At 42.0% G+C, this 57,671-nt stretch carries 59 protein-coding genes and 1 pseudogene (2 of these 60 only partly in view); 29 read left to right on the top strand and 31 right to left on the bottom strand.

Annotation, left to right across the window (positions count from 1 at the left end; translation table 11 throughout):
- The 9 genes from MUS1_RS01020 to pdxR all read right to left on the bottom strand — a co-directional run.
- Positions 1-238, bottom strand: partial view of a copper chaperone PCu(A)C gene (locus MUS1_RS01020; RefSeq protein ID WP_051436030.1) — the 5' portion only. 194 nt of this gene lie to the left of the window's left edge; only the first 238 of its 432 coding nucleotides appear in the window; the start codon lies at positions 236-238; its stop codon lies off the left edge, out of view.
- Between the two features lie 11 nt (positions 239-249).
- On the bottom strand, positions 250-759 hold the full coding sequence (locus MUS1_RS01015; protein ID WP_036157866.1) for a hypothetical protein: 510 nt from the start codon (positions 757-759) through the stop codon (positions 250-252).
- A 38-nt stretch (positions 760-797) separates the two neighbouring features.
- The gene (locus MUS1_RS01010) at positions 798-1,421 is read right to left on the bottom strand and encodes an SCO family protein (protein WP_036157862.1); all 624 of its coding nucleotides are present in this window, start codon (positions 1,419-1,421) and stop codon (positions 798-800) included.
- Positions 1,418-2,326: a heme o synthase gene (gene cyoE, locus MUS1_RS01005; protein ID WP_036157859.1), complete on the bottom strand. Its 909-nt coding sequence runs from the start codon at positions 2,324-2,326 to the stop codon at positions 1,418-1,420. Before cyoE ends, MUS1_RS01010 begins: the two co-directional genes overlap by 4 nt.
- A gap of 16 nt (positions 2,327-2,342) precedes the next feature.
- Positions 2,343-2,678, bottom strand: a complete 336-nt coding sequence (cyoD, locus tag MUS1_RS01000; protein ID WP_036157856.1) for a cytochrome o ubiquinol oxidase subunit IV — start codon at positions 2,676-2,678, stop codon at positions 2,343-2,345.
- The gene (cyoC, locus tag MUS1_RS00995) at positions 2,678-3,298 is read right to left on the bottom strand and encodes a cytochrome o ubiquinol oxidase subunit III (RefSeq protein WP_036157853.1); all 621 of its coding nucleotides are present in this window, start codon (positions 3,296-3,298) and stop codon (positions 2,678-2,680) included. The genes cyoD and cyoC overlap by 1 nt, the downstream gene beginning before the upstream one ends.
- A 71-nt stretch (positions 3,299-3,369) precedes the next feature.
- Positions 3,370-5,472, bottom strand: a complete 2,103-nt coding sequence (locus MUS1_RS00990) for a cbb3-type cytochrome c oxidase subunit I (protein ID WP_051436029.1) — start codon at positions 5,470-5,472, stop codon at positions 3,370-3,372.
- A complete protein-coding gene (gene cyoA / locus MUS1_RS00985) occupies positions 5,459-6,310 on the bottom strand; it encodes a ubiquinol oxidase subunit II (RefSeq protein WP_211236402.1) in 852 nt (283 codons plus the stop codon). Before cyoA ends, MUS1_RS00990 begins: the two co-directional genes overlap by 14 nt.
- 499 nt (positions 6,311-6,809) lie before the next feature.
- Positions 6,810-8,354, bottom strand: coding sequence for a MocR-like pyridoxine biosynthesis transcription factor PdxR (pdxR, locus tag MUS1_RS00980; protein WP_051436028.1), 1,545 nt, complete (start codon positions 8,352-8,354; stop codon positions 6,810-6,812).
- Positions 8,355-8,492: 138 nt separating this feature from the next.
- On the opposite strand from pdxR, the gene MUS1_RS00975 reads away from it, so the two are divergent.
- The 3 genes from MUS1_RS00975 to MUS1_RS00965 are packed head-to-tail and all read left to right on the top strand — an operon-like array spanning position 8,493 to position 10,098.
- A complete protein-coding gene (locus tag MUS1_RS00975) occupies positions 8,493-8,945 on the top strand; it encodes a GNAT family N-acetyltransferase (protein ID WP_051436027.1) in 453 nt (150 codons plus the stop codon).
- 31 nt (positions 8,946-8,976) lie between these two features.
- Positions 8,977-9,420: a GNAT family N-acetyltransferase gene (locus MUS1_RS00970; RefSeq protein WP_036157847.1), complete on the top strand. Its 444-nt coding sequence runs from the start codon at positions 8,977-8,979 to the stop codon at positions 9,418-9,420.
- Positions 9,421-9,450: 30 nt separating this feature from the next.
- Positions 9,451-10,098 carry a pyridoxamine 5'-phosphate oxidase family protein gene (locus MUS1_RS00965; RefSeq protein ID WP_036157845.1) on the top strand — a complete coding sequence of 216 codons (648 nt, stop codon included), beginning with the start codon at positions 9,451-9,453 and terminating at the stop codon, positions 10,096-10,098.
- Positions 10,099-10,195: 97 nt separating this feature from the next.
- Here the strand turns inward: MUS1_RS00965 and MUS1_RS00960 are convergent, their stop codons facing one another.
- The gene (locus MUS1_RS00960; RefSeq protein WP_036157842.1) at positions 10,196-10,411 is read right to left on the bottom strand and encodes a DUF2798 domain-containing protein; all 216 of its coding nucleotides are present in this window, start codon (positions 10,409-10,411) and stop codon (positions 10,196-10,198) included.
- A 159-nt stretch (positions 10,412-10,570) separates the two neighbouring features.
- Between MUS1_RS00960 and MUS1_RS00955 the strand changes: the two genes are divergently transcribed.
- Both MUS1_RS00955 and MUS1_RS00950 read left to right on the top strand, forming a co-directional pair.
- Entirely contained in the window at positions 10,571-11,374 is an 804-nt protein-coding gene (locus MUS1_RS00955) for a sulfite exporter TauE/SafE family protein (protein ID WP_036157839.1), read from the top strand.
- A gap of 111 nt (positions 11,375-11,485) precedes the next feature.
- On the top strand, positions 11,486-13,006 hold the full coding sequence (locus tag MUS1_RS00950) for a KAP family P-loop NTPase fold protein (protein WP_036157836.1): 1,521 nt from the start codon (positions 11,486-11,488) through the stop codon (positions 13,004-13,006).
- A gap of 145 nt (positions 13,007-13,151) precedes the next feature.
- Here MUS1_RS00950 and MUS1_RS15795 read toward each other — a convergent pair whose 3' ends face one another.
- Complete coding sequence (locus MUS1_RS15795; protein WP_245595702.1) at positions 13,152-13,322, bottom strand: hypothetical protein; 171 nt, start codon at positions 13,320-13,322, stop codon at positions 13,152-13,154.
- Between the two features lie 37 nt (positions 13,323-13,359).
- On the opposite strand from MUS1_RS15795, the gene MUS1_RS16115 reads away from it, so the two are divergent.
- Both MUS1_RS16115 and MUS1_RS15600 read left to right on the top strand, forming a co-directional pair.
- Positions 13,360-13,509, top strand: coding sequence for a hypothetical protein (locus MUS1_RS16115; protein ID WP_169731098.1), 150 nt, complete (start codon positions 13,360-13,362; stop codon positions 13,507-13,509).
- Positions 13,510-13,518: 9 nt separating this feature from the next.
- Positions 13,519-13,947, top strand: coding sequence for an FCD domain-containing protein (locus tag MUS1_RS15600; RefSeq protein WP_084035509.1), 429 nt, complete (start codon positions 13,519-13,521; stop codon positions 13,945-13,947).
- A 6-nt stretch (positions 13,948-13,953) separates the two neighbouring features.
- Here MUS1_RS15600 and MUS1_RS00940 read toward each other — a convergent pair whose 3' ends face one another.
- On the bottom strand, positions 13,954-15,243 hold the full coding sequence (locus MUS1_RS00940) for an MATE family efflux transporter (RefSeq protein ID WP_036157833.1): 1,290 nt from the start codon (positions 15,241-15,243) through the stop codon (positions 13,954-13,956).
- Positions 15,244-15,647: 404 nt separating this feature from the next.
- Between MUS1_RS00940 and MUS1_RS00935 the strand changes: the two genes are divergently transcribed.
- From MUS1_RS00935 to MUS1_RS00925, 3 genes are all read left to right on the top strand, one after another.
- On the top strand, positions 15,648-15,863 hold the full coding sequence (locus MUS1_RS00935) for a hypothetical protein (protein ID WP_036157830.1): 216 nt from the start codon (positions 15,648-15,650) through the stop codon (positions 15,861-15,863).
- Between the two features lies 1 nt (position 15,864).
- Positions 15,865-16,308, top strand: coding sequence for a group II truncated hemoglobin (locus MUS1_RS00930; protein ID WP_036157826.1), 444 nt, complete (start codon positions 15,865-15,867; stop codon positions 16,306-16,308).
- A 94-nt stretch (positions 16,309-16,402) separates the two neighbouring features.
- Positions 16,403-17,290 (top strand): DMT family transporter, encoded by an 888-nt coding sequence (locus MUS1_RS00925; RefSeq protein ID WP_036157823.1) that lies wholly within the window; start codon positions 16,403-16,405, stop codon positions 17,288-17,290.
- A 23-nt stretch (positions 17,291-17,313) separates the two neighbouring features.
- Here the strand turns inward: MUS1_RS00925 and norR are convergent, their stop codons facing one another.
- Entirely contained in the window at positions 17,314-18,903 is a 1,590-nt protein-coding gene (gene norR, locus MUS1_RS00920) for a nitric oxide reductase transcriptional regulator NorR (RefSeq protein ID WP_036157820.1), read from the bottom strand.
- A gap of 219 nt (positions 18,904-19,122) precedes the next feature.
- On the opposite strand from norR, the gene hmpA reads away from it, so the two are divergent.
- The gene (hmpA, locus tag MUS1_RS00915; protein WP_036157817.1) at positions 19,123-20,313 is read left to right on the top strand and encodes an NO-inducible flavohemoprotein; all 1,191 of its coding nucleotides are present in this window, start codon (positions 19,123-19,125) and stop codon (positions 20,311-20,313) included.
- 47 nt (positions 20,314-20,360) lie between these two features.
- Here the strand turns inward: hmpA and MUS1_RS00910 are convergent, their stop codons facing one another.
- From MUS1_RS00910 to cysQ, 7 genes are all read right to left on the bottom strand, one after another.
- Positions 20,361-21,530: a GNAT family N-acetyltransferase gene (locus MUS1_RS00910; protein ID WP_036157814.1), complete on the bottom strand. Its 1,170-nt coding sequence runs from the start codon at positions 21,528-21,530 to the stop codon at positions 20,361-20,363.
- Between the two features lie 2 nt (positions 21,531-21,532).
- The gene (aroE, locus tag MUS1_RS00905; protein WP_036157812.1) at positions 21,533-22,342 is read right to left on the bottom strand and encodes a shikimate dehydrogenase; all 810 of its coding nucleotides are present in this window, start codon (positions 22,340-22,342) and stop codon (positions 21,533-21,535) included.
- Between the two features lie 31 nt (positions 22,343-22,373).
- The gene (gene hemF, locus MUS1_RS00900; RefSeq protein WP_036157793.1) at positions 22,374-23,297 is read right to left on the bottom strand and encodes an oxygen-dependent coproporphyrinogen oxidase; all 924 of its coding nucleotides are present in this window, start codon (positions 23,295-23,297) and stop codon (positions 22,374-22,376) included.
- A gap of 37 nt (positions 23,298-23,334) precedes the next feature.
- A complete protein-coding gene (gene lpxM / locus MUS1_RS00895) occupies positions 23,335-24,291 on the bottom strand; it encodes a lauroyl-Kdo(2)-lipid IV(A) myristoyltransferase (RefSeq protein WP_036157784.1) in 957 nt (318 codons plus the stop codon).
- Positions 24,292-24,617: 326 nt separating this feature from the next.
- Positions 24,618-24,971, bottom strand: coding sequence for a hypothetical protein (locus MUS1_RS00890; protein WP_084035508.1), 354 nt, complete (start codon positions 24,969-24,971; stop codon positions 24,618-24,620).
- Between the two features lie 33 nt (positions 24,972-25,004).
- Entirely contained in the window at positions 25,005-25,112 is a 108-nt protein-coding gene (locus MUS1_RS15790) for a hypothetical protein (protein WP_245595725.1), read from the bottom strand.
- Positions 25,113-25,268: 156 nt separating this feature from the next.
- Positions 25,269-26,117, bottom strand: a complete 849-nt coding sequence (gene cysQ, locus MUS1_RS00885; RefSeq protein WP_036157782.1) for a 3'(2'),5'-bisphosphate nucleotidase CysQ — start codon at positions 26,115-26,117, stop codon at positions 25,269-25,271.
- Between the two features lie 61 nt (positions 26,118-26,178).
- Between cysQ and MUS1_RS00880 the strand changes: the two genes are divergently transcribed.
- On the top strand, positions 26,179-26,598 hold the full coding sequence (locus MUS1_RS00880) for an RNA-binding S4 domain-containing protein (protein ID WP_036157780.1): 420 nt from the start codon (positions 26,179-26,181) through the stop codon (positions 26,596-26,598).
- A gap of 37 nt (positions 26,599-26,635) precedes the next feature.
- Here MUS1_RS00880 and dprA read toward each other — a convergent pair whose 3' ends face one another.
- Positions 26,636-27,967: a DNA-processing protein DprA gene (gene dprA / locus MUS1_RS00875; RefSeq protein ID WP_036157778.1), complete on the bottom strand. Its 1,332-nt coding sequence runs from the start codon at positions 27,965-27,967 to the stop codon at positions 26,636-26,638.
- A gap of 268 nt (positions 27,968-28,235) precedes the next feature.
- On the opposite strand from dprA, the gene def reads away from it, so the two are divergent.
- From def to gmhB, 7 genes are all read left to right on the top strand, one after another.
- Positions 28,236-28,751, top strand: a complete 516-nt coding sequence (gene def, locus MUS1_RS00870; RefSeq protein WP_036159029.1) for a peptide deformylase — start codon at positions 28,236-28,238, stop codon at positions 28,749-28,751.
- A gap of 113 nt (positions 28,752-28,864) precedes the next feature.
- Entirely contained in the window at positions 28,865-29,875 is a 1,011-nt protein-coding gene (fmt, locus tag MUS1_RS00865; protein WP_036157776.1) for a methionyl-tRNA formyltransferase, read from the top strand.
- Positions 29,875-31,224 (top strand): 16S rRNA (cytosine(967)-C(5))-methyltransferase RsmB, encoded by a 1,350-nt coding sequence (gene rsmB / locus MUS1_RS00860; protein WP_036157774.1) that lies wholly within the window; start codon positions 29,875-29,877, stop codon positions 31,222-31,224. Before fmt ends, rsmB begins: the two co-directional genes overlap by 1 nt.
- Positions 31,225-31,574: 350 nt before the next feature.
- The gene (gene trkA / locus MUS1_RS00855; RefSeq protein ID WP_036157772.1) at positions 31,575-32,948 is read left to right on the top strand and encodes a Trk system potassium transporter TrkA; all 1,374 of its coding nucleotides are present in this window, start codon (positions 31,575-31,577) and stop codon (positions 32,946-32,948) included.
- 75 nt (positions 32,949-33,023) lie between these two features.
- Positions 33,024-34,472: a TrkH family potassium uptake protein gene (locus MUS1_RS00850; RefSeq protein WP_036157771.1), complete on the top strand. Its 1,449-nt coding sequence runs from the start codon at positions 33,024-33,026 to the stop codon at positions 34,470-34,472.
- A 15-nt stretch (positions 34,473-34,487) separates the two neighbouring features.
- Complete coding sequence (gene ybaK / locus MUS1_RS00845; RefSeq protein ID WP_036157769.1) at positions 34,488-34,958, top strand: Cys-tRNA(Pro) deacylase; 471 nt, start codon at positions 34,488-34,490, stop codon at positions 34,956-34,958.
- Positions 34,959-35,011: 53 nt separating this feature from the next.
- A complete protein-coding gene (gmhB, locus tag MUS1_RS00840) occupies positions 35,012-35,569 on the top strand; it encodes a D-glycero-beta-D-manno-heptose 1,7-bisphosphate 7-phosphatase (protein WP_036157764.1) in 558 nt (185 codons plus the stop codon).
- A gap of 119 nt (positions 35,570-35,688) precedes the next feature.
- On the opposite strand, the gene MUS1_RS15595 is transcribed toward gmhB, so the two are convergent.
- Complete coding sequence (locus MUS1_RS15595) at positions 35,689-36,267, bottom strand: CGNR zinc finger domain-containing protein (protein WP_051436025.1); 579 nt, start codon at positions 36,265-36,267, stop codon at positions 35,689-35,691.
- A gap of 109 nt (positions 36,268-36,376) precedes the next feature.
- On the opposite strand from MUS1_RS15595, the gene MUS1_RS00830 reads away from it, so the two are divergent.
- From MUS1_RS00830 to MUS1_RS00790, 9 genes and pseudogenes are all read left to right on the top strand, one after another.
- Positions 36,377-36,772 (top strand): VOC family protein, encoded by a 396-nt coding sequence (locus MUS1_RS00830; protein WP_036157762.1) that lies wholly within the window; start codon positions 36,377-36,379, stop codon positions 36,770-36,772.
- 11 nt (positions 36,773-36,783) lie between these two features.
- Complete coding sequence (locus MUS1_RS00825; protein ID WP_051436024.1) at positions 36,784-38,445, top strand: FAD-binding oxidoreductase; 1,662 nt, start codon at positions 36,784-36,786, stop codon at positions 38,443-38,445.
- Positions 38,446-38,591: 146 nt separating this feature from the next.
- Positions 38,592-39,533, top strand: coding sequence for a phosphate/phosphite/phosphonate ABC transporter substrate-binding protein (gene phnD / locus MUS1_RS00820; protein ID WP_036157760.1), 942 nt, complete (start codon positions 38,592-38,594; stop codon positions 39,531-39,533).
- Between the two features lie 9 nt (positions 39,534-39,542).
- Positions 39,543-40,358 carry a phosphonate ABC transporter ATP-binding protein gene (phnC, locus tag MUS1_RS00815; RefSeq protein WP_036157751.1) on the top strand — a complete coding sequence of 272 codons (816 nt, stop codon included), beginning with the start codon at positions 39,543-39,545 and terminating at the stop codon, positions 40,356-40,358.
- Positions 40,358-41,146, top strand: a complete 789-nt coding sequence (gene phnE / locus MUS1_RS00810; RefSeq protein WP_036157748.1) for a phosphonate ABC transporter, permease protein PhnE — start codon at positions 40,358-40,360, stop codon at positions 41,144-41,146. The genes phnC and phnE (MUS1_RS00810) overlap by 1 nt, the downstream gene beginning before the upstream one ends.
- Complete coding sequence (phnE, locus tag MUS1_RS00805; protein ID WP_036157745.1) at positions 41,134-41,943, top strand: phosphonate ABC transporter, permease protein PhnE; 810 nt, start codon at positions 41,134-41,136, stop codon at positions 41,941-41,943. The genes phnE (MUS1_RS00810) and phnE (MUS1_RS00805) overlap by 13 nt, the downstream gene beginning before the upstream one ends.
- Before the next feature lie 84 nt (positions 41,944-42,027).
- A pseudogene (locus MUS1_RS00800) lies at positions 42,028-42,600 on the top strand (histidine phosphatase family protein).
- A gap of 181 nt (positions 42,601-42,781) precedes the next feature.
- Positions 42,782-43,144: a MerR family transcriptional regulator gene (locus MUS1_RS00795; RefSeq protein WP_036157743.1), complete on the top strand. Its 363-nt coding sequence runs from the start codon at positions 42,782-42,784 to the stop codon at positions 43,142-43,144.
- An 83-nt stretch (positions 43,145-43,227) separates the two neighbouring features.
- Positions 43,228-44,208 carry an NAD-dependent epimerase/dehydratase family protein gene (locus MUS1_RS00790; RefSeq protein ID WP_036157742.1) on the top strand — a complete coding sequence of 327 codons (981 nt, stop codon included), beginning with the start codon at positions 43,228-43,230 and terminating at the stop codon, positions 44,206-44,208.
- A 112-nt stretch (positions 44,209-44,320) separates the two neighbouring features.
- Here MUS1_RS00790 and MUS1_RS00785 read toward each other — a convergent pair whose 3' ends face one another.
- From MUS1_RS00785 to MUS1_RS00760, 6 genes are read right to left on the bottom strand one after another with little or no spacing between them, the layout of a single operon-like run.
- Entirely contained in the window at positions 44,321-45,541 is a 1,221-nt protein-coding gene (locus tag MUS1_RS00785) for a M20 family metallopeptidase (protein ID WP_036157740.1), read from the bottom strand.
- 27 nt (positions 45,542-45,568) lie between these two features.
- The gene (locus MUS1_RS00780) at positions 45,569-47,614 is read right to left on the bottom strand and encodes a dipeptide ABC transporter ATP-binding protein (RefSeq protein WP_051436022.1); all 2,046 of its coding nucleotides are present in this window, start codon (positions 47,612-47,614) and stop codon (positions 45,569-45,571) included.
- Positions 47,615-47,618: 4 nt separating this feature from the next.
- The gene (locus MUS1_RS00775) at positions 47,619-48,458 is read right to left on the bottom strand and encodes an ABC transporter permease (RefSeq protein WP_036157738.1); all 840 of its coding nucleotides are present in this window, start codon (positions 48,456-48,458) and stop codon (positions 47,619-47,621) included.
- Positions 48,458-49,405 carry an ABC transporter permease gene (locus MUS1_RS00770; protein ID WP_036157735.1) on the bottom strand — a complete coding sequence of 316 codons (948 nt, stop codon included), beginning with the start codon at positions 49,403-49,405 and terminating at the stop codon, positions 48,458-48,460. Before MUS1_RS00770 ends, MUS1_RS00775 begins: the two co-directional genes overlap by 1 nt.
- Before the next feature lie 18 nt (positions 49,406-49,423).
- Positions 49,424-50,986: an ABC transporter substrate-binding protein gene (locus tag MUS1_RS00765; RefSeq protein ID WP_036157732.1), complete on the bottom strand. Its 1,563-nt coding sequence runs from the start codon at positions 50,984-50,986 to the stop codon at positions 49,424-49,426.
- A gap of 50 nt (positions 50,987-51,036) precedes the next feature.
- On the bottom strand, positions 51,037-52,305 hold the full coding sequence (locus MUS1_RS00760) for a M20 family metallopeptidase (RefSeq protein ID WP_084035506.1): 1,269 nt from the start codon (positions 52,303-52,305) through the stop codon (positions 51,037-51,039).
- Positions 52,306-52,481: 176 nt separating this feature from the next.
- Between MUS1_RS00760 and MUS1_RS00755 the strand changes: the two genes are divergently transcribed.
- On the top strand, positions 52,482-53,258 hold the full coding sequence (locus tag MUS1_RS00755) for a GntR family transcriptional regulator (RefSeq protein ID WP_084035505.1): 777 nt from the start codon (positions 52,482-52,484) through the stop codon (positions 53,256-53,258).
- 80 nt (positions 53,259-53,338) lie between these two features.
- Here the strand turns inward: MUS1_RS00755 and gyrB are convergent, their stop codons facing one another.
- The 3 genes from gyrB to dnaN form a co-directional block, all read right to left on the bottom strand.
- On the bottom strand, positions 53,339-55,762 hold the full coding sequence (gene gyrB / locus MUS1_RS00750) for a DNA topoisomerase (ATP-hydrolyzing) subunit B (RefSeq protein WP_036157725.1): 2,424 nt from the start codon (positions 55,760-55,762) through the stop codon (positions 53,339-53,341).
- Positions 55,763-55,771: 9 nt separating this feature from the next.
- Positions 55,772-56,869, bottom strand: coding sequence for a DNA replication/repair protein RecF (gene recF, locus MUS1_RS00745; RefSeq protein WP_036157722.1), 1,098 nt, complete (start codon positions 56,867-56,869; stop codon positions 55,772-55,774).
- Positions 56,870-56,957: 88 nt separating this feature from the next.
- Positions 56,958-57,671: the 3' portion of a DNA polymerase III subunit beta gene (dnaN, locus tag MUS1_RS00740; RefSeq protein WP_036157719.1), read on the bottom strand. 384 nt of this gene lie beyond the right edge of the window; the window shows 714 of its 1,098 coding nt (coding positions 385-1,098); its start codon lies off the right edge, out of view — the gene reads right to left on this strand; the stop codon is at positions 56,958-56,960.

Raw genomic sequence — 57,671 nt, 5'->3', positions numbered from 1 at the left:
GCATTATCATTCGATCGCCGTCCATCTTGTGACTATGAAGCTCAGCAAAATCAGACACATCAGACTCTGCACCAATAATTCGCACATCTTCCTTTGTTACATTATCAACAAGCATATACGCCGCTGTATTATCGCTGCCTGGTATATTTGCTCTTACATTCGTTCGACTTATTTCTAATTGAGCTGAAAAAGCCAAGGGCGTCACGGCCATCAAAATCGTTGCTATCATTTTTTTCATAAGGCTACCCTTTAAATCCCACTATGGCGACGGGTCACTAAACATTCAGTGCCAGATTTGATACTGGTTAATGTCGCGTTTTTAGTAAAGCGCTCTTTATGTCGTAGAAAGAAGCTATCTTGGCTTAATTTACCTACGTATTCCCACTTCTTAAAAATTTGCTCGCGAACTTCTAAACAATTTTCAGGTGACGCAAAGACTTCTTGATATGACACTTCACATTCACCATTAACCATAGGGAACGCATTAAATTGTACTTGCGCATCATCATCTTTATAAGAAATAACACCAACAACGGTAAATGGGTATTTATCAGCGTGTAGTTTAGGCTGATCCACATGCAATCGATGAACATTTTCTCCAATAAGCTCATCGGCAATCGCAATTAAAGGAAGCTTACACTGTTGAATATCATGCTCTTCTACTATCACAGACATAGACGTCTCAGCATGAGCATGTAGAGGAAGAAGCACCGTTGGAACAATGGTAAATACAAAAAACAAATGACGAACAAGATACATAACACGTCCTTTCATTTAGGTGTAACAATGGATAAAAATTAAGAAGAAGTACTTTCTCTATTTTGAAGCTGCTTGATACGTGCGGCAAGTTCACTTGGCGTTGTGCTATGACTCATAGTGGTAAACAACTTACCTTGCTTATCTATCATATAAAAACGAGATGAGTGATCAACCGTGTAACCAAGTGCTGAGCCTTCTAAATCAGTTAACTCGAAAAACACACCATAGTCTGATGAAACTTTATCTATCTGCTCTTGAGTACCCGTAAGAGCGAGAAGGTCATTATCATAATAATCACCAAAGTCATAAAGGTCTTCCAAGGAATCTCTATCAGGGTCAACACTGATAAACAAAAACTGAACGCCATTTCTTTCATCATCGCTCAATTGCTTATAGGCTGCTTGAACAACACCGATAGATGCTGGACATGCTTCAGTACAACTTAAGAAACCAAAATAAACAACACCCACTTTGCCTTCAATATCAGAAAGTGAAAACGGGCCTTCTTTAGTTTCTAACGTAAATGGGCCACCTAACTCACTCAATGATTTGTATTTTTCACCAATTGGATGAGTCGTCGTTGTCGCATAAAAAACAATAATAAAAATGGAAAGAAATACAGCGACAGATATCGCTATTTTTAAAACCCTAGATTCATTCATGATGGTATAGCCAGTTGAGAGTGTTGAAGTAAAGCAACCTCAACTTGTCCATGGTTAACATAATCGACAGAGATCAAAACACTAAATACAGTGACAACAATGATAGAAAACACGAACAACTTTCGGCCCCAGGCCTGTTCATTTTCTACGTTATAACCCGCCTTAACTAAATAAATCCAATATATACTCATTAAACTTATGACCAGAGCATATACCACGCCAACAAAGCCTCTTTCAAACAGCATCAAAGCAGCAATAGCAAAAGCGACAATGTAAACATACATATGGTATCTAGCCGTCTGTATGCCATATTTCACAGGTAATACAGGTATGTTTGCAGCTTTATAGTCATCAAATCTACTAATAGCAATGGCGTAGGAATGAGGAATTTGCCAAAAGCAAAAGGTCAATAAAAGGATGGCAGCGCCGACATCAAAGCCATTACTGACACTGACATAACCCATCACTGGAGGACAAGCACCAGACAAGCTACCGACAAGCGTTCCGTATACAGAGTTACGTTTGTACTTTAGCGTATACAGACCAACATAAACGACGATCCCAATAACACCAAAGAGAACCGCATAAACCGTTGTATAAACATGTAATAACGCAAAGCCGATCGCACCAAGAACCAATGATAAAATAAGTGCCGAACTGACACTAACACGCCCTTGAGCAAGCGCTCGATCCTTAGTACGACTCATTTTCAAGTCTATATCGCGATCGACATAGTTATTGATAATGCATCCACACGCAACAATACACGCTGTTCCAATCAACACAATAAGCAATAGAAACCAATCAATGTTGCCTTTAGCAGCAAGGAAAAAGCCGCTTGCAGCGGCTATAAGGTTTCCAAAGATAATGCCCGGCTTCGTCAGCGAAACATAGTCTTTAAACATAATTTTCTCGACTAGGTTAGTGACCCATTAGCATATTATGGTTCAAATGCTCAAATATCCACAATGAACCTACGATAACGAAGAGTAAGATAAACACAGTATAAACCGCAGAAACGGTTAACCACGTTTGCTCAGAAGATCCATTCATATGAAGAAAGAATACCATTTGAACCAAAACTTGAGCTATCGCAGCAACGACAATCGCAATAACAGTGAAGGTATCACTCCCAGTGCCTGACATTACCAAATAAAATGGGATAACCGTCAATACAATAGAGAGAATAAGACCCGTTACGTATTCTTTAACGCTACCGTGAGCTTGTCCACCAGGACCTGTTTCAGATGATGACATTACATAGCTCCTCTTAAATATACAAAGCTAAAAACACAAATCCAAATGATGTCTAGGAAATGCCAGAACAAACTTAGACAAGCCAAGCGAATCTTGTTTTCATGAGAAAAACCATCGCGATTAAAGTGAATGAATAAGAAAAACATCCAAATTAAACCCGCTGTTACGTGAAGACCGTGAGTCGCAACTAAGCTGTAGAACGAAGTCCAGTAACCGCTTGTTTGTGGCGTTGCGCCTTCATGGCTAAAATGAATGAATTCATAAATTTCCATGCCAAGGAAGCTTAATCCCAGCAACGCAGTAATGATTAACCAAAACTTAGTTTTTGCCATGTTTTCAACATTGGCGCCCAGCATTGCCATACCGAATGTAAAACTACTCAACAACAACAATGCCGTTTCAACAGCCACAAAGTTCAAGTCAAATAACTCATGTGGCGTAATGCCATTTGCAACGCTTTGACCCATTACCGCATAAGTAGCAAACAAAGTACTAAAAAGCAGACAGTCACTGATTATGTATAGCCAAAAGCCAAACATGTAGCGATCAGCGGCTTCAGCCTCATGATGGTGATGATCGTCATGGTCATGAAGATCATGATCGTTAGTTAATGCAGTCATAAATATCTTCCAAAATTAAAAATCGAGTTATAGCGTTATCAATTAATAACGCTATAACTACGGTTTATTGGTTACTTAGCAACAACCGTGCTGTCATTTTGATCTGATGGCTTCCACTTTTTGTAGTATTTAGCATTCTTCTCAAAGTAATAGCTACGACCTTCATTACTCTTCAAGAACCCACCTTCAATCGCTTCAACTTCAGGAACTTCGACATAGTAATCTTTATCACGCTCGAAATTCAATTTGACCCAGCAAGCGAAGATAGCAGCTACAGATGCAATAACCATCCACCAGATATGCCATACAAAACCAAATCCCATAGGCAATGTTAGTAGACCCAACACAGGACCCGCCCACGTATTTTTAGGCATATGAATGCGATCATATTTTTCAGGGCGTTTGTAAGCCGTGCCTTGTTGCTTCATTACAAGTAACTGATCACGGTCCGTAATGTATGGAACATCACCAAAATTATAGAACTGTGGTGGTGACGAGGTATACCACTCTAAAGTATGTGCATCCCATGGATCACCAGTCTCATCTTTGTATTCAGGCTTATTACGGTTGTACAAACTCCAAGCAATATTGAATACCTGAGTACCGATACCCGCTGCGATAAGCGCCACACCGATAAGAGCAATATACATATAGGCTTGCCACTCTGGGTTATCAATATACTGAAGACGACGAGTCATACCGTCAAAACCAGTGATATATAATGGAACCCAAGCGAAGAAGTAACCAAAGAACCAAAGTGCTACAGACCATTTACCTAACGTTTCGTTTAGTTTCACACCAGTTGCTTTAGGGAACCAGTATGTGAAACCAGCGAAGTAGCCGTATACCGCACCACCAATGATTACGTTATGGAAGTGAGCAGGTACGAACATACTATTGTGCAACATGAAGTCATTTGCAGGGATAGATAACATTACACCTGTCATACCACCGACAGTGAAAGTAATTAGCATCGCTATTACCCACCACATAGAAGCGGTTAGCTCTACACGACCTTTATACATAGTAAAGATCCAGTTGTAGAGTTTCACACCCGTAGGTATACCGATGATCATCGTCATGATGCCGAAGAAAGCATTTACACTAGCGCCGGAACCCATCGTGAAAAAGTGATGCAACCATACTAGGAAAGACAATATCGTGATGGCAATCGTCGCCCATATTAGAGAGACATAGCCAAACAGCCTTTTTCTAGAGAAAGTAGCCGTCACTTCTGAAATCATACCAAATGCAGGCAATACCAAGAAATACACTTCGGGATGACCCCAAGCCCAAATCAAGTTAACCCACATCATTTGATTTCCGCCATCATCATTCGTGAAGAAGTTGAAATCTAAATAGCGATCAAGTGTTAATTGAGCAATAGCAACCGTTAAGATTGGGAAAATAACGAGCGCAATAATATTGGCGCAGAAAGTTGTCCATGTGAACACAGGCATTTTCATCATGCTCATGCCAGGAGCACGCATTTTCAGAATGGTCGCTACAAAGTTAACTGCCGTTAAGGTTGTACCAATACCAGATATCTGTAGGGCCCATATCCAATAATCGACACCAACCCCGGGACTGTATTCGATACCAGAAAGAGGCGTATAAGCTAACCAACCTACAGCAGCAAACTCACCAACAAACAATGAAATGTTTATTAGTAAAGCACCGACTAGGAATAGGTAAAAACTTAATGAGTTCAAGAAAGGGAACGCAACGTCTCTCGCACCGATCTGTAACGGCATGATCACGTTCATGATACCAATCATCAGTGGCGTCGCCACGAAGAAGATCATAATCACACCATGAGCGGTGAATATTTGATCATAGTGTTCGGGAGGTAAGAAACCTTCACCGAACGTATCGGACGTTGATAACGCCTGATGTGTTCGCATCATGATGGCATCAGAGAAGCCTCGTACTAGCATCACTAACGCAACGATACAGTACATTATGCCTATTTTTTTATGATCGACAGAAGTAAACCATTCGTCCCATAAGTAGCCCCACAGTTTTTTGTAGGTAATAAAAGCAACCAACAGCAAACCACCAAAAATAGCGGCAAACATGACTGGCGCCACAACAGGGTCATGGAAAGGAATAACACCCCAGTGCAACTTACCAGTCAGCACATGAGGATCTTTGATTAAATCAGTTTGAACCATTTTGGGCTCCAGTGAAAGACTCAATAATATTCTTAAATTGTAGAGGATCTATTGATGAGAAATACTCCACTTTATGATCACGTGTCTTTTCAATTAAGCGATCATATTCAGCACCGGTTAGTACTTGGTCAGAAGCCTTAACGCCTTCTAGCCATTTTTCAAAATCTTCTTCTGAGGTGACTTTTGCTTTAAAACGCATTCCCGCAAAACCAAAACCACTATAGTTTGCTGATATACCTCGGTACTCACCAATTTCATTCGCCATTATGTTTATACGGTTTTCCATGCCGGCCATTGCGTATATTTGCCCGCCCAGCTTAGGAATGAAGAATGAATTCATTGTAGACTGAGAAGTAACCAAGAATTTAACAGGCGTATCAACAGGGAAGGCAACTTCGTTAACGACAGCTATTTTTTCTTCTGGGAACAAGAAAAGCCATTTCCAATCCATTGCCACTACTTGAATAGTTAGAGGCTTCTTATCAGAAACAAGCTCTTTTCTAGGGTCAAGTGAATAAGATGTAATGTAGGTGATCGTCGCTAACACGACAATAATCACAATAGGCACACCCCAAGCAAAAAATTCTATTTTACTAGAATGCTCCCACTCTGGATCGTAAGACTCATCTTTCTTACTTGCGTGGTACTTAAATGGAATCCAGATAGTCATTAAAATAGTTGGTATAACTACAATAAGCATCAATCCCATAGTAAGTAGAATAGTGTCACCCATTTGTTTGCCCGTGACACCGCTTGAATCGAACAAGGCTAGCTCACAACCACTTAGAAGTAGTGCAAGCGAAAGCAGCATAGTTGACTGGAACAGTTTTTTCTTCATCTGTAACCTCAGAATGTCCTAGAACAGCTTTTACAAGCAAACTAGGCGCTTAACGTAAACTCATTAGAATTCATAAACACAATGAAACTAGCTATGAAAACTAAATTGAATGCTTAAAAAACGCAGTAATGAGCATCTCCATAGAGATCATCAAAAAAACACACCCACATATTGCATGTATATGTAAATTAAGCCTGACAATTATATATTCGCGCTAGCGCTTTTACAACCATCGTGACTTTAAATCACACTCCATAATCAATTGTTTAAGCAATTAATTATGGTTACGCACAGTTTAGTGATTTAGATCAATCTTTCACGGCGCGTACTATACTACATGAGTAAAATAAATCCATCTAAAGCCCGATATCTTGAACCAAGGCCAGCAAGAAATTTGATGCTAGCGCCTTATAAAATATGCCTAATTATATCACTCTAGAACTAAGAGAAATAAAACGCGCTTATAACTTATTAATCATACAAAACCATCATGATTGGGTTATCCACTTTGCATTATTATAGACTCAATATTGACGTTTCTCGAACTCTCATTTTTCATACATTTTTGTAAATACACCTGTAACGTACAAACCACTTGAGACATAACAGACTCAGTTGGCCCACTAAACCCCAAAACAAAACCTTGTCGCGCTATAGCTTGATCAACATAATGAGAAGACAGCGTAGAAAGATGTACATTTTTTAACGACAGCTCAGTGGCGATACGCCTATCCAGACATTCATCAGGAAAAACGCCAAGTACATCCGCTTTAAACTCAATAAGAACATGCATGCCACCACGAGGTTTTTTCCATTCAAACCATGGACTTAGCTTTTCGGTTAATAACGCTAAAAGAAAATCCCGCTTAATTCGATAATGCCGACGCATTCGATTGATATGACGATCAAAACTACCCTGAATCATGAAATCAGCCACTGCTGGTTGTACGGGCAAAGACGACGATGAGCCTAGTGTTACTTGGCTTTGCTTGATTAAATCAACCTGCTTTTCAGGCGCGACTATAAAACCCAGCCGTAGACCACGAAACAATACTTTTGAAAAACTTCCTACAAAACAAACACGGTCTCGCGCTCTTTCATGAAGACTCGCCGTTTGCATAAAAGGCACATCACTTCGACCTTGATAAACAAATTCATTGTCATAATCGTCTTCCACCAGCCACCAATTTGAAGATGCATCCACCAATTTTTGCAGCCATTGCTGTCGGCGTTGCGAGCTGATACTTGTTCCTAAAGGATATTGACGATTAGGCGTTATTACACCCACATTAATAGGACGATCATTCGGTAAACTAGGACCTTCATCATCCACATGAATAGTAAGTATTTCTCCCTTCTGAGAAAGTATTTCGCGCATCGGTGGATAAGTTGGAGATTCAAGCCACCAAGAAATAGGTGTTTTTTTAGACGTTCGTTGCTTCGATTCTAATAACCTACTAAGAGCATGTTGCAGTAAAATCAACGAATCTCGGTTACCCGCTGTGATAATGATTTGTTCGGCCATACATTCCAGACCTCGCACACGATACAAATAATCCACAATGGCGTCTTTCAAAGCTGGGTAACCAGTTTGATAACCACCTTGCAACAACGCCATATCAGGGTTAAGCCAACTACGGCGCATACTTGTCGACCACTCCTTAGCTGGAAAAGCAGAAACATCGACACCTGAATCGAAACCCATTTTTTCAATCTTCTGGCGGCTTTGTATTTGATTCCTCGTCTTTTTACCGTCCGAGATAGAAATCCCCCGACGCCCCACCACAGGCAAAGTAGACACAAAGACGCCACGTTTTTCTTCACTCACTAACACACCTTCTGCCACCAGCTGATCATACGCTCGTGATGTGGTACTTCTAGAAACACCCAAAGACACAGCCAATGCGCGAGAAGAAGGTAGCCTATCGCCTACGGACAATTCACCTGAGGCAATACCTTGAGTAATTTGTTCAATCAGTTGCTGGTAATACGCTACGCCACCTTCGTTAAGAGAAAAACGTAAACTTCCTATCGCATATTTCATATCTGGCCTGCTTTTTTATATGCATTCTGGCTATTTTTATAAAAGCCAGATTTTCTTACTATTGTTTATAGCGAGATACTCCTTAGTCCACAAGGTACAACACTTAAAAAGAGTACTGATTCAAAAGGTAAAACGAAAATGATGAATATTAGAAAAGCAGAACTCCATGACCTTACGTCTGTCGTCACCCTATTTGAGCAATATCGACACTTTTATCAATGTGAAAACAATACAGAGCGCGCGACTGACTTTATCCAGTCTCGCATGGAACAAGAAGAGTCTGTCATATTCATCGCTGAGGTCACTTCTGAAGGCGATACAAAAATCGTTGGATTCGTCCAACTGTATCCTCTTTTTTCATCAACCAGTATGAAAAAAATGTGGTTATTAAATGACCTCTTTGTCAATGGCAATCATAGAAAACAGGGTATCGCAGCACAATTAATAGCCAGCGCAAAACAACTCGCAGAAAACACGGCGGCTCGCGGGTTAATGCTAGAGACATCTCCCAGCAACAAAGCGGCCCAAGCGCTATATGAAAAAATAGGTTTCAAACAAAGTAACAGTTTTTATTACGAATTAGACGTTTAAACCAATCATTCGAATAATCGAGGAGCCTCATGTGATAGAACCTGTATCTCAAAATAACATAGTAGAAGTCCTGCCTCTTATCAGAGCGTATCAAGAGTTCTATAACGTGGCTGACATATCAGACTCAAAGAACGAACAATTTTTCTCACAATTTGGAGAGTCTAACTCTACTGGTTGCCAGTTTATCTATCGTGATAATGGCGTCATCGTCGGCTTTGCAACGGTTTATTTCTCGTACGCATCTAGCATTACGTCAAAAGTTGCCGTGCTCAATGATTTATATACCACTGAGAATTCACGGGGGAAAGGTGTTGGTAGAAAACTAATAGATCATTGTCGTGAATTTGCTGCATCAAAAAATGCCGCAAGGCTACAGTGGGTAACCGCTCCTGAAAATACAGTCGCACAAGGACTCTATGATTCGATGAATACGAGTAAAAGTAACTGGCACTTTTATACTTATGCCACCAAATAACGCACCACTCAGAGAAGAAGGATTTGAATAATGAGCGACTCACTCGATACAACATTAAGTAAAGTAAAGCGTGGCCCAAACAGAGCCAGCTATGACAAAACAACCGCTTTAGAAATTATTGATGCAAGCCTTATGTGCCACATAGGTCAAACCAAAGAAGGCCAAGTCTTTGTGACACCAACCTGCCATTGGCGTGAAGGAGATTACTTTTATTGGCACGCGCATTCGAAAGCTCGCAATGTAAAAGGCCCAACCGATACACCAGAAAAAGTGTGTATTAACGTCAGTTTATTAGATGGTTTAGTCATGGCGCGTTCTGCCATGCATCACTCAGTAAACTACCGTTCTGTAACATTATTTGGTGTGCCAGAATTAATTGATGATAAAGAAGAGAAAGTGCGTCAGTTCAAAATTTTTTTAGACAAGGTAAGCCCTGGCCGTTGGGAACAATTAAGACCTGTTAACGACAATGAAATCAAAGCCACTGGCTTAGTAAGAATCAAGATAGAAGAAGCGTCAGTAAAAATGCGAGCAGAGCCGCCCGTTGATGATCCAGAAGACTATAACTGGCCAGTTTGGGCTGGTGTGATTCCAATGGATCGCACGTGGGGAGAATATCAGCAAGACCCAAAACAACCCACGGCACACACTTTACCAATACCGCCGACAGCCTTCTAAAGACTTAATGGCTTTTGATACAAAAACCGCACGTCGTCTCCATTAATTAAATATGAAAACGACGTGCGATTTTTATAAAAAAAGGAAACGTAAAAACTTAGCTCTTTTTCGCTAACCAAGCACTCAATTTCTGAGCAGATGGGCCAAATGTAAAAGCCACCAAGCCAGCAACAGGCCATGCCAAACACCAAGCTGCCGCCCACAAAGTTAGAAAATTCGACGTAATTCCGACGTTAATAAACGTGATCCACCCAGACATTAATAAAGACATAATGCCAGACATCAGCACGGCTAAATACAAACGAAACTTCATTTTTTACTCCTAAAACTCGATCAAAAAACAACTCAAACAAATGCTTTGTCATTCTTTCGAGACGAGCATTCAGGTGGCTTAGCTTACAAGTGTAAATATCGTTACACTATACTCTCTTTACACTTTCCTCAAAAATACCACTTTTCAATAAGGATAAACATGGAACATTTACTATGGTGGCAGTACGCCTTAATCGGCGCTATTTTCATTTGGAGTGGTTTTGTTCGAAGCGGATTAGGCTTCGGCGGCGCAGTGCTTGCGCTGCCTTTTTTATTATTAGTAGAAAACTCTCCACTGATATTTTTACCTATTATTTCCGTTCATTTATTGGTGTTTTCAAGCTGGATTGCATGGCAAGGATCAAAAGACGCAAAGGCAAAAACGGCATTAGCAACAGAGCAGGGCGAAACAGTAGAAACTCGCAGCAACATCGATTGGCGATACCTTAAAAAAGCCCTCGGCATTATGATTGTGCCCAAGCTCATTGGTGTGTTTGGCTTACTGACATTACCAAGCGACATAGTCACCGGCGTGATATTTGTGATCGTCGCGGTTTTTGCTGTGTCCTACATTTTGAACAAACCGTTTTACAGCAACAATAAAATTCTCGACACCACCTTCCTTATGCTCGGCGGCTACGTCAGCGGCACCTCACTCATTGGCGCACCGCTCATCGTCTCAGTCTTCGCCACTAAAGTGTCACGTTATCAACTGCGCGATACCTTATTCGTCCTTTGGTTTATATTGGTCTTAATCAAAATGACCTCATTCCTTATTGCTGGCGTCGACTTGCAACTTATCCATCAACTTTGGTTACTGCCTTGCGCCTTGATTGGTCATGTTTTTGGACAGAGATTCTACAACCGCATTCAACAAGCCGAAACCACCGTCTTCTTCCGTTTTATCGGTGTCGCGCTACTTATCGTCTGCGTATTTGGGATTTATACCAGCTTGATGCTGTAACGTAAAAGGGTACAGAATTAATTTTTAAAAAATAGAAGATACAATAATAATTAACACCCAATAAGTTTGCAGAGTGATACTTATTTCATTGATTTGACAAAGGAATGAACGATGACGGACTCAACAGAAGCATTTTCAAACTGCGCCACTGGCGAAAAGCGAGCACAACTCGCCGAGCGCTTTACTTCATATTTAAAAAGCCGTGATACAAAAGACAACGCATATGTTGTCAATCTAAATGGCGCTTGGGGAACTGGGAAAACATACTTCATCACCGAATGGAAAAAGCGTGTTGAGTCACAAGGTCACATCGCCATAAAAATAGACGCGTGGGAATCTGACTACCTAAACGACCCACTCGCTATCATCATCGCAGAACTGCTTGAACAGATAAAATCAAATATTAAAAACCACGATGCGAAATTCCGTAACGCAGAAAGAAATGTAGCAAGCGCCATCCTTAATATGGGAAAAAGCACCTTTTCTATTGGTTCAAAAATTGTCGGAAAACATCTACTTGGCGAAGCGGCAACCAGTGAATTTATCGATTTAATTGCCGCGGCGACAGACTCAGTTATAAAACACAAAAAAGTTAAAGATGATCTCAACATGGGCGACCTTGGCCTTGAAGTCGCGAGCCAACACAAACGTCATAAACAGTTTACTCAGGACTTCAAAAAACAAGCACGCGAACTCGTCGACTTTGCACTTAATGACAACCCTAACAAACAAGTCTACATCTTCATCGACGAACTAGACCGCTGTCGCCCAACCTACGCCATCGAAATGCTAGAAACCGTCAAACACCTCTTCGACATCCCAGACTTCATCTTCGTCTTATCCACCGACACCAAACAATTACAACACTCCATCAAAGCCGTCTACGGCCACAAGTTCGACTCCCACGAATACTTAAGCCGATTCTTTGAACAACGTCTAACACTACCAGAATTGGATTACTTCGAATTCCTAACCGCTGAAAAAATGTTTGCAAATGACAGCTTCAAACCATTACCAACCTTACCTGCCATCGACACCCCCGAACAACTAAGAGCCGCCGTCGCTCTCATCTGTGAACAGAACAAACACCAACTATCTCTACGTCGCGTCAAACAAATCTGCGCACAGCTGGAAGTGGTACTAACAGCTAAAGAGTTACAAGAAAATGCCTATCCTATTCTTACTTTGATCGGACTAACCTTCGGAAATGCCCTTTACAGTGGAAAATTAGAACTAGAATCAAAATTAGCGAATGCACAACTAGCACTAAAACGTAGGCCTGTAGATAGACAAGCAGATATTAGCTTTAACTCTTTTTCTGTTTATACACTCCAAGACTCTAGATCCACATCAAAATCACCTCAAGCTGTTAATTCTGAAGCAATAATTCTTAATTGCTTTAAAGGAATTCAGCAATTAAGAATGGGAATATCTACGTTCTCTTTTGGAGATGAAAGTAAACATACTAAGTACCAACGGGATTCCTTCAAATCATTACAAATAACACCCAGTTTATTATCCTCTAGGCTTACTATAATTCATCCAAAAAAAGTAGATGAAGTCATCGGCAGCGAAGAAACTTTACTCGAAATCATCGAAAACTTTTATATTCCACTAGAAATAGAAGACTAACCACATAAACAAAAAAACCAACACTTCGTGGATGTTTGCGCTTTAGCGCCGACACGAAGTATTGGTTTTGTTGTGAGTCCACTTGAAGACTGAGAGTTAACTGCGATGCAATTAATCCCCCAAACGAACTTATAAAACTGAAGACTTACTGAGTAACGCGATCCACCAAGTACACAATAGATTGATAATCCAATCCACTGTGTTCTGACAAACCGATCTCACACGTACGGCTATTTGAAAATCCCGCTTCACATCCTTCCACAGTTTTCACTAAGGTAACAAGATCATCAGCTAACCCCCATAACGCGTATTCCATTAGAGAAGCGATCCAAAAACTCGTAGCTCGTGGCGTTTTGTTTAGCCGTCATGGTGGTGGGACTTATGTATCAGAACAGCTTGGTAGTGCTTTTGCGGATCCATTACAAGATTTACTCAGTTCTCACGATGAGTTCTTGTATGATCAACTAGAGTTTCGTGATGCATTAGAAGGCTTAGCAGCGTAATACGCATCACTGCGAAGTACAGACGCAGATAAAGCAAAATTAACCCATTCCTTTAAGAAACTGGTTGAAGCAAATCAAAATCAAGACTTTACCTTAGAAGCCAAGTTAGATGCTGAATTCCATATGGTGATTGCCGAAGCGTCACATAATGTTGTGTTATTACATACATTACGCAGTTTACATGCCGTTCTCGCAAAAAGTATTTCCATCAATCTTAAAAATTTGTTCGAAAAAAAAGCCACTCGTAATCTTGTGATGGAGCAGCATCATAATCTTTATCAGGCCATTATAAATGGAGATGCAGAAGGAGCTCGCTCTGCAGCGCACAGTCACTTGGTATTTGTCGAAGACAATTTATTAAGAATATGCCAAGAAGAAACTCGAATAGAGCGTTCATTACGTAGAGCAGAGAATCGAAACAGAGATAATGAGTCATAGTCTGGTTTAAGTATTCTTAAACCAAACACCTTGTTTCATGTTTCTCAAATAACACCAATACAAGGTGGCGCCTCGTGCAAGAAAAAGTACGGCTTGGCTAAGCCATAAACCATGATTCCCCAAATCTTGGGTAATAAACCAAACCGGGAAGAAAACACCTAACACACAGATGATCATGGTGTTCTGCATTTGCTTCACGCTGGTTGTGCCGATGAAGACACCATCCAACATAAAAGACCAAATACCCAACAGAGGGAAAAAAATCAGCCAAGATAGGTACAGTTTTGCTTCTTCTTGAACACTTTCGACATTGGTTAATAAGCTTATGATTTGATTACCAAAAAGCCAAAAAATCAGCATTAAAACAACCGCTGCGAGTAATGCCCAATAAGTCGAAAGACGAACGATTTTACGGAAGTTGTCTTTGTCCTTTCGTCCATAATATTCGCCACATAAGGCTTCTACAGAAAAGGCGAAGCCATCAAGTGCATTGGAGATGATCATCAAGAAAGTCAGTAATACAGCGTTTGCGGCAAGGATGGAATCTCCTTGGCGCGCGCCTTGAGCCGTAAAAAACAGCATCACTAATAACAACAAAATCGTACGTACAAACAGGTAACGGTTTACCTGCACTAACGCTATATATTCCCGCCATTTAACTAAGGCTTTCATCGGTACATGACCGGAAAAACCTTTTAACTTATGCCACGCCAGTAAACCCGCCACAACAACGCCAATATAGTGTGCAAAAACCGTCGCCCACGCCACACCATCACTGGCCATGCCTAAGCCATAAACGGCGAAATAATCGAGCGCCATGTTGGCAATATTAATTACCAGCAACATCCATAAAGCACCTTTGGCATATTGCACACCAAAGAACCAACCCATTAAAGCGTAACCAGCCAATACCGCTGGCGCACTGAATATTCGAGCCTCCGCATAAACGCGTGCCCAAGGCTCTACATCTGCACTGGGCTGCATCAAATCGATGGCGATATCGATTAAAGGCGCACGGAATACAATCAGCATCAAACCAATAAAAACGCCCATCAAAATCGACTGCAATAAAAGTTCTCGTACTCGTCGTTCGTCGCCTTGTCCTAACGCTTGTGCCGTCAATCCGGTTGATCCCATGCGCAAGAAGCCAAATGCCCAAAATAGAAAGCTAAAAATGCTCGCACCAATCGCCACAGCACCAAGATGTGTTGCGGTTCCTAAGTGTCCAACCACAGCCGTATCAACCAAACCCAGTAACGGTGTGGTGATGTTCGAAACCATTGGTGGCCAAGCCATGCGCCATATTTTAGTGTTGAGGACAATATTCGCTCGATAGCCGCTAAAAACAGAATGTATAGATAATTTAGACACTGGCTTCTCGCTTGTGGGTATGTCGTTCCCTGTGGATAAAAAACCATCTAAAGAATGAAATAGATCGTTTAGAATTTGTGGAAAATCATGGTAGTTATCAACATTTTACAGCAGTTCTTCGTATTTATGTGTGAATTTAAGGCTTAAACAGCCTTTAGGTGACTAATTCCTTCACATTTAAACAAGTTACACACATATTAGAACATTCTAAAACAAAAAATATCGTGATCAAAAATATTGGATAAGTGGTGGTTTTTTCCACAATTTAGCGCACATCGTTCAGTAAATTTGCTAAACTCGCGCTTATTTTTATCTATTGGAGAAATGGTATGCCTAAATTTATCAGTCAAAAAGCGAAGCCTTTTATTGAAGGTTTGGCGGTAGGTTGTGTCTTCATTAGTATTACGATGTTGTTCGAAATTCCGCTTTATATGAGTTTTATCATTGGCGCATTAGCCGCTTTGGGTGGCTACCGCAATTCCATTAAAATGGATAAAGAGAAAGCCGCCAAGAATGCTCAAAACGGCCCACGAGATTCAGAATAATATGACGAACCCCAGCTCTCCAACCAATCCTTTAATACAATACGGTGAAGGCGACGGTACGCTACAAGCTGTTGGTGGATTAGCTGGTTTACGAACATTAGTTGAAACCTTCTATCGACTCATGGAAAACACGCCAGAGTTTCGACCTTTGTTTGATATGCACCCAAATAATATTGAACTCACCATAGATAAGTTAACGGCTTTTTTATCTGGTTGGATGGGAGGAGAGCGCTTATATGCTAAGACTTATGGCGAAATTAACCTTCCTCAAGCTCACGCCCATTTAGTCGTCACAGAAAAAGAAAAAGCCATGTGGTTGAATTGCATGGCCGCCGCTTTAGAAGAGCTAGGTTATTCAGACGAGCTAAAAAACTACTTATTACCTAAATTAGAGTTTCCTGCCGAACGTATTCGCCAAGTCAGCGCCGCACGACAAGGTCTTTAACATATGCCGATTTTTTAAAAGAATCGTCATGCCCTTATAGCAAAAAATGCTACCATTCGAATCCGAATAAATCGCTCTCCTAAAGGATCTCTTCATGGGCTTAAAAAGCGCGTATTACCTTATTTCATTGGCTGCAATTTGGGGAGCTTCTTTTCTATTTATGCGTATTGGCGCGCCTTCATTGGGCGGTGTTTGGCTTATTGAAGGTCGTGTTGGTTTTGCTGCTTTATTTCTTTTCTTTGTAGCACTGGCCTTAAAGAAGAAAATCAATTTTAAAGAGCATGGCAAACATTATGCTGTGATGGGGATTTTAAGTGCTGCTATTCCTTTCCTTTGTTATGGTTACGCAGCGCAATATTTAACGGCGTCATTAATGTCCGTAGTAAACGCCTTAACACCTATTTTTGGTACCGCAATAAGCGCACTCTATTTTCGAACGAAACTAGAATCGGGAAAAGTCTTTGGATTATGTCTCGGTTTATTAGGTGTCGCTGTAATTGTTGGACTTGATCCTGAGTTATTCGAAGGTAACAACCTGTTCGCGGTATTCGTCGTGCTGTGTGCGCCAATTTGCTATGGCATAGTGGGCACTTACACTCAAACAGCGAAAAAGGTAGACCCAATAGCAAACGCCTACGGATCAATGTTTATGGCGACCTTATTTATTACGCCGCTTTTGTTCTTTATCCCGCCTAACGCTGTCGCCGATATTAACTGGGTTGTGGTTGCTTCTGTTTTAGCACTAGGCGTTATTTGTACAGGCGTCGCGTTTCTGATTTTCTTTAAGTTATTAAACGATATCGGAATGCCATCAACTTTGACGGTGACCTTTTTAATTCCTATTTTCGGGGTGTTGTGGGGTGTGATTTTCTTAGATGAAATAGTCGGATGGCACACACTAATCGGTGCTGTTTTGGTTATCGCAGGTACGATTAAAACAACAGGCTTCACTTTAAAAACCGTCATAAAACCAACTCTCTGATTTAGTCGGTTTTAATAAAACGATTACGTTGAAACAACTTCTTTAATCACTCTAATACCAAGCCGCTTAGCCAACCGAGCTAAATTGGCTCTGTCCATAGACAAATGTTCAGCGGCTTTGGTCCAATTACCGTTTGTTTTGTCCAAAGCGGATCGAATCAAATTACGCTGATAAGCTTCTGTTTCTAAACGGAAATCTATTACTTCTTCCGCTTCGATTAACTCTTTCACTGTGTCACTTTTTTCAATTTGTATCCTTTCTTTTAATTCTTTGTCTATTTGTAACCCTGTAAGATGATCCGATGAAATAACGGTGATGCCAGTTGGTGTCTCAGCCTTGGCAAACAAGGCAGCACGAGAGATGACGTGCTCAAGCTCACGCACATTCCCAGGCCAGCGATACGCTTCTAATAACTCTATTGCGGAACGAGATAAGGTTAATTGCTGCAACCCCAATTTACGACGAAATCGTTCAGCGAAGAAACCCGCCAATAATGGAATATCACCTTGTCGATGGCGCAAAGCAGGGACTTGAATGGGAAACACACTGATGCGATGAAATAGGTCAGCGCGAAAACGACGCTCCGTGACTTCAGTTTCTAAATGACGATTGGTCGCGGCGATGATTCTCACATCAATTTTACGAACTTGGTCTTTACCAACCGCTTGAATTTCTTGGTTTTGAATCGCTCTTAGCAAGGTGCCTTGTACTTCTAATGGTAATTCACCGATTTCATCGAGGAATAAGGTTCCGCCATCTGCGAGCAAAAACTTTCCTTGGCGATCACGATCTGCGCCGGTAAACGCGCCTTTCACATGACCAAACAACTCGCTTTCGATTAGATGATGAGGAATCGCCGCACAATTCACATACACCATAGGCGATGCGGAACGTGATGAAGTTTGGTGGAGCATACGGGCGACCAGCTCCTTGCCAACACCTGTTTCACCTTCAATTAGAATGGCAAAATCAGAAGGTGCTACCAGCTTGATCGCTTGATCTAGCGCCTTCATAATCTCACTTTGACCAATCATCTCGCCACCATCTTTTACTTGAGCTTGTTCATTCATGGCTTGGAGGACGTGTTGTGCTCGCTGTGTTTTGTCTTCTAACTGCTCCATCAAAATGGCTGTATTCAAGGTCATCGCAGACATAGCGCCAATAATTTCTAATGCTCTTGTATCGATGTTATCAAATATGCCTGGGGTAATGCTGTCTAGCGTTACTACGCCAATCAGTTTGCCTTCTAAATGCAAAGGCACGCCCATACAAGAATGCACCCGTAGATGATCGTCATGGCCAATCACCATGCCGTCATAGGGATCAGGCAGTGCTGAATCAGCAGGAAATCGAACAGGATAATGACCGCTACAGATTTCCTTGAGTCGAGGATGTTCTTCGATAACAAAACGCCTTCCCATAAGGTCATCAGACAAACCACGCTGGGCAATCGGCCTCAGCACATCGTTGTTATTCACCAGCAAAACCACCGCATCACAATTAATAGTGGCACGTACGGCGTAGACCAATTGCTCAAAGCGATTAGGTTGAGTAACCGCACTGGCGAGATCGAGTGCAAAGCTAAGTAGGGCGTTGTTTGAAACCTGATTCATAGTGACTGACTTCATCGGATAGATGAATACATTGTGTCATATTGACTCAAAAATAACATAAGGACTTTATTTAAAATAAGTCATATTGACTCTATTATTTTTAAATATCTAATAACCATCTGTTTTTATTGATTATTTTTTATTGGCACAAACTTCGCAATAACAGAGAAAAGATATTAAAAACGAACTCTTGATTACCTCTATTACTAAGGAAGCGCCATGTTATCCCAACAACATATCGACACTGTAAAAGCCACTATCCCATTATTAGCCTCTGCAGGACCTGCTATTACAGAATATTTCTACAAGCGTATGTTTACTCATAACCCCGAGTTACAAGACGTATTCAACATGACACATCAAAAAACAGGACGCCAACCAGCGGCTTTGTTTAACGCGATTGCAGCCTATGCGACACACATTGATAACTTGGAAGTTTTGACGAGCGCCGTAATGCGTATCGCTCATAAACACACCAGCTTTAACATCAAACCAGATCAATACGATATCGTTGGTCATCACTTGATTGAAACTCTACGTGAATTAGCCCCTGACGCTTTTACCAAAGACGTAGAAGAGGCTTGGGTGGCCGCTTACGGACAATTGGCTGATATCTTTATCAAGATAGAAAAGGACCTTTATGAAGAGCGTGCTGCAAAAACTGGCGGCTGGAAAGACTTCCGCCGCTTTAAAGTGATTTCTAAAACACCAGAATCTGACTTGGTCACCAGTTTTGTGTTCGCTCCTGTCGATGGAGACGTGGTAATTGATTATCTTCCTGGTCAATATTTAGGTGTAAAACTGCACCCTAAAGGCAATCAATACGAAGAAATTCGTCAATACTCTTTGTCTACAGCGCCAAATGGTGAAACGTATCGCATTAGTGTGAAACGTGAGGGCAATGGCGATCTTGCTGGCGTTATGTCTAATTATCTTCACGATCACCTTAATGTGGGTGATGAAGTGCAATTAATGCCACCAGCGGGTGACTTTTATTTCCAAGACAAACAAAAGCCTGTTGTCCTCATTTCTGGTGGTGTGGGTTTAACACCTATGCAAGCCATGTTAGATACGTTCGCAAAACAAGGTTACGCACAACCAATCAGCTACTTACATGCTTGCGCAGTACCGAGCCAACATTCATTTAAAGATCATGTGAAAGGTCTAAAAACGTCTTTACCGTTGAGCGTACATACTTGGTATGAAAAGACAAATAAAACAGAAGAAGGCGTTTACGAAGGCAACATGACGCTAGAATCCATCAAAAATGATCTACCTATTACAGATGGTGAATTTTACTTATGTGGACCACTGGGCTTCATGATGTTTGTCAAACAACAGCTATTAACTCTAGGCGTGCAAGCGGATCGTATTCATTACGAATTATTCGGACCACACCAAGACGTTTAATTACTTTTGCGTGGCTCTTCTTTGTATGACACGTCTTGTTTGAAAAGTCATTCTTTAAAGGGTAAAAGTGCGCGAGTATCTTGATGGTATTCGCGTACTGCTTCCGCTTCTTCTTCACAGAAACGTCCAATCGCCTCACGAAATCCTTCATGAGCAATTTGATGAATACTGTGGCTAAACACAGGTTCGAAACCTCGCGCTATTTTGTGTTCCCCTTGAGTGCCTGGATCAAAATGCTGTAACCCTTTTTCCAAGCAGAACTCAATCCCCTGGTAATAACAGGCTTCGAAGTGCAAGCTATCAACTTCTTCCATACAACCCCAGTAACGACCGTAAAGTGAGTGATCGTCGAAGAAACACCAAGATGCAGCGATTTGTTCTCCAGCTCGATGAGCTTGTACTAAAAGAATCTGTTCGCCCATGGTTTCCGCTAACAAGCCAAAAAACTCACGAGTTAAATAGCCTTGCTGACCGCGCTTCGCGTAAGTGGATTGATAACACAGATAGAAGAAATCGATCTCTTCTGTACTTAACTCGCTGCCTAATTTTCGAATTAAGGTCACGCCTTGAGCTGCCACTTTTTCTCGTTCCTTCCGAGCGGTCTTGCGCTTACGGCTGGAAAAATACGAGAAGTAATTATCCATATTTTTATAGTCGCGATTGAACCAATGAAACTGGCAAGAAATCCGATGCAAAAGGTCTTTATTGGGTAAGAATAATTCGGCGTGTTCTGCTTGGGTAAACAACAAATGCCAGCTTGAAAAGCCTCGTTCTTGGTTTGCTTGTGTCATCAGTTCGGCTAATGCTGGGTACAGATGAGAAAAGCCAGCATTGTCGCCTGTTGGGTCAAGGTGGGAAAAAAGCCGCGGCCCTGTGACAGGAGAAAAAGGAATCGCCCAAATTCGCTTAGGATAATAACGTAAACCATGTTGCTGATAAGCATCAGCCCATGACCAATCAAAGACAAATTCACCTTGGGAATGGGTTTTCAAATAGGTTGGGGCAATTGCCAAAGGAACGTCTTCATCACTGCTTTCAACTTGATCTGTGATAAATAGATACTCTGGATACCAACCTGTACCATCACCAACACTGTGACTTTGCTCAAGCGCCTTATGAAAGACAAATTGCGCAAAAGGATAACGTGTTTCACCAATCGCCGCTTGCCACTTGGCTTCGCCTATTTGATCAACAGAATTAAACCACTGCGCTTTCACTTTTAGGATTCTTCCAGTTGTTGGCGCATAGCGTTCAGTAAACTCGCCATATCAGGTCGAACTTGTCGCCAGATGTAAAAAGACTCCGCTGCTTGACCAACCAACATACCCAAACCATCAGCACCAGTTGCACCATGATCAATAGCCCATTGCAAAAAAACAGTGGTGCCTTTTCCGTAAGTCATGTCATAGCACCAAGTACGCTCGTTCGCTAATTCGTCTTTTAAAGGCGGTAAGCTACTCGAACGGCTCGCAGAAGTGCCATTAATAATCAAATCAAACGCACCTTCTAACGCTTCAAATGAAGACGCAAGGCAACCAAACTTCTCAGCCAAGACCTGAGCTTTTTCAACCGTGCGGTTAGCAATGGTTACAGAGGATGGATTCTCTGCCAGAACATTATCTAAAATACCTTGGACGGCACCACCCGCACCAATAATCAGAATACGTTTGCCTTTTAAGCTTTGTTGATGAGTCTCAACTATGTCTCGTACCATGCCGACACCGTCTGTGGTGTCGCCAAACAGTTCGCCATTCTTACCCATCATTAAGGTATTGACGGCACCGGCTTTTTTAGCTCGTGAGCTCAGTACATCACACATGGCAAAAGCTCGATCTTTAAACGGCGATGTTACGTTAAGACCTTTTCCGTCTTTCTCGAAAAACGCTCGAACTTGGTTCTCAAATTCAACATCGTCGCCCAAAATTCGCATGTAGTTAATACCTTGCTGAGTTTCTTTAGCAAAATGCATGTGTATGTCAGGCGATTTACTGTGAGCAATAGGGTTTCCAAATACGGCGTATTGATCCAAAACATATCCTCTTTTTTTATTGTCTATAGGATTACAACCAATCTCTTGATGTTAGGTAATAATCCGTCAATTTGGCTTCATCACTACCCGGTTTGATTTGGTATTCGTATGTCCAACGAACCTCTGGCGGCAATGACATTAAAATCGATTCTGTGCGACCTAAACCACTCTGTAAACCAAAGTGCGTTCCACGGTCAAAGACCAAATTAAATTCCACATAGCGACCACGACGATGTAATTGAAAGTCGCGCTGTTGCTCGGTGAAAGGTAGATCTTTACGGCGTTCTAAAATCGGCGTGTAGGCTTTTGTATAACTGTTGCCTACAGATTGCATCATAGCGAAGCAATCTTCAAAACTGCCTTCGTTAAAATCATCAAAGAATAAACCGCCAATGCCTCGCGGTTCTCCACGGTGTTTCAAGTGAAAATATTCATCACACCATTTTTTAAAACGTGAATAATAACCTTCGCCAAATGGCTCAACCGCATCGCGCGATACTTGATGCCAATGGATACAGTCTTCTTCAAAACCATAATAAGGTGTCAGATCAAAACCACCACCAAACCACCAAACAGGTTCCATGCCGTCTTTATAAACAACAAACAAACGCACGTTAGCATGAGACGTCGGCGCAAAAGGGTTATTAGGATGAATAACGAGTGAAACACCCATGGCTTCAAAACGGCCACCGGCTAATTCTGGGCGGTCCACTGTTGCAGAAGGAGGGAGCTTATCGCCCATTACGTGTGAAAAATTCACTCCTCCTTTTTCGATCACTTTACCGCCAGCAATAACACGAGTTCGACCACCGCCGCCGTTTTCTCTATCCCATGCGTCTTCTTTGAAACGCATATCTGGCTCGAAGCTTTCTAAAGAGGCGCAAATTTGGTCTTGCAGCGATAGAAGGTATTGTTTTACCTCTTGAAGATTTGGCGATGTTGAGGAATGAGACATAATAAAAAAGCCTTAGTAAAAATTGCGGATAGTAACCTTAACGAACTTCTTCACTGTATATTTTACTGCCGTCAGGACGACTGCGTAACAAACTTAATATCCACATATATTGTTCTGTGTGTGGTTCGATCATAGCTTCTAATGCCTTATTCATTAAAATGGCATCCTCTCTATCATCACCAGTAGGGAAGTTTTCTAATTCAGGAAATATGTGTAATTCATACTTTCCAGATTTAGCATTGTAAGCTTGAAACATTGGAACTATATGCGCCTTGGACAGTTTCGCTAATTTCCCCAACCCTTTAATTGTCGCTTTCTCTGTTCCAAAGAAAGGAACAAACTCAGAGTGTTTTAGGCCTAGATCTTCATCTGGTAGATAATAACCAACACAACCTTTTCTAACCGACTGTAAGAAAGCCTTCACACCAGCACTTCTTGGATACACAACGCCATTGCCATACTGATTGCGCTGAACATGCATTACCCAATCCATTAAAGGGTCTTTATGGGGGTTCATAATAGTCGTCAAGGTATAGCCTAAAGAGGCAATCAAAGAACCTGTGTAATCAATCGACCAACAATGAGGGACAAGAGTGATTACATTTTCACCCTTATCTAAAAGAGGAAAAAGATGCTCTCCACCAATAATTTCATTTCGACTCTTTTTGTATTTTTCACTACGAACAAATAATTCACCGTACGCTAAACAAAACTGAGCTGCCGTCTCTAAGCTATGCTGCAATATCATTTCCCTCTCTTCTAGTGGTTTTTCAGGAAAACAATATTGAAGATTAATACGTGCACGTTTTAGCGCTCCTGTCTTTTTCTTCATAATCAAAGGAACAAGTTTTTTCGCCAGTTTATCTCGTATACGAAAAGGAACATAAGCCAAAGCGAGCACTAGAAGTATTAACAACCAAGTACCCCAAAATCGTGGGGCTAAAAAAGACCATTTAAAAGTAGGGTTGTGTAATTTATTATCTGTTGAAGTCATAAATTTTGTTTCATTTAATAAGTGAATCTAGGTATCGAAAGTAATCATGGTACCTTATTGAAGCAATTCCAATGAAGTAATAATCTTATATAACGAGCTTATTTTTAAGATAAACAACTTAGCGATAAGCTGTTCGCTAATCAGATAGAGCACGATCAAAAAAACTTGGGTCATTGGTACCTTGAACTGTTTAGCATCTAGCGCTTCATTGTGAGGATCTGGTAATGTCCTGGAACCATTACAGATTTACCGAATAAAAAAGCTAAATAGACCTGTTTAATTTGGAATGTGCTGATCTTACTGCTCACCTTAAGTAAAAAGTGAGATCAGCTTACATAAATAATATGTTGCTCATCATCGTAACTGAAATCGAGGATGACCTGAATTTGCCTTTCATCAAAATGCATCTTAGAAACTAAATTAGCGCTGCCTTTTTCAGCTTTCTTTGCGAGCTCTCTTAATTGCCTTTCTAGCATCATCCAAACGACATCATCTCTTGATTCATCCATGTTATATGTCGATTGAAACTTCCTGCGCAACCAACCGAAATAAAGCAGTGAATTCGTTTTAATATCAGAATTCTCGCCACTATCGGTTTCAGTATAAGCAAGCCCATAAACCGCAAACTCGCTTAACAAATAGGCTTTCCACTGCCGCATAAACTGTTCTAAATATGGCAAAAACTTTCTCCAAACCGAGCTGTAATCAACTCATTATTTAAGTATAAAACTCACCTCGCTTTTGAAGATTTGCCTTAGCGCACCTATCTCACCACGATCACCAACCGGTGTTGATGTCGCATGTGCATTTACGTAACCCAGAAGGTAACAAACTAATTAGAAGAGTTGATCATAACCAACCTAGCTATTTGCTTGTTTTATAAATCAAAGTAATCCCTACACGTTTCACGTGGAACAGAAAATCAATCCTATCCCTATTTGATTGGTTACAGATCGATAAAGATTAAAGTCACCGCTTTAGTCTTTTTTATACCAGTCGATCACGGTAGGCGCTATTTCAGGACCAGAGACAAAAAAGTGTCCATTGAGAAGAGTTTTACGCTGATTATAGCGAAAAGGTTTTCCTGTCGGTGTTACTAGCATTCCTCCAGCGGCTTCGATTATCGCTTGTTGTGCAGCCGTATCCCATTCACTTGTCGGTCCTCGACGTAAATGCAAGTCAGCAATGCCTTCCGCTATACGACATCCTTTTATAGAACTTCCTTTTGGTAGCTCTCGCACTTGTTCATAGGTTAATTTCAATGTCGCTTTTAGATCTTTCGGTAATGCTGGGCCATGACTTCGACTTGTCATCACAATGATTGGATCTCGAGGCGCGCGTATTTTAATACTTTCATATTCATCACCTTGCCATTTCATAGCACAAACAGGCAGACCTTTCCATGAACGAGTGACACCGAAATAACCCTCGGTAGTAGTTGGTAAATACACCATACCAACAATTGCTTCGCCGTTTTCCACAAGCGCAATATTGATGCTGAACTCGCCATTACGCTTAATAAATTCTTTTGTACCATCTAACGGATCAACAACCCACAACATTGACCATTGAGAGCGTTCTTCAAATGACACTACGCCTTCTTCAGAGCTCTCTTCTGAAAGAACAGGAATATCGGGTGTAAGTAACTGCAAGCCTGCTAATATAACCTTGTGCGCAGCAAGGTCAGCAGCGGTAACCGGACTGTCATCAGACTTTTGCTCAATGCCCAAATCTGAGCGTTGATAAATATCCATGATCACATCGGCGGCATCGTGTATTATTTTTTGAAGAGCTTGGAAAGTAGGGTGTGTATTAACGTCCTTCATGACAGCCTCAAATATGACAACAAAATAGAGTCAACGTATTTTTGATGAGTAAAACAGACTTATGAGTAAAGCAGAAAAGCAGTCTACACCACAAGCCGTTCGTTTAGATAAGTGGCTTTGGGCCGCACGATTTTACAAAACTCGTTCACTTTGTAAGGATGCGATCGATGGCGGCAAGGTTTCCTACAATGGCAGCAAGGGTAAATCGAGCCGTAATGTGGAAATAGGAGCCTTAATTGGTATACGAGCAGGCTGGGATGAAAAGGTTGTTGAGATCAAAGCCATCAGCGCTCAACGCCGTGGTGCGCCAGAAGCTCAGTTACTATATGAAGAAACCCCAGAGTCTGTCGAGAAACGTGAACGCCGCGCACTAGAAAATAAATCTTACGGTGGCCGTATTATGGCAGACCATAAACCCAACAAAAAAGAGCGACGCGATATTAAACAGCTTAAAAAAGACATCTTTAGCGATGTAGATTAGCTTCCTTTAAATTACCGATGTTGATTAAAGTATAAACTCAACATCGGTTATAAAGACCTTCACGGTTTTCAACACAACCCGATAACTCCAACTCCATTAGCACCTGCATCATGATTCCTGCATTCATTTTTGTATGGCGAATCAATGAATCAAAGTCCATCGCGTATGATTCCTTTTCCAGCAGCTTTGCAATGACTCTTGCTTCTGCTGAAAGCGAACTAGGAATTTCATTAAGAGAGGATAAGCTCGAAACAGAAGTGATCTCTATCTGGTTTGTTACAGGCTTTTTGTACTTCTCTCTTTTACCAACTGATTTTTTATCAACCCGCTTTTTATCAGCAAGCGAATGTTTAGGTAACTTAGCGATATGAGAATGAGAAAGAGACACACATTCAGCCAAAATATCATCCACATGACGAACTAAGGTCGCGCCTTGTCGAAGCAATTCATGGCAGCCTTCTGATTGCGGATCAGACAAACGACCTGGCAGAGTAAACACTTCTCGGTTTTGTTGTACGGCATAACTCGCACTGATCAGAGAACCACTTTTGATTGACGCTTCTGAAACGAGGATTCCCATACTTAAGCCACTGATGATTCGATTACGAGGTGGAAAGAGGTGTGGTTTAGGACTTATGGTTAGTGGGTATTCACTAATTAACGCACCACCTTGTTCTAAAACTTGCTCAAAAAGAGCCGTATTATGAGTAGGATAACGATGCAGAAGCCCGGTTCCCATGATGACTAACGTCGGTGTAATTTGACTTTCTAGAGCACCTTGATGAGCGGCCGTGTCAATTCCCATTGCGCCACCGCTCACCACACAAACACCACGATCGGATAATTTTTTAGCAAACTGAAAGGTTGCATCACGCCCATAGCGAGTGCATTTTCTTGCGCCTACTATGCCAATTTTAGGAAGCATGAGAGCATCTCGACTTCCTTCCAAATACAAAAATGCTGGAGCAACGCTGATTTCTTTTAAGTCGTCTGGATAGTCTTCCTCTTCTTGAAGTACCAAATGGTGATGATCTTCGTCTAACCAAACTAAGGTGTTATCTCGCTTTATCTTTTGTTCTTCAGTTAGTGTCCCATTAGATAAATAATCCATGGCTTGTCGAGCGGTTATTTCAGGCCATTTTAAGGTCCTTAATAATTCGTAAGACAAACCGTAGCCAACGCCTTCGCTTTCTTCAAATTTGTTTATTTCAAAGAGGTCTAAAGCGTCTGACTCATCATCCGATGGGTTCAGCTGGAGTTGATTAAGATAAGTATAGAGACGAGAAAGTCGTGCTGGCCCAATGCCATCTAAGAAACTAAGGCACAACCAATCACTTTTTGTTAAACCGGCTAAATAAGATTTATTCATAACGAAACTGCTTCCTTGCAATTCACTCAACGGTAGACAACTTATCACCAAACCGTTTTTATTTAAGAGATAAACTCAGGCATTCCTTGCCTAAAACATTCTAACCAAACACAAATAGGTTTTGGCTATAAACCTATTCAATCATATTGCACAAAAAACCGCCATGAGAGGACTGCTCAAAAGGCAGAGTTGCGTTACAATAGAGTAATGAAAAGAGTAGGAGAGATCGTCTCCACTCATGAACAAAGACACATCGTTGGAAAAGATCATGGCTGTTTTAACTGTACTTGAATACCCAGACAAACGCTTACGCAAGGTTGCGAAGCCAATCAGTGAGTTTACGGATGAGCTACAAACTCAAATCGATGACATGCTAGACACCATGTATGACGAAAATGGTTTGGGATTAGCCGCGACTCAAGTGGATTATCATCATCGCCTAGTGGTAATGGATTTTTCTGAAGAGCGTAACGAACCCATTGTTTTCATCAACCCAGAGTTTGAAATTTTAGACGATGAAGCGAATGAGTTTCAAGAAGGTTGTTTATCTGTACCTGGTTTTTACGAGCACATCTATCGTGCTGCCAAGGTAAGAGTAAAGGCACTAGATCGCCACGGTAAACCATTCGAGTTAGAAGTTGATGAGTTGATGGCTGTTTGCGTTCAGCATGAAGTAGATCATCTTGATGGCAAACTCATGGTGGATTATATATCCCCACTCAAGCGTAACCGAATTAAAAGTAAGTTAGAGAAAGCTCACAAGCTTGCTCTAAAACAAGGTTAAAATTTTTATAACCTTCTAATTCTAGATCATTGCTTTTAAGTCGTTATTCTTAGACCGACAATATATATATTTTAAAATCAGGCTTTGGCCTGATTTTTTGTTAAGGAAACACTATGCAAACATCACCACTTCGCATCGTTTTTGCGGGAACACCAGAATTCGCCGCCGCTAGCTTACAAGCTATTATTGAGAAACAATCTATCAACCATTACGACATTGTAGGCGTTTATACTCAGCCAGACCGTCCAGCAGGGCGCGGTCAAAAGCTTGTACAAAGTCCAGTAAAACAACTTGCCATCGCCAATGACATTCCTGTCTTTCAACCATTAAATTTCAAACAAGAAGAAGACAAAGCACAACTTGCTGAACTAAATGCGGATCTAATGGTTGTGGCGGCGTATGGAATCATTTTGCCAAAGGTTGTGTTGGACACACCTAAACTTGGTTGTATCAATGTTCATGCGTCCTTGTTACCGCGTTGGCGTGGTGCCGCACCTATCAACAGGGCGCTAATCGCTGGGGATTTAGAAACGGGTATTACCATCATGCAAATGGACGTTGGTTTAGATACAGGTGATATGCTGTTAAAGCATCAATGCGACATAACACCAACCGACACTTTCGCAACACTTCACGATCGTCTAGCCACTATTGGAGGCGAAGCTTTAATCGAATCATTAGAGTATTTGAAAGAAGGAACATTAACTCCAGAAGAGCAAGACGAAAGCCAAACCTGTTATGCGGCTAAACTAACGAAGTTGGAAGGTGAAGTTAATTGGTCTAAGTCTGCAGTAGAAATTGAGAAACAGATAAGGGGCTTATCACCTTGGCCTGGATCCTATACAAACAGCCTTTCTGGTGTGATGAAAATTCATGCGATTGGGCTATCTAGCGTGAGTGATGAATCAACCTCACCTGGAGAAATCATTGTAGTAAACAAAGACGGCATTGTTGTAGCAACAGGGCAAGGCTCCATTCTTATTACGGATATTCAATTTGCTGGTGGCAAACGTATGAAAGTTCAGGATGCACTAAATGGCAAACACAAGTCGGCTCTGAAAATTGGTCAACGTCTTGGTGTTAGCGAAAATGAAAGTGAAAATAAAAGTGAGCAGGCATCATAATGAAACCATCAGATACAACGTCAATACAACACAGTGCTCGCCAAGTCGCGATTGAAATCATTGCTAATATCTTACTTCAGCAAGGCTCTTTGAGTACACAACTTGCCCGTCACCAAACCGATGTAGCAAGCGAACACATTCCACTACTTAAAGAATTATGCTTTGGCGTATGCCGCCAGTACCCGAAATTAAACAGTGTTGCTTTAAGTTTGTTATCACATCCTTTTGAAGAAAAGGATACAGATTTATACGCGACCTTGCTTTTGGGCCTTTACCAGCTTAGTTATATGAACACACCAGACCATGCTGCCGTAAATGAGTCTGTTGAAGCTTGTCGATTACTCAATAAAGATTGGGCAACAAAACTCATGAATGCAGTCTTACGTCGTTATCAACGAGAAGGCGATGAGATCATAGCGAGTTTGGAATCTATGCCTTCGGTTGAATACAACCAGCCGAAATGGTTAGTAAAACGTTTCAATAAGCATTGGCCTGATCAGCTTGAAGAAATAATCGAAGCCAGCAATACACATCCTCCTATGTGTATTCGTGTGAATGAGAGTGCGGTTTCACGTGAAACATATCAAACGCAATTGTCAGAATTAGGTATAAAGTCAAATGCAGGTGAGTTCTCACCCTCTGCGTTATACCTAAGAAATGCGGTTCGAGTAAGTGAGTTACCAAACTTCGAGGAAGGTTTTTCAAGCGTTCAAGATGAAGCGGCTCAGCTGTCTGCACATATTCTTTTGCCTAAATCAGGAGAGAAAGTACTTGATGCTTGCGCAGCGCCAGGTGGTAAAACAGGGCACCTTTTAGAAGTAGCAAAAGACATTGAACTAACTGCGGTTGAATTAGAGCCTTGGCGCATGGAAAAAATTGAGTCCAACCTTGAACGTTTAGGTTACTCAGCCCATCTAATTTGTGCTGACGCAGGAGACTTAGATGCTTGGTGGGAAGGGGAACAGTTTGACAAGATTCTATTAGACGTACCTTGTTCTGCGACAGGTGTTATTCGCAGAAATCCAGACATTAAGATCAATCGCAAGCCAGCCGATATTAATGAGCTTGTTGAAATTCAACGAGAGATAGTGAATCAGGTTTGGAAAACACTTAAGCCAAATGGTTTCTTGCTTTATGTAACTTGCTCTTTGATGCCAGAAGAAAACGAACAACAAATACATCAGTTTTTAGAAAGCCAACTAGACGCTAATGAAGTTCCTTTAAATACTATTAATGAAGATTTATCAATAGAGTGGGGGATTCCGGTAAGTCATGGTCGCCAGCTTTTCCCAAGCTTAGAAGGTCATGATGGTTTCTATTATTGCTTACTACAAAAAATAAGCGCCTAAAAAGATCGTTAACTAAACCCAGTCAATTGTTTCACATGGAACACAGTTGACTGGGTATTTTTTTGCCTGGTATTTACAGTCTTCTCTATCCGACATCTCTACTTAAAAAGTAACAAGAGAAAAAGAGAGGTGATAATAAGTACTAAGAACAGAAGCCAATACAAAGAGTGTGAAAATAAATATGAGTATTTTCCAAGATCAAGTTAAATAATTGTGCTTATGTGGTTAAACTTAACCTATTAAATTAAAAGTCTTGTGATGCTATTTCATTGGCCACAATGGCCTAGATAAAGCAATAAACCCGAACATTAAACGCAGAGTCTAAAATACATCTGACTCTAAGGCAGAATATGAAAATCATTATTATAGGTGCGGGCCAAGTTGGCGCCACTCTTGCGGAAAATCTAGCAAGTGAAGATAACGACATAACAGTCATCGATAAAGATTTAGATCGCCTTAGAGAACTTCAAGACAGGCTAGACATCCAAACCGTTCAAGGCAATGGTTCACACCCAGATATTCTTGAACAAGCTGGTGGAAATGACGCTGACATGCTTATTGCTGTGAGCAACCAAGACGAAACAAATATGATTGCCTGTCAGGTTGCTCATACTTTGTTTAAAACACCAACTAAAATTGGCCGTATTCGTACCAGCGCTTATTCGAAGTATCCTGAATTATTCTGTGACCAAGCACTTCCTATGGATGTCCGCATCAGTCCTGAAAAAGAAGTCACAAAACATTTAAGTCGATTAATTCGTTACCCTGGTGCATTGCAAGTTATGGAATTTGCCGAAGGTAAAGTACAACTGGTTGTAGTGAAGGCAGAAAAGGGTGGACCACTAATCGACCAGCAGATTAGTTTTTTGAAAGAACACATGCCTTCCATTCAAACTCGTATTGCCGCGATTTATCGAGATGGTAAATCCATTTCCCCTGACGGCAATACTTACATTCGCGCCAACGATGAAGTCTTCTTCCTAACCGCTCAGCGAGACGTATTAGATGTAATGAGTGAACTGCGTCCACTTGATATACCTTATCGTCGCATCATTATTGCCGGTGGCGGTAACATTGGCGAACGCCTTGCACAGAGTCTAGAAAAAGAATACCGAGTTAAAATTATTGAACGAGATCCAGAACGCTGTCGTTATTTATCAGAAACGCTGGATAACACCATTGTTTTGCATGGTGATGCTTCTAAGCAGGAATTGTTGCTTGAAGAAAATATAGAATCAACTGACGTGTTTTGTGCACTGACCAACAACGATGAAGCCAATATCATGTCTTCAATGCTGGCAAAAGTTCTGGGTGTTAGAACGGTTATGACCATTATCAATAATCCGGCTTATGTAGATATCGTTCAAGAAGGCATGATCGACATTGCCATCTCACCTCAACAAACCACCATTAGCTCACTCCTAAGTTATATTCGCCGTGGTGATGTTGTGAACGTTCACTCCATGCGTAAAGGTGCAGCAGAAGCACTAGAAGCTGTCGCTCATGGTGATTATCGATCTTCTAAAGTGGTTGGTCGAAGTATCGCAAATTTGAACCTGCCAGAAGGTGCAACGATTGGTGCGATTGTTCGAGAAGACGATTTAATTATTGCCACCAGCGAGTTGGTTATTCAAGCAGAAGATCACGTCATTCTTTTCGTAACGAACAAGAAACAAATACCCGCAGTGGAACAACTCTTTCAAGTAGGTTTGACCTTCTTTTAAGAATTTTTTTAAACACGCTTTGAAATTTTAACGGACGCTCGATATAAGATTCTTATCGAGCTCTAGGAAGAAAGTATGCATTTTAGTGTCATTACTCGCGTCATTGGTTTATTGGTAATGGTCTTCAGTATCTCGCTGATTCCACCCATTATTGTTTCTCTGATTTACAATGACGGTGCGCTTGATGCATTTCTTTATGCGTTATTGGTCAATTTATTAGGCGGTTTTCTTCTTTGGTTTCCTGTTAGAAACGCACGCGGAGAGCTAAAAATTCGTGACGGATTCTTAGTTACCGTTCTTTTCTGGACGGTACTTGGCCTTTTTGGTTCAGTGCCTTTTTTCCTATCTGAAAACCCAGACCTTTCCTTTACTGACTCTTTGTTTGAATCCATGTCAGGGTTCACAACCACAGGGGCGACCATTCTTACTGGGATTGATGACTTACCGAAATCCATCTTGTTTTATCGTCAGTGGATTACCTGGTTAGGCGGTATGGGTATCATCGTTTTGGCCGTGGCAATCATGCCGATGTTAGGTATCGGTGGTATGCAGCTTTATCGAGCAGAAACACCAGGCCCAGTAAAAGACACCAAGCTCACACCACGTATAGCGGAGACCGCAAAAGCGCTTTGGTACATTTATGCGACATTAACCAGTGTGTGTGCTTTAGGATATTGGATAGCAGGCATGTCTTTATTCGATGCTATTTGTCACAGCTTCTCGACGGTTGCCATTGGTGGTTTCTCAACCCACGATGAGAGTATTGGTTATTTCAATAGTGTGGCAATTGAATTGATATGTGTCTTCTTTATGATCGTTTCCGCTTTCAACTTCGCTTTGCATTTCTTCGCTTGGAGACACAAAAGTATTTGGCATTACTTTAAAGACCCTGAAGCCCGTTTCTTTTTATTGATCTTATCAAGTACGGTATTGTTATCGACTCTCGTTTTAGCAATGACATCAACATTTGATTGGAGTACGTCTTTACGCTATGCGGTATTCGAAGGCGTTTCGATTGCAACGACATCGGGGTTTAGCACCTCGAACTTTTCGAACTGGCCACATTTCTTACCTTTCTTATTGATCGTCACGTCTTTCGTTGGTGGTTGTGCAAGCTCAACCGGTGGCGGTATGAAGGTAATTCGTATCTTATTGATCCTTAAGCAAGGTCTCCGAGAGATACAACGTTTGATACATCCTAATGCAGTCATTCCCGTCAAAGTTGGTGGCAAAGCCATTCAAGAAAGAGTGGTCTCTGCCGTATGGGGATTCTTCTCGGCTTACTTGTTGGTTTATATCGTATTGATGATTGGCTTGATGGCAACAGGTTTGGATCAAGTTACTGCTTGGTCTGCTGTTGCCGCCACATTAAATAACCTTGGCCCAGGTTTGGGCGAAGTATCCTCAAGTTTCGCTAGTATTGGCGACCCAGCAAAATGGATGTTGTGTTTCTCTATGTTGCTTGGCCGTTTGGAAGTATTTACTTTGTTGGTTTTATTTACACCTATGTTTTGGCAACGATAAAAGGGAAGATCAAACGTGACGCCTGCTATCAATCTATTAAAGAAACAAAAAATTTCATTTAGTATTCATGAATATGAGCACGACCATAATTGCACCAATTTTGGCGAAGAAGCAGCACAAAAACTTGGCCTCGATCCAGCCTGTGTCTTTAAAACCTTGCTAGTAAGTGATGACAAACAATTTTTTGTCGCCATTGTTCCAGTTATTGGCACACTAAATTTGAAACGTGCCGCCAGTGCTTTCAATGTGAAAAAACTACGCATGGCAGACATCAAAGAAGCAGAGCGTTTAACCGGTTATTTGGTGGGTGGCATTAGCCCTATTGGACAGAAGAAAAGCCTTATCACTTGTATCGATCAAAGTGCAAAAGGCATCAACAAAATCTATGTTAGCGGCGGACAAAGGGGATTGGATATTGGCTTGTCCCCAAATCACCTGAGCCTTGTTTGCCGCAACACAATATTCGCTGATATTGGTGAGAATTAATCTCTAAAGAACCTCATTCAATCCATTCATATTTTTGGCAAGGTAATTTTCAAATGGCACAAATTAAACCCATTATTCTGTTAGACCGAGACGGCGTTATCAACCAAGACTCGGATCAATACGTTAAGTCAGTTGAAGAATGGCTACCCTTGCCAGGTAGTATCAAATCAATTGCCGCTTTGTCGAAAGCAGGCTTTAAAGTGTTTGTTGTTACCAATCAATCAGGTATTGCTCGTGGTTATTATGACGAAGCAACACTTCAAACCATGCACGACAAAATGATTAGTTTAGTAAAAGAAGAGGGTGGCCATATTTCAGGAATACAATATTGCCCCCATGGTCCAGACGACAATTGCACTTGCCGTAAACCCAAAAGTGGGATGATTGAAGCGATTGAGGCGCAGCTTGGTTTATCTTTCCAAGAACACCCAGCGATTATGGTTGGAGACTCTCTTAGAGATCTTCAGGCAGGCGAAGCGCGAGGATGTGCACCGGTATTAGTATTAACTGGGAAAGGCCGTGAGACTCAATATAAGAAAATAGATTTCCCGTTTACCGTTTATACAGATTTATCAGCATTTTGTATTGCGACCTTATTCAAATACTCATAAATCGAGACTTATAAGTATTTGCGTAAGAACATAAAAAAGTTTGTAAGTATTTACTACCTATGTATCTACTTAAAAACGATTCAAATTTACAGATGGCCTTATTGCACAAGTATCAAAAGTTAATCTTTATTGGCATGATAAAAGTTCGCTGCTTTGGCTCGGTTTCCGCAGTGCTCCATGCTGCACCATCGACGTTTCTTCCCACGAGATGTGTCTAGAAACATCAGGATACATTTCTCATTCGAACAAGATTTGATCTGTTGGTTTTGTGGTGAGGTAAGTAACTCAGCCGCTTCGTTGGCGATTTTTCCAAGTAATTGATCCAGCGTCAACGTTTGATACAAAGGCCGCAAAGACACGCCTTCATCAACAGTCTCTAACCTTTTCTGCATCGGTGCATGACACAAATACTTATTTACAACATCTATTGCGTCTTCAGAAAGCGCTTGCTGGTCACTTTGATTTGTCATCAGCGTTTTTATTGCTTCTCTTAGCAACCAGACAGATTCTATGTCTGCATCATCATGACTGGTTGTTAATGTAATGCCTGCCTCAGTCGCCCATTGGTGAACGTCGTCAAAACTAGCCAATAGATCAACCGTCTCACCATGGCATGCAAACTGAGTATTTATCAGGTCCATGGCGAGATGATTGCCCACATGGATAAAGGATCTTTTATGATTTTTCATAGTAACCATTATAAAACACCTTTACAGGTTATAACAGGAAAGGTTATAAACCGCACACAGACTAACCTTTAAAACTATCTTTAGAGGTTATAATAAAATTATTAATAAGGAACAAACCATGGCTAATACTCAAGGCATACATCATCTTGGACTTACCGTTTCTGATGTAAAAGCAGCAAGTGCGTTTTTCATCGAAGCGCTAGGCTTTAAACAAGTAAATGAAGTGCCAACTTATCCAGCTATTTTTGTGAGCGATGGCACTATCATGCTGACACTTTGGCAAGTAGAAAATCCAGCAACAGCAACCCCATTCGATCGTAAAACCAATCTTGGTTTACACCATTTTGCTTTGCGCGTTGCAGAGAAGACAGAATTAGCAACACTGCACGAACAGCTGTTGGCACGTGATGACGTCACCATTGAATTCGCACCAGAAGCATTAAGCAACAGTGGTATTGAGCATATGATGTGCCGTATTCCTGGCAACCTTCGCCTTGAGCTAATCAAGTTATAAAGGAATGCTTTATGACGTTCCCCAATACTAATATCAATACTACGCCTTCAGCTTTCCACAAAGGCGAAATTCAGGCACAGAAACATGTCGGTATGCATGAAGAGATGGCGCATTGGGGAGCCAAAGCGATCCGTCCATTTTTTATTGAACAACATCGGCTGTTTTTCAGCGAGCTACCTTTTGCGGTTGTGTCTGCCACAGACAAAATGGGCAAACCTTGGGTGACCTTATTAACTGGTGAACAGGGTTTTATGCATTTCCCTGATGACAAAACACTGCATTTCGCCACTCAACCAATACAGGGCGATGCTCTAGAAGACGCTTTTATTGAAGGGGCTGATATTGGGTTAATCGGTATTGAACTGAGTAATCGTCGCCGTAACAGAGCAACAGGATCGATAGCGAAAAATGACGGTCAAGGCATCACGTTTGAAGTGTCACAGTCCTTTGGTAATTGCCCTCAATATATTTCGGAACGTGTTTGGCAGTATACGAAAACCAACCCTAAAGACATGAGTTCAACGCGCCACAGTAAATTAACTGAATCCATGCAAAAGTGGATTTCGTCCGCCGATACTTTATTTATCGGCAGCGGCTACAAAGAAGAGGGTGAGCACAGATCCAATGGGATGGACGCTTCTCACCGAGGCGGTTCACCCGGTTTTATGAAGGTGCTCAATGAGCGTCAATTGGTACTTCCCGATTATTCTGGCAATAATTTTTTCAACACCATAGGCAACTTAATACTCAGCCCTTTAGTTGGTTTACTGTTTCTGGACTTTGAAAAAGGTAATATGCTGCAAATAACGGGGCGGGTGGACATTGATTGGGATTCAGACAAGATTCAAGAACACCCTGGCGCGCATCGGCTCTTAAACATTGAGATAGACGAAGTGGTGCAATTGAACGCGGTACTGCCTTTGCGCTGGAGTTCGCCAAACAGCATCAAAGGTGGTTTACGTGTTACCAAAAAAACAATCGAGAGTGACACTGTTACCTCATTTGAATTTGTTCCTGCCGACCTAAAAAGCACAGAAGCATTGTCTCGCTTTTATGCTGGCCAACATTTACCCATACAGTTGCCTCTGTCCGAGGGAAAGCCACCTGTTGAACGCACTTACTCGCTCTCTAACTCACCGATGGATGATCATTATCGGATCAGTGTGAAACGAGAAGACAAAGGCATAGGTTCACAACATCTACACGACGCTATTCAAGTAGGCGATGTCATTCAAGCCAAGAAGCCAAGCGGCGATTTCACTCTAAAATACGCAACAAGACCCATTGTGTTAATCAGTGCAGGCATTGGTGTGACACCATTGGTGAGTATGTTGCACTCTCTAACTCAGACACAAAAGTCATTGCTCGTGCATTTTCTTTATGCCGCTCGTAATGGCAAGAATGCACCTCTATTAGGTGACATTAAAACACTGCAAAAACAACATGAAACGCTTCACCTTGATGTTGTTTTTAGCCAGCCAAATGAACAAGACATGATAGGAAAAGATTACGATAGAAAAGGGCGAATAGACGGAGCGCTTATCCAACAACATGTGCCAGACCTAAATGCGGACTTTTACCTTTGTGGCCCAACAAGTTTCCTCAATAACATAACCTCACAGCTAGAGATTCTAGGCGTAAAACGCTCTGCGATATATTATGAGAGCTTTTAAGTCTTTCAAAACATTAGTTTTTCTATACGGTTGGTAAGGAACAGCCGTTTTTTCATTTCTATTCGATGACAGTTTAAAGATCTTGTCATATAAGTGTCATAGGTGATGCGTATAGTTCTCATTATAACTTAATCTGGAGAACTAAAATGAAACGTTTATATCCATTACTTGTTGCCTCTATGTTTGTTGCAGGCGCTGCAAATGCCGATTTTTCTTTAGACAGTCGTTACACAGATAACGATCACGATTTAATTGCCGATATCCCAACGGATAAATCTAAACTACTTGACCCAAGCACTTTGATTTTTGCTTACACGCCAGTGGAAGATCCAGCTGTTTATGCGGATGTTTGGTCTGAGTTCTTGGAGCACATGGAAGGTGTTACAGGTAAAAAAGTTCGTTTCTTCCCTGTTCAATCTAACGCTGCGCAAATCGAAGCAATGCGTGCGGGTCGTCTTCATATTGCAGGTTTCAACACAGGTTCTAACCCATTAGCGGTAGCCTGTTCTGGTTACCGTCCATTCACTATGATGGCAGCGGAAGACGGTTCTTTTGGTTACGAGATGGAGATCATCACCTACCCAACTTCTGGTATTAACTCTCCTAAAGACCTTAAAGGCAGCAAGTTAGCCTTCACATCTCAAACGTCTAACTCTGGTTTTAAAGCGCCTTCTGCGATTCTAAAAGCGGATTTTGATTTAATCCCTGAACGTGATTTCGAACCTCTTTTCTCTGGTAAGCATGATAACTCTATCTTGGGTGTAGCAAACAAAGATTACCCAGCGGCAGCGGTAGCAAACTCAGTGTTGAACCGAATGATTGACCGTGATGTGGTAAAAGCCAGCCAAGTGACGTCTATTTACAAGTCTGAAACCTTCCCAACAACAAGCTACGGTGTGGCGCATAACTTGACGCCTGAGCTTCAAGAAAAAATCAAAGAAGCATTTTTCTCTTACAAATGGGAAGGCTCTAAATTGAAAGAAGAGTTCTCTAAAGAAGGTCAGTTCCTGCCAATTACATTCAAACAACATTGGAATGTAATCCGTAAGATTGATGACGCGAATGGCGTTTCTTACAACTGCCGATAGGACGCATCAGTGCTTAAAATTGAACATTTAAAAAAGCGATATAAAACAGGCCCTTGGGTTCTAAAAGATATTAGCTTTGAAGTACCTGATGGTGAGATCGTTGGACTTATCGGCCCGAGTGGGGCCGGTAAATCGACGATGATTCGTTGTGTGAATCGCTTGATCGACCCAAGCGAAGGCAATATTCAGCTCGATGGTGTTAACTTGAGTAACTTGTCTTCTAGCAAGGTACGCGAACAACGTCGTCATATCGGGATGATCTTCCAAGAATACGCCTTGGTCGAAAGATTGAGTGTGATGGAAAATGTCTTGTCTGGTCGTCTAGGTTATTTGCCTTTCTGGCGCTCGTTTTTACGTCGCTACCCAGAAAAAGACATAGACAATGCGTTTGAATACTTGGATCGCGTTGGCTTAATTGATCACGCCAACAAACGTGCCGATGAACTGTCTGGTGGTCAGCGACAGCGTGTCGGTATTGCCAGAGCCTTGGCGCAAGACCCACGCTTGTTGTTAGTGGACGAACCAACGGCCAGTTTGGACCCTAAAACCTCTCGTCAAATCATGCGTTTGATTCAGTCTATTTGCCGTGAAAAATCCTTGTCGGCGATCATCAATATTCATGACGTGCCACTGGCGATGCAGTTTGTAGATCGTATTATTGGTTTACAAGGCGGCGAAGTGGTGTTTGATGGCAAGCCAGATGAATTAACAGAAGACGTGTTAACTCGCATTTATGGCGATGAAGATTGGACGGATGTTAAAGCAGAAGACGATGATTTAGGCATAGATCAGGAAAATGATCAGGAAAGCGAGGAGGCCGCTTAATGCGTACTTGGGAAAGACCTCATTATCTTGTGCCTGATAAACGCTGGCGTATCGCGCTTTGGATTGCGTTTTTTCTCTACCTGATTGTTGGCATCGGCAGTATCGAAGTAAATTGGCTGCGCGTTTATGAAGGACTAGAACGCGGCGGTCGTTTTGTGGAAGGTTTCTTAAACCCTAACTTTACTCGCCGAGCGGCAGATATTTATTCAGGGATTTATGAAAGCTTAACCATGACGGTGACCTCAACGGTTGTGGGTATACTTTTGTCTATTCCTTTTGGAATGGGTGCAGCACGCAACATTTCACCCAAACCCATTTATTTATTCTGCCGATCTTTTATTGCTGTTTCGCGCTCTATGCAAGAAGTGATTGTCGCGATTTTTTTGGTGGCACTGTTTGGCTTTGGTGCGTTTGCAGGGTTTCTAACCTTAACCTATGCAACCATTGGTTTCTTAGGAAAGCTGCTGGCGGAAGAAATTGAAGAGATAGATAAGAAGCAATTGGAAGCCATTGCATCAACAGGTGCTTCTTGGTTACAACGCATGCACATTGCGATTTGGCCACAAGTTATGCCACGTATGATTGGGTTGTCTTTTTATCGATTCGATATCAACTTTCGTGAATCTGCGGTCATCGGTATTGTTGGCGCTGGCGGTATTGGCGCGACCTTAAATACCTCGATTGATCGTTATGAATACGACTCTGCTGGGGCCGTTCTCATTTTAATTATTCTGATCGTGTTGGCGTGTGAATACCTTTCTGGATGGATAAGAAAATGGGTGAGTTAGAACAAAAGTTAGTCTGGGAAAGTCATACAAAACGTAAAGCATGGATCGTTTGGGGCTTCTGGTTTGCCATCACATTGCTGACGATTTATTGCTGGGTAGAAATGAACGAAGACACCATTTGGTTCTTTGTTTACGATGCACCCGTGCAAGCGGCAGATTTGATTGACCGAATGTTTCCACCAGAATGGTTGTACATAAATAAGCTTTATAAAGCCTTGTGGGATACGTTAAACATTGCCACATTAGGTACACTGCTTGGTGTGATTCTGGCATTTCCAGTAGCTTTTTTGGCCGCACGAAACACCACACCTTCTACAAAATTTGTTCGTCCTGTTGCCTTGTTTATTATTGCCTCGTCTCGCTCAATCAACTCGTTGATTTGGGCATTGTTGTTGGTGACTATTTTAGGGCCAGGGATTTTAGCGGGGATTATTGCGATTGGTCTACGATCGATAGGCTTTGTAGCAAAACTGCTTTATGAAAGCATTGAAGAGATAAACACGACGAGTGTAGAGGCTATTGAATCCACAGGAGCATCTCGCTTCCAGACGATTAACTACGCGATTATTCCTCAGATTCTACCGGCGTTTTTAGGTATTATGATTTTCCGTTGGGATATAAACATCCGAGAATCAACAATATTAGGTTTAGTTGGCGCAGGTGGTATTGGCTTGTTCTTGTCATCTTCGATGAATATTCTTGCATGGCCACAAGTCACACTGATTATTTTGGTGATACTGGCGACTGTTATAGTGTCTGAGTATTTATCCGCGAAAGTGCGACGTTTATTGATATAGTCATTAAAAGAAAAATCGACGATAAAACGGTGCCTCAAGGCACCGTTTTACTTTGTAAACCCGTTAGAGGATCTAGAAGCTAACATGTCAAACACCACCAAAATATTCATGGTAAGACACGGCCAAACTGAGTGGAACAAAGAACACCGTCTTCAAGGTCATAAAGACTCGCCTCTAACACCACAGGGTAAAGAGCAGGCGATTCAAGCAAAGGCATAGTTGGAACAATATGAGATCCATAAAGCTTACGTAAGCCCTTTACAACGCGCTCAAGATACATTGGCATTGATTATCGACAAGAAAGATATAGAAGTGGTTATCTCCGATAACTTGAAGGAAATCAATCTAGGGCCTTGGGAAGGGAAAACCAAACAAGAAACCGCACTGTCTGACCCTCAGCAATATAATTACTTTTGGCAAGGTCAAAGCAAGTTTAATCTATCGGGCGCAGAAACCTACCAGCAACTAAAGACTAGAGTCGTCTCTGAATTGCAGGCGATCTTCTCGAAAGAAAAGGGGAAGAACATATTAGTTGTGTCTCATTGGATCGCTATCAAAGCCGCCATGGCGTATTACACATCCACACCATTAAGCGAACTATCGACTTTACCTGACCCTAAAAATGGCGAATACACGATTTTATCTGAGCCAAAATAAGTGCCTGTAATTAGCAGTTCGAAAACAAAACAAGAGCAAAAAAATGCCGACTTTCACCTTAGCAACCCAACAAGCTTCCTCAATGATGTAACCTCAACGCTAGAGACCTCTGGGGATAAAGTCTTGAGTTAGTAAATGCTTACCAATAACATAGAAATATCTGCATTTGAGGCGATTCAGTATGTATATTGGAAAGGTAGCAAAATTAACGGGCGCATCTAGAAAAGCGATTCTTCACTACGAGGACATTGGGTTGCTGCGTCATGTTAACCGCTCAGGAAGTTATCGAGTGTATGATCAGAACCACATTGTCGTCATATCTCTGATAAAACGAGCCCAAATCTTAGGAATAAAATTAGCAGAACTAACCCCTCTGGTTGTTGCCAAAGAAGCTCAACAGAGCTTCCCTCTTGAGCTCGCCAACACCTTAATTGCCAGTAAAATAGAACAAATCAGAACCGAAATACAGCAAGCCAAGACTAAGGAACTAGGATTAAAAGCCTTACAAAAAGAACTACAAGAAGTATTTTCTCCTTCCAAATAAAATAACTATAAAAGCACATTGACTCGCCCCTTTAGGGTTGGGTTTACCATTCTATTTATCGTAACTCATATAGGATAAATAACATGGCAAACATCCGCTTAGTAACAGGCGCAAATGGTCACTTAGGTAATAATCTTGTACGTGAGCTTCTTGAGCAAGGTGAAACCGTTCGTGCTGGCGTACGAAACGCAAATAACACCATTCAGTTTGATGGCTTAGATTGCCAACTTATCGAAGCGGACATGCTAGATCAAACTTCCATGGAAAAAGCGTTAGAAGGTGTCGATGTGCTGTATCACGTGGCGGCTGTTTTTAAACACTGGGCAAAAGATCCAGAAACAGAAATTGTTCAAGCGAATATACAAGGCACAGAAATCGTACTGTCAGCGGCTGCAAAAGCGAACGTGAAGAAAGTAGTTTACGTGAGCTCTGTCGCTGCTATCGGTCATGATGGTTCTTTATTAACCGAAGAAAGCTGGAATGATGACATATCGAACCCTTACTATCGCTCTAAAATTGAGTCCGAAAAAAGAGCGTGGGAATTAGCTAAGCAATACAATTTATGGATGGTCGCTGTATTACCTTCCGCCATGGTTGGCCCGAATATAGATCGCTTAACCGATACCATGCAATTTATTGAGAATATAAGAACAGGTGCACTTGCCATCAACCCAAGCTTCTTCTTTAATTTTGTTGATCCTCGTGACGTCGCAAAAGGCATGATTGCCGCGAGTGAAAAAGGAAAGTCAGGCGAGCGCTATATTTTAGCCAATGACCGTTCCTCTTCTTTAGAAGACATCATTAACGCTGCGGAATCTATTGCTCTTAAAGTACAAAAACCACCGGTTGTGCCTAAGTGGTTACTCTATGTTTTATCTGGATTGATGGGATTTGGTTCAAAACTCACCGGAAAGCCAGCCGAATTAATCAGCAGCCAAGTTTCTATGTTCTTCAATGTGAAACAAGAATACAACATATCGAAAGCCAGAACAGAACTAGGCTATAACCCGAAATCATCTCATGATGCTTTAGTAGAAACGTTTAAATATCTAGAACAACGTTAATACCCAAACTCACCAAATAAAAGCCAGAGGCAGCACATTATTTTCAGCACAAAAAAAGCGATTAGAGCCTTCACTCTAATCGCTTTTAAAAATAAAAAATAATAGATAGTTTTTATTCGCTAACGCCACAAATCTCGATAATACATAGTATGTAAATACGAACACAATTGAGAAACTGTTCCTTGCGTACTCGCTCATCTGGCATGGTATTAAACTCGCCACCCGGTCCGCAGACAACACCTTCCATTCCTGCAGCAGAAAGATGAGCGGCGTCGGTTCCAAAAAAAGCAGCAGGAGCAATGGGTCCCGTTGGTTGAGCGTATCCCATTACGGATTCAAACGCAGAATTCAGAGTTTTAACGATACGAGAATCACGGGCTACTTCAAACGGCGGCATACGCAAAGCATTCGTTGTTGGTCCACCGACTCGAAGTGAAGTTTTCAGCTTTGGAAACTCCAATTTAAGCGCTTCTAACAACAATTCTAAGTCATTGGTAACGCCCTCAATTGTTTGACCAGGACCATAACGACAGGATCCTTTTAATTTGGCTTGATCTGCTACTTGCGGTGGTCGCCATTCGTGATATTCACGCCCTAATCCAGCACGTAATGAGCCAACATGACCTCGGTTTACAGCGATTTGATCCGGTGTTTCTGCCCCCGTAAAAACAAGTTGATTAATGCGTTGAGCAAGCACTGTTGCTGCCGCTAGAGCATCACAAGCTTCTTCTCGTTTAGATAAGTGTCGAGTATCGCCCACCAGCTCAATATCAAACATCACCGAACCAGCATGCATTGTCAGTGCTTGTAAATCAGTGGGTTCACTGTTGATAAAATAATCGGCTCGAAGACCTTGCTCGATAGCACGAACCGTTCCAATACCCGCTTGAAGCTCGCCAACAACAAAACTAAGTACAACATCGCCTTTCAGCTTAATGCCCGCTTTAAGGATTGTTTCAACTGCGCAAAAATAGGCTGCATCGCCAGCTTTCATATTAGAAACGCCTATACCATAGATAAATTCGTCGTCAATCAACCCTGACCACGGATCTACAGTCCAACCTTCTGTTGCTGGGTTTGTATCAAGATGTCCGTTAAACAAAAGGCTAGCCCCACCACCTGTTCCTTTAAGACGGCCAATAGCATTCACACGATCATCAACGACAGGCTGTAATTCACTCTTCATGCCTAATTCGGTCATACGTTCGTGCATCACGGCAGCCAATAATCGCTCACCTTCGGTTTCTGTATAACTCTTATGCTGCACCATAGAGGAAAGTAAATTTAAGCAGGAATCGACGTCGATAAAATCGAAAATATCAGTTCCATTCATAGCGGTATCTCCATAGTAATGTTGAGATCATGTAAATTTCCAAACAGGCTCAATGCGTTCAAGATCGACGATTTCATGATGACATTTTAAAATGTGGGATGATTCGGCAGTAGATTTTATCGGAGCAGGTTGTTCATGGCAGATATCACCAATACGCCTAGGACAACGACTTTCGAAACCACATCCTGTTAGCAGGGATGTCCGCACAGGCAAACTACCTTTGAGCCTAACTTGCCGTGTTTCTGTTTTTGGATCAGGACTGCTAGCAGAAGACAAAAGTGCTTCTGTGTAAGGATGATAAGGCGCGTGATCAAGACCCGCGATTGAGCGAGTTTCTATAATTTCACCTAAATACATAACAGCCGTTCGGTGAGCAATGTGACGTAAAATTGCCAAATCATGCGTGATAAACAACAAGGCTACACCTGTATCTTGCTGAATTTGACGCAATAGAGCGACAATAGCAGCTTGTACCGCCGCATCCAGCCCAGAGGTTATTTCATCACAAATAATCACCTTAGGGTCAGCCGCTATCGCACGCGCTATGGCGACTCGTTGCTTCTCGCCACCAGACAATTGATGCGGATAACGATTACGGTAATGAGCAGGTAATCGAACTTGTTCAAGCAACTTTTGAATAGCTTCACTGCGTTCTTTTACCGCGATGTCAGGACGGTACAGTTTAATCGCTCGTGACAAAATGGTTTCTAGTGTGTGCCTAGGATTCAATGAACTGTCAGGGTTCTGGAAAATAATCTGAACATCCGCACGATAAGCTGCATCTAGGGCTTTGATATCACATCCATTCAAACATAACTCACCTTCGAATGGGTTTAGCCCAACAAGTGCGCGAGCTAGACTTGATTTACCACACCCACTTTCGCCAACCAAACTGACCGTTTCACCACGATGAATTTTAAGGTCAATGTTGTTCACGGCATGGACCTGAGTCGCTTCTTTATTAAGCAACTCACTTAAAAGAGAAGCTCGACCTAACTTAACGGTGAGATTCTTTACTTCTAACACAATGTCTGTTGTGGGCGGTAAAATATCGGATGAACGTGCCTGTTCTTCGTTAACTGCAACATCAGGGCGTACACAAGCCAGTTTACGATCATCTTGTATTTCTAACAGCACACGAGAATGGTCACAAATTGCTGGGTCGTGTTTAGGGCATCGATGAGAAAAATTACAATTAGGAACAGCACCACGTCTTGGTGGTGGTGTACCTTCATCTATCTTAAGCCCACGTTTGTATCTAATATCTGAAGGTCTAGGTAAGCTGGCCAACAATGATTGAGTATAAGGATGCTTTGGATTAGCAAATAAATCTTCCACGGTCGCCACTTCAACAATTCTGCCGCCATAAATCACAGCGACTCTATCTGCAACTTCAGCAACAACACCTAAATCATGACTGATAAACAATCCAGCGACGCCGATTTTTTTCTGCATTTCAGCAAACAGATCCAACATGTTCACCGCTGTTGTGGCGTCTAGCGCGGAGGTTGGTTCATCAAATAAAATCAAATCAGGGTTGGAAGAAATAGCCATTGCCAAGACAACCCGTTGTTTTTCACCACCGGAAACTTCATGCGGATATTTTTTTGCCATCAATATAGGATCAGGTAGGCCGACCAACTCGAATAACTCATACACGCGTTTCAGTGTTTCTTGTTTACTCTTATTCAGTTTACTGACGGCTTGATGAGCTTGTAGAGTCTCCTCAACATGGTCACCCAGAGATTGAGTTGGGTCCAATGCGGTCGCTGCGTTTTGGAAAACCATAGAAATCTGTTTTCCACGGCGATGCATTAGCTCCTCTTCATCCATGGTCATCAGGTCTTCACCTTTTAACCACATGGAACCGGTCTCCATCTCTACCTGTCCCGGCAAGTCACGCATCACAGAATAGGCAAGAGAGGATTTGGCTGAGCCACTTTCCCCAACCAACCCTAACACCTCACCTTTGGCAATTTGCAGGTTAATGTTTTCAAGAATACGTATCGGACCTGACTGTGTTTGATAGGTCAAACTGTAATCTTTAATGTCTAATACCATTGTCTGCGTCATACAGTTATTCCTGTGAATGAGGGTTCAAAACATCACGCAAACCATCTCCAAGAAGATTGAATGCGATAGCGACAAGCGCGATAGAAATACCGGGAGCAAGAATTGGCCAAGGGCTACGGAACATATGTTCACGCGCATCAGCAATCATTAATCCCCATTCAGGAGAAGGTGGCTGTGCACCTAACCCTAAGAAAGACAAAGTCGCCAATGTCATAATGGCAAATGCCACACGAATAGTTGCTTCAACAATGACAGGAGCCACCATATTTGGCAGAATTTCGGAAAAAATTATCCACAGTTTACTTTCCCCACGCGCACGAGCCGCAGACACATAATCGAGTTCGCGGACGGCTAGTGTGGTGGAACGTGAAATTCTTGCCATACCGGGAGCAAAAGCCACACCAATTGCAATAACAGCATTTAGACTGGATGAGCCAAGTACCGTTAATATCATCAACGCCAGTAATAAGCCGGGAATCGCCATGATGGCATCAATGGTTCGCATGATAAGTTCATCTACCCATCCACCCACAAAGCCAGAAAAAATGCCTATCAAGGCGCCAGATGCTGTCCCGATAAAAGTCGCCAATATTGCCAGCAACACGGTAGAACGAGCACCGACTAAAATTCGACTGAACAAATCACGCCCAAACCAATCTGTACCAAAAAGGAACTCTGCAGAAGGTGGTGCAAAACGAGAACCAAAGTTAAAGCTTTCAGGATCTTGTGGCGCCAGAAATGGGCCAAATACAGATATCAACAATAATAAGAAAACCAATACAGTACCTATAGCACCTTGTGGATTTCGCATTAACGCACGTAGCGTTTTTATTAAAAATAGCATTAATATTTAATCCTTTTATCAAGAGCACCGTATGCCAAATCCGCTAATAAATTGGCAACCGCGTAAGACGCCGCCATGATAAGCGCACCCGCTTGTATCATAGGTAAATCTCGATTTTGTATGGCTAATATCAATTGACGACCCACACCAGGGAAAGCAAACACTTCTTCAACCACAATGACACCACCGATTAAGTAACCCACATCCAACGCAATAACCGTAATGGCTGGCAACATAGAGTTACGAAGTGCATGTCGAAACAGTACTCGTCGTTTAGATAACCCTCTCAGCCGACCCGCTCGAATAAAGTCCATCTCGAGAGTATCTGCCATTTCAGAACGAATCATCCGGCTTATATGGGCGGTTAATACAATCGTCAAAGTTAATACAGGCAAGGCGATATGATGCAATGCCCCCCAGAAATCTTCTGAGAAGGGCACATATCCAGAAGCAGGAAAAAGACCAAGAGAAGGGCTAGCTAGCCAAACAAGTAGCAGCGTAGCCAATACAAATTCAGGCATGCTGACGCCAATATAAGACACCAAAGAAACACCAAGATCTGTTGGTTTACCACGACGAGATGCCGCTAACACACCAAGAGGAATCGCAATGATGCAAACCAACAAAAGTGATGTGACCGCCAAAATAGCTGATCTTCCAAACGCGTTTAGAATAGTCGGACCTACAGGTTGACTGGTGCGAAGGGAGATACCAAAATCTCCTTGTACCACATTCCCTAGCCAACGCAGATATTGAACAGCCGCGGGATCATCTAATCCCAGTTTGCTATTCAATATCGCTAACGCTTCATCCGTGGCATATTCACCAAGAATCATTGTGGCTGCGTTAGCAGGCAAAAGCTGCGTGACGCTGAATACAATTAGAGAAACCAATAAAGCGGTAAAAACCAGATAAATTAGTCGTTTTATTACATAAGAAACAGTCATATTCAGACGCCTTGTGACTTATTTATTTGCAGGGGCGTTAGAGCCAACCCAAACCTTATGGAACGCAAAACTAGCGCCACGTGGATGCTGTTCATATCCGTTTACATAATCCGCTTTTGCACCAAGAATATCGAAGAAGCATGGAATTAATGCAGGAACTTCTTTTTGCATCAATGATTGAGCATTCGCATAAAGTTCCTTACGTTTTTCAGAATCTGTTGTTTCATCTGCAAGACGTACGTATTCATCGAACGTCGTATTGTTCCACTTCGTTTCGTTCCAAGAAGCACCAGAAGTAAACAGTAAATTGAATGACATACCTTCCGTTGGCATCATATTGTAGAAACCAACATAGAATTTGCCTTTTTTCCAAACCTGATCAAGGTAAGACGAGTGATCCATTGTCTTCACGCTGATATCAAAGCCACCCGCTTTTGCCATCTCACGCAGTACAACTGCCATTGTAGAGCGATAGCCCGGCTTCACTGACGCAATCAATTCAAGCTCCAATCCATTTGGATATCCAGCTTCTGCTAATAGTGCTTTCGCTTTCTTCGGGTCATAAGATTTATGCGGTGCATCGGCGTAATAACGATAAGCTGCGTTAATAGGGCTATCATTACCCGCTGTACCATAGCCATCAGCGACCAATTCGATCATGGCCTCGCGGTCAACACAGTAAGACAAGGCTTGGCGTACTAAAATATTGTCGAAAGGGGCTACCGTTGTGTCCATTACAACATCAAGGAAACGACCTGATGGCGTACGTAGACCACTCACTCCAGAAGCTTTATCAATTCGTGCAAAGTCGGTAGGTTGTACGTCATGAATCATGTCGATTTCACCCGCCAACAATGCCGCAGTAGAGCCAGCAGCGTCTGGGAAGGTCTTGATTTCTATTTGATTAAGATAAGGTAAACCTGAAACAAAATACTCAGGATTCTTAACCAAAATAGCAATTTCATCCACTCTGAATTCTTCAAGTCTAAATGGACCAGAACCCACTGGTATTTGTGCAAGACTGTCAAAATCCGTTGCGATAATATCGGCAGGAACCACCTTGGCCGTTGGATAAGTCAAGGCAACAGGCAAATCGGCAAACGGTGTTTCAGTCGTTACGATAACGGTGTAATCACCATCAGAATCGACCGTTTTGATTGGGCCAAGATTGCGTCGGCCTGGTGCACCTGTTTTTGGATCAAGCAATTTGCGAAATGAGGCGACGACATCTTTTGATGTCAATTCTTGACCATTGGAAAATTTAACACCTTGATGTAAGGTAAAGCGCCATTGTGTCGCATCTTCATTGGAAGACCATTCTGTCGCCAAATCTGGTTGAGCGGTCATATCTGTGCCTAGTGATGTTAGGCCAGAATACAACATTTCAGACATCATGTATTCTGCCGCTGCACGAGACAACATAGGATTCAAAACACCCGGCGTAATATTCACACTCAACCTAAGTGTGTTATCCGCTCTCGTTGCCGCAACAGAGATACTAGATAGGCCTGAAGTTAATGCAACTGAAGCTCCAGCCGCAGAAAGCTTGAGTAATTGCCGTCTATTCAATTCAGTTTTCATAGTTTTGATACCCCTTGATTTGACAAAGTTGGTCATATTTCATTAATTTTTCAATCAAAATCAGCGCTAAAAAAAAGTGCAATTGATCGCGCTAAGCCCAGCAGATCTTCTTTAGTAGTAAATTCATCGGCAGCATGAACATTACGATCTGGTCGAGATAGACCGCCCAGCATGATTTCACGATGCCTACCACCAGCTTTCTGTATCCAACCAAAGTCTGATGAGGTTGTTGAACCAAAAGCCACAAACTCATCCAGTGGTACCTCATAACCAGCAGACATTGCTGCGGTCCAACGAGGTGACATGACACCTTGTGTGTTCTCTACTGGTGGCAAATGGCCTATTTCTGACACAGTCCATCCAACAAGATCTGAATTCTTTGCTGCAGCCTCTACACACGTTTGTATCTCAGAACGTACCGTCACGACATTTTCTTCCGGTGCATAACGACGGTTTATAACCACTCGGCATGTACCAGGAAGTGCAGAGCCTTTATCTCCCCCGTGTATGGCGGTGATATTGAGCAGGGCATGTAAAGGCTCAGTTGCTGTTGGAGGAGGCGGCATAGCCGAAGTGCGTGTTTCGACTTGAGTTTTTAATGTTGTTAACGCATGTAATACAGGTAATGCTTGCTCAATGGCATTAATACCTAGCTCAGGTCGACCCGAATGTGCGGCTTTACCTTCAAATTCGAATGAAAGATCCAACGAACCAAAGCTACCAGCCCAAATACGTGGCGTAGCGGAGCCGTTCAAATTGATAATGATATCGCTCACAAGGTTTTGCTCGGCTAAGTAACGAATACCCGGGTAAACACCACCTTCTTCATCCGTACAAAATGCCAGCACAGGTTGAAATGCAAATGTATGACCTGCTGAGCGTAATGCCTCAAGTCCAGCTAAAGCTGCCGCAATCGCTCCTTTCATATCAGCGGCACCACGTGCGTATACGCGATTGTCTTCACACGTCATTTGAAAAGCAGGGCGATTCCAACCATCGCCAACAGGAGCCGTATCAACATGGAAATAAATGGTGACTTCAGGCGATCCTTCTGGCGCTAAATCAGGACGCACTATTAAATTGGTTCGCAAGCCATGAGTACCCGGTACTTTCCATAATGTTTCAGGCACTTCCACTCGGGAGTGAGTTCCACCAAGTGACGCTGTCATCCGTTCAAGCAGGGTCGCCATTTCTGGATAACTTGATCCAGGAGGAAAGGAGCTGTCTAAGGCGACAAGCTCACTAAGCATGCCCAATAATGTATTCTCATCAATGTCTATATTTAATTTAGTCATTCCTATATAAGAATGAAATATCATTTTTTTTGCAAGTTTTATTTTTTATGAGAGCAGATAAACACTATATATTAAAATTATCTTATTGATTAATAAGGATTAATTTTTAAATAAATGAATGTTTTAAAAATGTGATAATTTTGATCTAATATATATCTAAAATAAAAAATATATATAATTAAAAAGGTGTTTAAAAACAGATGAAATCAAAGATAGATCTCAAGATGAGAGGCAGTATTGGACGAACACCATCTGCGACACCATTGTATGAACAGGTGAAGCAGCGAGTGATGCATTTTATTTTGGATGGCACATGGTCTGAGGGACACATTCTTCCTGCGGAAACCGAGCTTGCACGTCAATTTGGTGTGTCCTATGGAACGGCACGTCAAGCTTTACAGATCCTAACTAAACAAGGTGTGCTTCTACGAAAGCCTCGTATAGGAACTGTTGTAACAGGTCGTACACCACATCACACTCTTGATCGATTTTACAAATACTACCGCCTGCATAATACTAAAAATGAGCTGATCAATACGCAAACTATTACTAAATCAATAGAAATACGACCAGCAACAGATGTCGAAAAACGCCAGCTGAGCCTTGATGAGACAAGCAACGTTATTTCGTTAGTTCGGATACGGCTACACAACAACTCACCCGTTATGATTGACCATATAGCTATTCCCGAACACCTAATTCCTAATTTTCCAAGCACTCCAGATAGCGTTCCCGCATTACTATTAAATAACTTGCGTGACGAGTATGGCTTACGTATCAGTGCAGTACGAGAAACATTAAGAGCCGACATTGCCAGTGCTGAAGATATGGATCTTTTGAATCTAAGCGTAAGAGATAACCCTACAGCTGTATTGGTTATAGACGACATTTGCTTTGACAGCAAAAATCAAGCGTTACTTACAGCCAGCCACAGAGCATTATCTGATAATTATCACTATATAAACGAGATTAGATAAGAGTATTGATAATAAAAAAGCCCCGATCTTCTAAGAAGTCGGGGCTTTTTGATGTTTAGCACTTTGTTCAATCTAGCAGATCAAACGTCTAAGTTAGCTACGTTCAAGGCATTTTCTTGAATGAAGTTACGACGTGGTTCCACTTCGTCACCCATTAGAGTTGTGAACATTTGGTCTGCTGCAACAGCATCGTCAATGGTTACACGAAGCATACGACGAGCATCAGGGTCCATTGTGGTTTCCCAAAGCTGTTCAGGGTTCATCTCACCCAGTCCTTTGTATCGCTGTGTTGTCATACCACGGTTAGCTTCTTTCATCAGCCAAGTTTTCATCTCACTGATGGTTGTTACGTCTTCACGACGCTCGCCACGTTGGATGTAAGATTCTTCACCAAACAATTCAGCTACAATTTCAGCCATAGCAACAATGCGTTTGTACTCAGGAGAGTTAAAGAAAGTCCCTTCAAAACGGTAACGGTTCATTACGCCGTGAGACATAATTTCAACTACTGGTAAGAAGATATTACGTTCTTCATCTTTTTCAACAGAGAAATTAAAACGGAAACCTGTACGAGCGTCTTGTGGCATTTGACTGCGAATCGCTTCAATCCATTCAGTAACAACAGCTTCGTTTGCTAAATCTTCTTGTGTCAGTGCTTTACAGTACAGAAGTTTGGTCATTACATCTTTTGGATACACACGAGACAAACGATTAATATCTTCTTCAATGCGAATATAATCTCGCATTAATTCAGCTAAAGGCTCGCCTTGAATGCCCGGAGCCTCAGCATTAACGTGCATGTGAGCACCATCAAGCGCGACTTGAATAAGATGTTGATCTAATGCTGCTTCATCTTTGATGTACTGTTCTTGCTTGCCACGTTTGATTTTGAACAAAGGTGGTTGAGCGATAAAGATGTGACCACGTTCGATAATTTCTGGCATTTGACGGAAGAAGAAAGTCAAAAGCAAAGTACGAATGTGCGATCCATCCACGTCGGCATCGGTCATGATAACGATGCTGTGATAGCGAAGTTTGTCTGCATTGAATTCGTCACGGCCGATACCACAACCCAGTGCGGTAATCAGGGTGCCAACTTCAACAGACGCTAACATTTTGTCAAAACGGGCTTTTTCGACGTTTAGGATTTTACCTTTAAGCGGCAAAATCGCTTGAGTACGACGATCGCGACCCTGCTTGGCTGAACCGCCAGCAGAGTCCCCTTCCACTAGGTAGATTTCGGAAAGCGCTGGGTCTTTCTCCTGACAGTCTGCCAACTTACCCGGCAAACCTGCTATATCAAGTGCACCTTTACGGCGAGTCATATCACGGGCACGACGCGCCGCTTCACGCGCTCGAGCCGCATCAATCATTTTGTTAACGATGATTTTGGCTTCGCTTGGTTTTTCAAGTAAGTATTCAGCGAAACGTTTTGCCATTTCTTGTTCTACGGCTGTTTTCACTTCCGAAGACACAAGCTTGTCTTTAGTTTGAGAAGAGAACTTAGGATCAGGTACTTTCACAGACACAATGGCGGTTAAACCTTCACGGCTGTCATCACCAGTGGTCGCGACTTTTTGTTTCTTCGCTAAGCCTTCTTTTTCAATGAAGGTATTCAATGTACGAGTTAACGCGCCACGGAAACCAGCTAAGTGAGTACCACCATCCCGTTGTGGAATATTGTTTGTGTAACAGTAGATGTTTTCTTGGAAGCCTTCGTTCCACTGCAATGCGACTTCAACGGCGATGCCATCTTCTAAGTCATCACGCTGGCAGATGAAGTGGAAAATATCATTGATTGGCGTTTTGTTGGTGTTCAAATGCTCAACAAAAGAACGCAAACCACCAGTATAATTGAAAAAGTCTTCTTTTCCTGAGCGCTCATCTTTTAGTTTGATGGCCACACCAGAGTTCAAGAACGACAATTCTCGTAGACGTTTTGCCAAGATGTCATAAACAAATAAGATATTGTTAAACGTATCGGCAGACGGTTTGAAATGAACCGTTGTGCCTGCTCCGTCAGAATCACCAACAATGCCTAAAGGTGCTTGCGGTACGCCATGAGCGTAATGTTGTTCGTAGACTTTACCGTTTTTACGGATCGTCAGTGTTAGGCTTTCAGATAGGGCGTTTACTACAGAAACCCCTACACCGTGAAGCCCACCAGATACTTTATATGAGTTATCGTCAAACTTACCACCAGCATGCAATACCGTCATGATAACTTCTGCGGCAGAGACACCTTCTTCTTCATGAATATCAACCGGAATACCACGGCCGTTATCAGAAACAGAAATAGATTCATCTGGGTGAATCAATACAGTAATGGTGTCACAGTGACCCGCTAATGCTTCATCAATGGAATTATCCACGACTTCAAACACCATATGGTGCAAACCAGTACCGTCATCCGTGTCACCAATGTACATGCCAGGACGCTTACGTACAGCATCTAGACCTTTGAGCACTTTAATACTGGACGAATCGTAATTATTTTCACTCATTTAACACTCCTACAAACCATTGCTCAATAATGACATTTCGCCGTTATTCATAGAAAACTGGCGAACGTCTGTTGTGTCGGCCCAAGTAAAATCTGTCGTGTCAGGCTCAACACTGGTAATAAAAATTTGGCTGTTTAGAGACTCTAATAATCGACACAATTTCTGTCGGTGATTAGCGTCTAATTCAGCAGGTAAGTCATCCACCAAAAAAACCAGCGGGCGACCCATATCAATCAGTAATTTTCCTTGGGCAATTTTAAGTGCCGAAACCACTAGCTTGAGTTGTCCACGAGAAAGCGTATCTAGCGCATCTCCGGTGGCCGTTTTAACTCGCAAATCAGCCCGTTGAGGACCAGTATGCGTGTAACCCAGTACAATGTCTCGATCACGCCCAGATTCTACCGCCATCTGTAAGCTTTTCTGTGAATCCCAACCTTGAAAGAACTGTAAATTGACCGAGAGTTCCGTTGTCAGTAATGATAATACCTCAACGAAATGTGGTGTCAGCTTTTCAACATAGGCTTTTCGGGACTCATTAACTTGCTCTCCAAGCCGGATCAATTCCTGATCAAATGCCGCCAATAAACTGTTAGAGATTTTACCACGTCTGAGTAAGGTATTCCGCTGTTTTAATGCTTTTTGCCACCCTCGCCACGCTTGAATGAAGCCTTTATCGAAATGAAAGGCTCCCCAGTCAATAAATTGCCTCCGAATACTTGGTGAACCCTCTAATAAACGAAATGCATCTGGATTAATTAGCTGTACAGGAAGGCGTTCAGCAAGCTCAATAACCGATTTCGCTCGCTGTCCTTGAATGCGGACATCAATCTGGCCATCTCGATGGCGTTGCAAACCAACAGGAATTGGACTGCCTTGATCTTGATGTAGCTGGGCAAATACCAAACAATGTTCTATTTCATGTTGAATATAGGTTTTGTGTTTGTGACTACGAAAGGAGCGACCAAAAGACAAAAGATGAATGGCTTCTAATACAGAGGTTTTTCCACTGCCGTTTTTGCCAACAATGACATTTACTTGAGGTGAAGGTTCAAAGCGCACACTAGAAAGGTTGCGAACATGAGAGATGTCCAAACGCACCAGCGGCATAACTCTTAAACCTTATATCAGAGTAGGGAAGACCCGCTTAATTATTTCAGTTTCTAAAATACCAAGCGGATATATCTCTTTCATCTCATTAGAGACGCATTGGCATAACAACGTATTGTGCCGCATGGCTTTGTGCTTCTTCGATCAAAGCACTGCTGTTAGAGTCATTTAATGACAAACGGACTTCTTGAGAGTCAACGACACCCAATACGTCCAACAAATAACCCACGTTAAAACCAACTTCGATGTTATCACCTTGGTATTGAACCAATACGGATTCTTCAGCTTCTTCTTGCTCTGGGTTGTTGGCAAAGACTTGCAACATACCATTCGAAAGAATTAAGCGAACGCCACGGTATTTTTCGTTTGAAAGGATAGAAGCTCGCAAGAAAACTTGGCGTAATTCTAAACGATCAGCAATGACAATTTTGTCGTTATTACGCGGAATAACACGGTGATAATCTGGGAACTTGCCTTCAACGAGCTTAGAAGTGAAGACATAATCCGCTACTTTCGCACGAATATGATTTGCACCAATGATCAGTTCAACCACATCATCGGTATCGCTTAACAAACGGTTTAATTCCAAAACACCTTTACGAGGCATGATTACTTGCGTCAGATCACCATTTACTTGTGCATCTTCAACTGCCGTTGCCAAACGGTGTCCATCGGTCGCTACAACACGCAGTTGACCGTCAGCCACTTCTAACAACATGCCGTTTAAGTAATAACGAACATCTTGGTTTGCCATGGCAAAACCGGTGCGTTCAATCAAACGACGCACACTGTTTTGTGCAAT

Source organism: Marinomonas ushuaiensis DSM 15871, from assembly GCF_000521805.1.
GTDB classification, from domain to species: domain Bacteria; phylum Pseudomonadota; class Gammaproteobacteria; order Pseudomonadales; family Marinomonadaceae; genus Marinomonas; species Marinomonas ushuaiensis.
The sequence above is the reverse complement of the archived record's forward strand: the minus strand, read 5'-3'. Positions and strand labels throughout refer to the sequence as shown.

Bases quoted from the DNA above. Each gene is read 5' to 3' on its own strand.
- phnE (WP_036157748.1), top strand. From the start codon at position 40,358: ATGCGTACTTGGGAAAGACCTCATTATCTTGTGCCTGATAAACGCTGG.
- MUS1_RS00955 (WP_036157839.1), top strand. From the start codon at position 10,571: ATGGAACATTTACTATGGTGGCAGTACGCCTTAATCGGCGCTATTTTC.
- lpxM (WP_036157784.1), bottom strand. From the start codon at position 24,291: ATGACTTCAACAGATAATAAATTACACAACCCTACTTTTAAATGGTCT.
- MUS1_RS00770 (WP_036157735.1), bottom strand. From the start codon at position 49,405: ATGACTGTTTCTTATGTAATAAAACGACTAATTTATCTGGTTTTTACC.
- MUS1_RS00850 (WP_036157771.1), top strand. From the start codon at position 33,024: ATGCATTTTAGTGTCATTACTCGCGTCATTGGTTTATTGGTAATGGTC.
- MUS1_RS00975 (WP_051436027.1), top strand. From the start codon at position 8,493: ATGATGAATATTAGAAAAGCAGAACTCCATGACCTTACGTCTGTCGTC.
- cyoD (WP_036157856.1), bottom strand. From the start codon at position 2,678: ATGTCATCATCTGAAACAGGTCCTGGTGGACAAGCTCACGGTAGCGTT.
- fmt (WP_036157776.1), top strand. From the start codon at position 28,865: ATGCAAACATCACCACTTCGCATCGTTTTTGCGGGAACACCAGAATTC.
- MUS1_RS00775 (WP_036157738.1), bottom strand. From the start codon at position 48,458: ATGCTATTTTTAATAAAAACGCTACGTGCGTTAATGCGAAATCCACAA.
- MUS1_RS00780 (WP_051436022.1), bottom strand. From the start codon at position 47,614: ATGACGCAGACAATGGTATTAGACATTAAAGATTACAGTTTGACCTAT.
- dprA (WP_036157778.1), bottom strand. From the start codon at position 27,967: ATGAATAAATCTTATTTAGCCGGTTTAACAAAAAGTGATTGGTTGTGC.
- MUS1_RS00925 (WP_036157823.1), top strand. From the start codon at position 16,403: ATGGGCTTAAAAAGCGCGTATTACCTTATTTCATTGGCTGCAATTTGG.
- MUS1_RS00830 (WP_036157762.1), top strand. From the start codon at position 36,377: ATGGCTAATACTCAAGGCATACATCATCTTGGACTTACCGTTTCTGAT.
- MUS1_RS00960 (WP_036157842.1), bottom strand. From the start codon at position 10,411: ATGAAGTTTCGTTTGTATTTAGCCGTGCTGATGTCTGGCATTATGTCT.
- cysQ (WP_036157782.1), bottom strand. From the start codon at position 26,117: ATGAAGGACGTTAATACACACCCTACTTTCCAAGCTCTTCAAAAAATA.
- trkA (WP_036157772.1), top strand. From the start codon at position 31,575: ATGAAAATCATTATTATAGGTGCGGGCCAAGTTGGCGCCACTCTTGCG.
- MUS1_RS00765 (WP_036157732.1), bottom strand. From the start codon at position 50,986: ATGAAAACTGAATTGAATAGACGGCAATTACTCAAGCTTTCTGCGGCT.
- def (WP_036159029.1), top strand. From the start codon at position 28,236: ATGGCTGTTTTAACTGTACTTGAATACCCAGACAAACGCTTACGCAAG.
- MUS1_RS15595 (WP_051436025.1), bottom strand. From the start codon at position 36,267: ATGGTTACTATGAAAAATCATAAAAGATCCTTTATCCATGTGGGCAAT.
- MUS1_RS00930 (WP_036157826.1), top strand. From the start codon at position 15,865: ATGACGAACCCCAGCTCTCCAACCAATCCTTTAATACAATACGGTGAA.
- MUS1_RS00990 (WP_051436029.1), bottom strand. From the start codon at position 5,472: ATGGTTCAAACTGATTTAATCAAAGATCCTCATGTGCTGACTGGTAAG.
- cyoC (WP_036157853.1), bottom strand. From the start codon at position 3,298: ATGACTGCATTAACTAACGATCATGATCTTCATGACCATGACGATCAT.
- MUS1_RS00965 (WP_036157845.1), top strand. From the start codon at position 9,451: ATGAGCGACTCACTCGATACAACATTAAGTAAAGTAAAGCGTGGCCCA.
- MUS1_RS15795 (WP_245595702.1), bottom strand. From the start codon at position 13,322: ATGGAATACGCGTTATGGGGGTTAGCTGATGATCTTGTTACCTTAGTG.
- gyrB (WP_036157725.1), bottom strand. From the start codon at position 55,762: ATGAGTGAAAATAATTACGATTCGTCCAGTATTAAAGTGCTCAAAGGT.
- pdxR (WP_051436028.1), bottom strand. From the start codon at position 8,354: ATGAAATATGCGATAGGAAGTTTACGTTTTTCTCTTAACGAAGGTGGC.
- MUS1_RS00785 (WP_036157740.1), bottom strand. From the start codon at position 45,541: ATGAATGGAACTGATATTTTCGATTTTATCGACGTCGATTCCTGCTTA.
- MUS1_RS00950 (WP_036157836.1), top strand. From the start codon at position 11,486: ATGACGGACTCAACAGAAGCATTTTCAAACTGCGCCACTGGCGAAAAG.
- hmpA (WP_036157817.1), top strand. From the start codon at position 19,123: ATGTTATCCCAACAACATATCGACACTGTAAAAGCCACTATCCCATTA.
- MUS1_RS00795 (WP_036157743.1), top strand. From the start codon at position 42,782: ATGTATATTGGAAAGGTAGCAAAATTAACGGGCGCATCTAGAAAAGCG.
- MUS1_RS00880 (WP_036157780.1), top strand. From the start codon at position 26,179: ATGAGTAAAGCAGAAAAGCAGTCTACACCACAAGCCGTTCGTTTAGAT.
- gmhB (WP_036157764.1), top strand. From the start codon at position 35,012: ATGGCACAAATTAAACCCATTATTCTGTTAGACCGAGACGGCGTTATC.
- MUS1_RS01010 (WP_036157862.1), bottom strand. From the start codon at position 1,421: ATGAATGAATCTAGGGTTTTAAAAATAGCGATATCTGTCGCTGTATTT.
- phnE (WP_036157745.1), top strand. From the start codon at position 41,134: ATGGGTGAGTTAGAACAAAAGTTAGTCTGGGAAAGTCATACAAAACGT.
- cyoA (WP_211236402.1), bottom strand. From the start codon at position 6,310: ATGAAGAAAAAACTGTTCCAGTCAACTATGCTGCTTTCGCTTGCACTA.
- MUS1_RS00755 (WP_084035505.1), top strand. From the start codon at position 52,482: ATGAAATCAAAGATAGATCTCAAGATGAGAGGCAGTATTGGACGAACA.
- MUS1_RS00940 (WP_036157833.1), bottom strand. From the start codon at position 15,243: ATGGCTTGGCCACCAATGGTTTCGAACATCACCACACCGTTACTGGGT.
- MUS1_RS00825 (WP_051436024.1), top strand. From the start codon at position 36,784: ATGACGTTCCCCAATACTAATATCAATACTACGCCTTCAGCTTTCCAC.
- MUS1_RS00760 (WP_084035506.1), bottom strand. From the start codon at position 52,305: ATGATATTTCATTCTTATATAGGAATGACTAAATTAAATATAGACATT.
- cyoE (WP_036157859.1), bottom strand. From the start codon at position 2,326: ATGTTTAAAGACTATGTTTCGCTGACGAAGCCGGGCATTATCTTTGGA.
- MUS1_RS00935 (WP_036157830.1), top strand. From the start codon at position 15,648: ATGCCTAAATTTATCAGTCAAAAAGCGAAGCCTTTTATTGAAGGTTTG.
- rsmB (WP_036157774.1), top strand. From the start codon at position 29,875: ATGAAACCATCAGATACAACGTCAATACAACACAGTGCTCGCCAAGTC.
- MUS1_RS01015 (WP_036157866.1), bottom strand. From the start codon at position 759: ATGTATCTTGTTCGTCATTTGTTTTTTGTATTTACCATTGTTCCAACG.
- MUS1_RS00790 (WP_036157742.1), top strand. From the start codon at position 43,228: ATGGCAAACATCCGCTTAGTAACAGGCGCAAATGGTCACTTAGGTAAT.
- phnD (WP_036157760.1), top strand. From the start codon at position 38,592: ATGAAACGTTTATATCCATTACTTGTTGCCTCTATGTTTGTTGCAGGC.
- recF (WP_036157722.1), bottom strand. From the start codon at position 56,869: ATGCCGCTGGTGCGTTTGGACATCTCTCATGTTCGCAACCTTTCTAGT.
- norR (WP_036157820.1), bottom strand. From the start codon at position 18,903: ATGAATCAGGTTTCAAACAACGCCCTACTTAGCTTTGCACTCGATCTC.
- hemF (WP_036157793.1), bottom strand. From the start codon at position 23,297: ATGTCTCATTCCTCAACATCGCCAAATCTTCAAGAGGTAAAACAATAC.